Annotated in this window: 52 protein-coding genes, 1 pseudogene and 1 riboswitch (1 of these 54 running past the window's edge); of the genes and pseudogenes, 20 read left to right on the forward strand and 33 right to left on the reverse strand. The window is 72.3% G+C overall.

Annotation, left to right across the window (positions count from 1 at the left end; genetic code table 11):
• The first annotated feature begins 129 nt into the window (after positions 1-129).
• Both ACF1CT_RS24565 and ACF1CT_RS24570 read left to right on the forward strand, forming a co-directional pair.
• Positions 130-975, forward strand: coding sequence for a patatin-like phospholipase family protein (locus ACF1CT_RS24565; protein WP_391786089.1), 846 nt, complete (start codon positions 130-132; stop codon positions 973-975).
• Between the two features lie 22 nt (positions 976-997).
• Positions 998-1,843, forward strand: coding sequence for a spermidine synthase (locus ACF1CT_RS24570; protein WP_391786090.1), 846 nt, complete (start codon positions 998-1,000; stop codon positions 1,841-1,843).
• 20 nt (positions 1,844-1,863) lie between these two features.
• Here ACF1CT_RS24570 and ACF1CT_RS24575 read toward each other — a convergent pair whose 3' ends face one another.
• Both ACF1CT_RS24575 and ACF1CT_RS24580 read right to left on the reverse strand, forming a co-directional pair.
• Complete coding sequence (locus ACF1CT_RS24575) at positions 1,864-3,150, reverse strand: MFS transporter (RefSeq protein ID WP_391786091.1); 1,287 nt, start codon at positions 3,148-3,150, stop codon at positions 1,864-1,866.
• A gap of 102 nt (positions 3,151-3,252) precedes the next feature.
• Entirely contained in the window at positions 3,253-4,320 is a 1,068-nt protein-coding gene (locus ACF1CT_RS24580; RefSeq protein WP_391786092.1) for a hypothetical protein, read from the reverse strand.
• A gap of 177 nt (positions 4,321-4,497) precedes the next feature.
• Here ACF1CT_RS24580 and ACF1CT_RS24585 point away from each other — a divergent pair, with 177 nt between their 5' ends.
• Positions 4,498-4,935 (forward strand): DUF4442 domain-containing protein, encoded by a 438-nt coding sequence (locus tag ACF1CT_RS24585; RefSeq protein ID WP_391786250.1) that lies wholly within the window; start codon positions 4,498-4,500, stop codon positions 4,933-4,935.
• A gap of 163 nt (positions 4,936-5,098) precedes the next feature.
• Positions 5,099-5,761: a DedA family protein gene (locus tag ACF1CT_RS24590; protein ID WP_391786093.1), complete on the forward strand. Its 663-nt coding sequence runs from the start codon at positions 5,099-5,101 to the stop codon at positions 5,759-5,761.
• Between the two features lie 133 nt (positions 5,762-5,894).
• Here ACF1CT_RS24590 and ACF1CT_RS24595 read toward each other — a convergent pair whose 3' ends face one another.
• The gene (locus ACF1CT_RS24595; protein ID WP_391786094.1) at positions 5,895-6,425 is read right to left on the reverse strand and encodes a gamma carbonic anhydrase family protein; all 531 of its coding nucleotides are present in this window, start codon (positions 6,423-6,425) and stop codon (positions 5,895-5,897) included.
• Between the two features lie 153 nt (positions 6,426-6,578).
• Between ACF1CT_RS24595 and ACF1CT_RS24600 the strand changes: the two genes are divergently transcribed.
• A complete protein-coding gene (locus ACF1CT_RS24600) occupies positions 6,579-7,334 on the forward strand; it encodes an acyltransferase (RefSeq protein WP_391786251.1) in 756 nt (251 codons plus the stop codon).
• A 122-nt stretch (positions 7,335-7,456) separates the two neighbouring features.
• On the forward strand, positions 7,457-8,017 hold the full coding sequence (locus tag ACF1CT_RS24605) for a YbaK/EbsC family protein (protein ID WP_391786095.1): 561 nt from the start codon (positions 7,457-7,459) through the stop codon (positions 8,015-8,017).
• A gap of 158 nt (positions 8,018-8,175) precedes the next feature.
• Here ACF1CT_RS24605 and ACF1CT_RS24610 read toward each other — a convergent pair whose 3' ends face one another.
• Positions 8,176-9,027: an aminoglycoside N(3)-acetyltransferase gene (locus ACF1CT_RS24610; protein ID WP_391786096.1), complete on the reverse strand. Its 852-nt coding sequence runs from the start codon at positions 9,025-9,027 to the stop codon at positions 8,176-8,178.
• A 261-nt stretch (positions 9,028-9,288) separates the two neighbouring features.
• On the reverse strand, positions 9,289-9,756 hold the full coding sequence (locus ACF1CT_RS24615; protein WP_391786097.1) for a CoA-binding protein: 468 nt from the start codon (positions 9,754-9,756) through the stop codon (positions 9,289-9,291).
• A 58-nt stretch (positions 9,757-9,814) separates the two neighbouring features.
• Between ACF1CT_RS24615 and ACF1CT_RS24620 the strand changes: the two genes are divergently transcribed.
• The 3 genes from ACF1CT_RS24620 (at position 9,815) to ACF1CT_RS24630 (ending at position 15,063) form a co-directional block, all read left to right on the forward strand.
• A complete protein-coding gene (locus tag ACF1CT_RS24620) occupies positions 9,815-10,441 on the forward strand; it encodes a YigZ family protein (RefSeq protein WP_391786098.1) in 627 nt (208 codons plus the stop codon).
• A gap of 282 nt (positions 10,442-10,723) precedes the next feature.
• Positions 10,724-11,890 carry an exonuclease SbcCD subunit D gene (locus ACF1CT_RS24625; protein WP_391786099.1) on the forward strand — a complete coding sequence of 389 codons (1,167 nt, stop codon included), beginning with the start codon at positions 10,724-10,726 and terminating at the stop codon, positions 11,888-11,890.
• Positions 11,887-15,063 (forward strand): AAA family ATPase, encoded by a 3,177-nt coding sequence (locus ACF1CT_RS24630; RefSeq protein ID WP_391786100.1) that lies wholly within the window; start codon positions 11,887-11,889, stop codon positions 15,061-15,063. Before ACF1CT_RS24625 ends, ACF1CT_RS24630 begins: the two co-directional genes overlap by 4 nt.
• A gap of 121 nt (positions 15,064-15,184) precedes the next feature.
• Here the strand turns inward: ACF1CT_RS24630 and ACF1CT_RS24635 are convergent, their stop codons facing one another.
• Both ACF1CT_RS24635 and ACF1CT_RS24640 read right to left on the reverse strand, forming a co-directional pair.
• Positions 15,185-16,870 (reverse strand): DUF885 domain-containing protein, encoded by a 1,686-nt coding sequence (locus ACF1CT_RS24635; protein ID WP_391786101.1) that lies wholly within the window; start codon positions 16,868-16,870, stop codon positions 15,185-15,187.
• 38 nt (positions 16,871-16,908) lie between these two features.
• Positions 16,909-17,415: an Lrp/AsnC family transcriptional regulator gene (locus tag ACF1CT_RS24640; RefSeq protein WP_391786102.1), complete on the reverse strand. Its 507-nt coding sequence runs from the start codon at positions 17,413-17,415 to the stop codon at positions 16,909-16,911.
• A 59-nt stretch (positions 17,416-17,474) separates the two neighbouring features.
• Here ACF1CT_RS24640 and ACF1CT_RS24645 point away from each other — a divergent pair, with 59 nt between their 5' ends.
• Complete coding sequence (locus ACF1CT_RS24645; protein WP_391786103.1) at positions 17,475-18,779, forward strand: trans-sulfuration enzyme family protein; 1,305 nt, start codon at positions 17,475-17,477, stop codon at positions 18,777-18,779.
• Here ACF1CT_RS24645 and ACF1CT_RS24650 read toward each other — a convergent pair.
• The 3 genes from ACF1CT_RS24650 to ACF1CT_RS24660 form a co-directional block, all read right to left on the reverse strand.
• Positions 18,715-20,172 (reverse strand): GNAT family N-acetyltransferase, encoded by a 1,458-nt coding sequence (locus ACF1CT_RS24650; protein WP_391786104.1) that lies wholly within the window; start codon positions 20,170-20,172, stop codon positions 18,715-18,717. The two genes, ACF1CT_RS24645 and ACF1CT_RS24650, sit on opposite strands and share 65 nt — an antisense overlap.
• A 353-nt stretch (positions 20,173-20,525) precedes the next feature.
• Positions 20,526-23,210, reverse strand: a complete 2,685-nt coding sequence (locus tag ACF1CT_RS24655) for a DUF6493 family protein (RefSeq protein ID WP_391786105.1) — start codon at positions 23,208-23,210, stop codon at positions 20,526-20,528.
• Positions 23,207-24,580, reverse strand: a complete 1,374-nt coding sequence (locus ACF1CT_RS24660; protein ID WP_391786106.1) for an SWIM zinc finger family protein — start codon at positions 24,578-24,580, stop codon at positions 23,207-23,209. The genes ACF1CT_RS24655 and ACF1CT_RS24660 overlap by 4 nt, the downstream gene beginning before the upstream one ends.
• Before the next feature lie 163 nt (positions 24,581-24,743).
• Here ACF1CT_RS24660 and ACF1CT_RS24665 point away from each other — a divergent pair, with 163 nt between their 5' ends.
• Positions 24,744-25,628: an RNA polymerase sigma-70 factor gene (locus ACF1CT_RS24665; RefSeq protein WP_391786107.1), complete on the forward strand. Its 885-nt coding sequence runs from the start codon at positions 24,744-24,746 to the stop codon at positions 25,626-25,628.
• Between the two features lie 336 nt (positions 25,629-25,964).
• Positions 25,965-26,732 carry a GntR family transcriptional regulator gene (locus tag ACF1CT_RS24670; protein ID WP_391786108.1) on the forward strand — a complete coding sequence of 256 codons (768 nt, stop codon included), beginning with the start codon at positions 25,965-25,967 and terminating at the stop codon, positions 26,730-26,732.
• 76 nt (positions 26,733-26,808) lie between these two features.
• Here ACF1CT_RS24670 and ACF1CT_RS24675 read toward each other — a convergent pair whose 3' ends face one another.
• The gene (locus ACF1CT_RS24675) at positions 26,809-27,966 is read right to left on the reverse strand and encodes an ROK family protein (protein WP_391786109.1); all 1,158 of its coding nucleotides are present in this window, start codon (positions 27,964-27,966) and stop codon (positions 26,809-26,811) included.
• A gap of 527 nt (positions 27,967-28,493) precedes the next feature.
• On the opposite strand from ACF1CT_RS24675, the gene ACF1CT_RS24680 reads away from it, so the two are divergent.
• On the forward strand, positions 28,494-28,931 hold the full coding sequence (locus tag ACF1CT_RS24680) for a hypothetical protein (RefSeq protein WP_391786110.1): 438 nt from the start codon (positions 28,494-28,496) through the stop codon (positions 28,929-28,931).
• A gap of 220 nt (positions 28,932-29,151) precedes the next feature.
• Here ACF1CT_RS24680 and mug read toward each other — a convergent pair whose 3' ends face one another.
• Both mug and purB read right to left on the reverse strand, forming a co-directional pair.
• Entirely contained in the window at positions 29,152-29,706 is a 555-nt protein-coding gene (gene mug, locus ACF1CT_RS24685; RefSeq protein WP_391786111.1) for a G/U mismatch-specific DNA glycosylase, read from the reverse strand.
• Between the two features lie 19 nt (positions 29,707-29,725).
• Positions 29,726-31,168 (reverse strand): adenylosuccinate lyase, encoded by a 1,443-nt coding sequence (gene purB / locus ACF1CT_RS24690; protein ID WP_391786112.1) that lies wholly within the window; start codon positions 31,166-31,168, stop codon positions 29,726-29,728.
• Between the two features lie 488 nt (positions 31,169-31,656).
• Here purB and ACF1CT_RS24695 point away from each other — a divergent pair, with 488 nt between their 5' ends.
• Entirely contained in the window at positions 31,657-32,952 is a 1,296-nt protein-coding gene (locus ACF1CT_RS24695) for a PP2C family protein-serine/threonine phosphatase (RefSeq protein ID WP_391786113.1), read from the forward strand.
• 67 nt (positions 32,953-33,019) lie between these two features.
• On the opposite strand, the gene ACF1CT_RS24700 is transcribed toward ACF1CT_RS24695, so the two are convergent.
• The 5 genes from ACF1CT_RS24700 to ACF1CT_RS24720 all read right to left on the reverse strand — a co-directional run bounded on the left by ACF1CT_RS24700 (position 33,020) and on the right by ACF1CT_RS24720 (position 37,154).
• On the reverse strand, positions 33,020-33,226 hold the full coding sequence (locus ACF1CT_RS24700) for a hypothetical protein (protein ID WP_391786114.1): 207 nt from the start codon (positions 33,224-33,226) through the stop codon (positions 33,020-33,022).
• Positions 33,227-33,261: 35 nt separating this feature from the next.
• Positions 33,262-33,615, reverse strand: coding sequence for a hypothetical protein (locus ACF1CT_RS24705; protein WP_391786115.1), 354 nt, complete (start codon positions 33,613-33,615; stop codon positions 33,262-33,264).
• A 207-nt stretch (positions 33,616-33,822) separates the two neighbouring features.
• A complete protein-coding gene (locus ACF1CT_RS24710) occupies positions 33,823-34,671 on the reverse strand; it encodes an SGNH/GDSL hydrolase family protein (RefSeq protein WP_391786116.1) in 849 nt (282 codons plus the stop codon).
• A gap of 126 nt (positions 34,672-34,797) precedes the next feature.
• Positions 34,798-35,817 carry a hemolysin family protein gene (locus ACF1CT_RS24715; RefSeq protein ID WP_391786117.1) on the reverse strand — a complete coding sequence of 340 codons (1,020 nt, stop codon included), beginning with the start codon at positions 35,815-35,817 and terminating at the stop codon, positions 34,798-34,800.
• Complete coding sequence (locus tag ACF1CT_RS24720; protein WP_391786118.1) at positions 35,814-37,154, reverse strand: hemolysin family protein; 1,341 nt, start codon at positions 37,152-37,154, stop codon at positions 35,814-35,816. The genes ACF1CT_RS24715 and ACF1CT_RS24720 overlap by 4 nt, the downstream gene beginning before the upstream one ends.
• A gap of 292 nt (positions 37,155-37,446) precedes the next feature.
• Here ACF1CT_RS24720 and ACF1CT_RS24725 point away from each other — a divergent pair, with 292 nt between their 5' ends.
• Entirely contained in the window at positions 37,447-37,674 is a 228-nt protein-coding gene (locus ACF1CT_RS24725; RefSeq protein WP_391786119.1) for an antitoxin, read from the forward strand.
• The gene (locus ACF1CT_RS24730) at positions 37,671-38,042 is read left to right on the forward strand and encodes a fic family toxin-antitoxin system, toxin component (protein WP_391786120.1); all 372 of its coding nucleotides are present in this window, start codon (positions 37,671-37,673) and stop codon (positions 38,040-38,042) included. The genes ACF1CT_RS24725 and ACF1CT_RS24730 overlap by 4 nt, the downstream gene beginning before the upstream one ends.
• A gap of 287 nt (positions 38,043-38,329) precedes the next feature.
• Here ACF1CT_RS24730 and bioD read toward each other — a convergent pair whose 3' ends face one another.
• Genes bioD through bioB form a run of 3 tightly spaced genes read right to left on the reverse strand, consistent with a single transcriptional unit; the run spans position 38,330 to position 41,517 of the window.
• Complete coding sequence (gene bioD / locus ACF1CT_RS24735) at positions 38,330-39,034, reverse strand: dethiobiotin synthase (protein WP_391786121.1); 705 nt, start codon at positions 39,032-39,034, stop codon at positions 38,330-38,332.
• A gap of 1 nt (position 39,035) precedes the next feature.
• Entirely contained in the window at positions 39,036-40,364 is a 1,329-nt protein-coding gene (locus ACF1CT_RS24740; RefSeq protein WP_391786122.1) for an adenosylmethionine--8-amino-7-oxononanoate transaminase, read from the reverse strand.
• Positions 40,357-41,517 (reverse strand): biotin synthase BioB, encoded by a 1,161-nt coding sequence (bioB, locus tag ACF1CT_RS24745; RefSeq protein WP_391786123.1) that lies wholly within the window; start codon positions 41,515-41,517, stop codon positions 40,357-40,359. The genes ACF1CT_RS24740 and bioB overlap by 8 nt, the downstream gene beginning before the upstream one ends.
• A gap of 141 nt (positions 41,518-41,658) precedes the next feature.
• On the opposite strand from bioB, the gene ACF1CT_RS24750 reads away from it, so the two are divergent.
• Positions 41,659-42,804, forward strand: coding sequence for an 8-amino-7-oxononanoate synthase (locus ACF1CT_RS24750; protein ID WP_391786124.1), 1,146 nt, complete (start codon positions 41,659-41,661; stop codon positions 42,802-42,804).
• On the opposite strand, the gene ACF1CT_RS24755 is transcribed toward ACF1CT_RS24750, so the two are convergent.
• Together ACF1CT_RS24755 and ACF1CT_RS24760 are read right to left on the reverse strand one after the other, a co-directional pair.
• Positions 42,797-43,003, reverse strand: coding sequence for a DUF397 domain-containing protein (locus ACF1CT_RS24755; protein ID WP_391786125.1), 207 nt, complete (start codon positions 43,001-43,003; stop codon positions 42,797-42,799). The two genes, ACF1CT_RS24750 and ACF1CT_RS24755, sit on opposite strands and share 8 nt — an antisense overlap.
• A gap of 24 nt (positions 43,004-43,027) precedes the next feature.
• On the reverse strand, positions 43,028-43,888 hold the full coding sequence (locus ACF1CT_RS24760; protein ID WP_391786126.1) for a helix-turn-helix domain-containing protein: 861 nt from the start codon (positions 43,886-43,888) through the stop codon (positions 43,028-43,030).
• 204 nt (positions 43,889-44,092) lie between these two features.
• Between ACF1CT_RS24760 and ACF1CT_RS24765 the strand changes: the two genes are divergently transcribed.
• Positions 44,093-44,524 (forward strand): ATP-binding protein, encoded by a 432-nt coding sequence (locus ACF1CT_RS24765; protein WP_391786127.1) that lies wholly within the window; start codon positions 44,093-44,095, stop codon positions 44,522-44,524.
• Positions 44,525-44,663: 139 nt separating this feature from the next.
• Here the strand turns inward: ACF1CT_RS24765 and ACF1CT_RS24770 are convergent, their stop codons facing one another.
• The 3 genes from ACF1CT_RS24770 to ACF1CT_RS24780 all read right to left on the reverse strand — a co-directional run bounded on the left by ACF1CT_RS24770 (position 44,664) and on the right by ACF1CT_RS24780 (position 46,625).
• The gene (locus ACF1CT_RS24770; protein ID WP_391786128.1) at positions 44,664-45,137 is read right to left on the reverse strand and encodes a C40 family peptidase; all 474 of its coding nucleotides are present in this window, start codon (positions 45,135-45,137) and stop codon (positions 44,664-44,666) included.
• A gap of 3 nt (positions 45,138-45,140) precedes the next feature.
• Positions 45,141-45,305: riboswitch (cyclic di-AMP (ydaO/yuaA leader) on the reverse strand.
• Between the two features lie 368 nt (positions 45,306-45,673).
• A complete protein-coding gene (locus ACF1CT_RS24775) occupies positions 45,674-45,982 on the reverse strand; it encodes a hypothetical protein (RefSeq protein ID WP_391786129.1) in 309 nt (102 codons plus the stop codon).
• Between the two features lie 7 nt (positions 45,983-45,989).
• Positions 45,990-46,625 (reverse strand): ATP-dependent Clp protease proteolytic subunit, encoded by a 636-nt coding sequence (locus ACF1CT_RS24780; protein WP_391786252.1) that lies wholly within the window; start codon positions 46,623-46,625, stop codon positions 45,990-45,992.
• A gap of 105 nt (positions 46,626-46,730) precedes the next feature.
• Here ACF1CT_RS24780 and ACF1CT_RS24785 point away from each other — a divergent pair, with 105 nt between their 5' ends.
• Positions 46,731-47,015, forward strand: coding sequence for a type II toxin-antitoxin system Phd/YefM family antitoxin (locus ACF1CT_RS24785; RefSeq protein WP_391786130.1), 285 nt, complete (start codon positions 46,731-46,733; stop codon positions 47,013-47,015).
• Positions 47,016-47,450: 435 nt separating this feature from the next.
• Positions 47,451-49,028: an alpha/beta hydrolase gene (locus ACF1CT_RS24790; RefSeq protein ID WP_391786131.1), complete on the forward strand. Its 1,578-nt coding sequence runs from the start codon at positions 47,451-47,453 to the stop codon at positions 49,026-49,028.
• A gap of 96 nt (positions 49,029-49,124) precedes the next feature.
• On the opposite strand, the gene ACF1CT_RS24795 is transcribed toward ACF1CT_RS24790, so the two are convergent.
• The 7 genes and pseudogenes from ACF1CT_RS24795 to ACF1CT_RS24825 all read right to left on the reverse strand — a co-directional run.
• Positions 49,125-50,174, reverse strand: coding sequence for an NAD-dependent epimerase/dehydratase family protein (locus ACF1CT_RS24795; RefSeq protein WP_391786132.1), 1,050 nt, complete (start codon positions 50,172-50,174; stop codon positions 49,125-49,127).
• Positions 50,175-50,526: 352 nt separating this feature from the next.
• Positions 50,527-51,924, reverse strand: a pseudogene (locus tag ACF1CT_RS24800) (glycoside hydrolase family 6 protein); the annotation flags it as partial.
• Between the two features lie 520 nt (positions 51,925-52,444).
• Positions 52,445-52,603, reverse strand: coding sequence for a hypothetical protein (locus tag ACF1CT_RS24805; RefSeq protein ID WP_391786133.1), 159 nt, complete (start codon positions 52,601-52,603; stop codon positions 52,445-52,447).
• Between the two features lie 65 nt (positions 52,604-52,668).
• Positions 52,669-53,619, reverse strand: coding sequence for a cytochrome c oxidase assembly protein (locus tag ACF1CT_RS24810; RefSeq protein ID WP_391786134.1), 951 nt, complete (start codon positions 53,617-53,619; stop codon positions 52,669-52,671).
• A gap of 111 nt (positions 53,620-53,730) precedes the next feature.
• Entirely contained in the window at positions 53,731-54,756 is a 1,026-nt protein-coding gene (locus ACF1CT_RS24815; protein WP_391786135.1) for a 6-phosphofructokinase, read from the reverse strand.
• Between the two features lie 166 nt (positions 54,757-54,922).
• Positions 54,923-55,651, reverse strand: coding sequence for a type 1 glutamine amidotransferase (locus ACF1CT_RS24820; protein WP_391786136.1), 729 nt, complete (start codon positions 55,649-55,651; stop codon positions 54,923-54,925).
• 34 nt (positions 55,652-55,685) lie between these two features.
• Positions 55,686-56,258, reverse strand: the 3' end of a protein-coding gene (locus ACF1CT_RS24825) for a MurT ligase domain-containing protein (RefSeq protein ID WP_391786137.1). The gene runs 666 nt beyond the window's last position; only the last 573 of its 1,239 coding nucleotides appear in the window; its start codon lies off the right edge, out of view; the stop codon is at positions 55,686-55,688.

Genomic DNA, 56,258 nt, shown 5'->3' on the forward strand with positions numbered 1-56,258 from the left:
CGGGGGGGGGGGGGCGGGGGGGGGGGGGGGGGGGGGGCGGGTGGGGTGGGGGGGGGGGGGGGGGGGGGCGCGGCCCCCCCCCCCCCCCGGCGCCCCCCCCGGGCCCGGGCCGTGAGCAAGACTGACGGCATGACAGACACAGCACTGGTACTCGGTGCCGGCGGAGTCACCGGCAGCGCCTGGGAGACCGGCATACTGCACGGGCTCGCGGAGGCGGGCACGGACCTGACCACCGCAGACCTGATCATCGGGAGTTCGGCGGGCGCGGTGGTCGGCGCGCAGCTTGCCTCCGGGGCGCTCGGCCTTCCGGAACTGTACGCACTCCAGCTCGACGATCCGCAGGGCATGACCGGTGGACGCCTCGGCGTGCCGACCCTGCTGCGATACGCGGGGGCGATGCTGTCCGCACGCACCCCCGAGGCGTACGGCCGGAAGCTGGCAGCGCTCGCCCGGCAGGCCCGGATCGGCATCACGGCGGAGGAACGGCGGGCCGCGATCACCGACCGGCTTCCGTCGTCCGACTGGCCCGAGCGCCCCCTGCTCATCACCGCGGTCGACGCGGTCACCGGCGAACTCCACGCCTTCGACAGGGACGGCGGGGCATCCCTCGTGGACGCCGTCACCGCGAGCTGCGCCGTTCCGGCCGTCTGGCCCGTCGCCACCGCCGCCGGCCGGGACTGGATCGACGGCGGGGTGCACTCCCCGGCCAACGCTCAGCTCGCCGAGGGGTACGGACGCGTCGTCGTCATCGCCCCGACGGCGAGCGGCAACAAGATCATCGCCTCTCCCCGAGCGCAGGCGGACCGGCTCGCCGCGCGGGGTGCCCGCGTCGAGGTCATCACCCCCGACGCGGCGGCGAAGCGGGCGTTCGGCCGCAACCCGCTCGACCCGAGCCGCAGGGCCGCGGCGGCCCGTGCCGGACTGGCCCAGGCGGCGGCACACGTCGATGCCGTCGCCGCGGTCGTGAGCGACTGATCCGGCACCCCACAATGGGGGAGTGAACGAGCCGATACCTGTCATCCGGGACGTGGACCAGGGCACCGCGAGACTCCTCCCCGACGTGGACCGGGCCAGGGCCTGGCTGCTCACCGTCGACGGCGCGCCCCAGTCGTACGTCGATCTCGACGCACCGGACCACCTCGAATTCGAGTACGCGCGGCGGCTCGCCCATGTCGTGGACTGCGCCGCGGCACCGGGCGCGCCGCTCGACGTGCTCCACCTCGGCGGCGGCGCGCTCACCCTGCCCCGCTACGTCGCCGCGACCCGGCCGGGCTCCCGTCAGGATGTCGCCGAGGCCGACCTCGGGCTGCTCGCGCTGGTCGCCGAGCACCTCCCCGTCGCCGACGGCGCAGGCATCACCGTGCACGGCACCGACGCCCGCGACCGGCTGGAACGGACCCCGCCCGGCTCCGTCGACGTCCTGATCGCGGACGTCTTCGGCGGTTCCCGGGTGCCCGCCCACCTCACCTCCGTCGAGTACGCGCGGGCCGCACGCCGGGCGCTGCGCGACGGCGGCACCTACGCCGCCAACCTCGCGGACGGTGCCCCCTTCGCCTTCCTCCGCTCCCAACTGGCCACCTTCGGAGCCGTCTTCGAGGAACTCGCGCTGATCGCCGAGCCGTCGGTGCTGCGCGGCCGCCGTTTCGGCAACGCCGTGCTCGTGGCCTCCCGGAACCCCGTCGACACCGCGTCCCTGGCCCGTCGCTGCGCCGCCGACGCCTTCCCCGCCCGGGTCGAGCACGGTCCGGCGCTCGACAGGTTCACCGGGGCCGCCCGGCCGGTCGGGGACGGTGAGGCGGTGGCCTCACCCGAGCCGCCCGAGGGAGCCTTCCGGATCGGCTGAGAGCCTCATCGGGCCGGAGGTCACCCGGCAGGCTCCGAGATCCGCCCGACCTTCGCGTCGGCGGTCACGGCCTCGGGGGCGGTGGCACGGGTCAGCCGGCGCACCTCGGGCACGAACAGCACGGCGCCGGTCACCACCACGATCAGCGCGGCACAGCCCCACAGCGCACGGTCCCGTCCGACCAGGGACTCCACCGGTCCGGCGAGCGCGGTGGCGACCGGCATCATCGCCACCGACCCGAACCAGTCGTAGGCCGAGACCCGGGACAGCTTCTCCTCCGGGATCTCCTGATGCATGGCCGTCATCCAGGCGACCCCGAACACCTCGATTGCGACACCGCTGACGAACATCACCGCGCAGAGGCCGGTCACCGGCAGCGGCACCGCGAGCCCCGCGGCGGGCAGCGCCAACGGGAAGACGCACAGGGTTCCGGCCAGCAGCATCCGCCGCGGCTTCCAGCGGGTCATCAGGAGCGCCCCGCTCAGTGTCCCGGCCCCGAAGGCGGCGAGCGCGAAGCCCCACGGCCGGGCACCGCCGAGTTCGTCCTGGGCGACCAGCGGTCCGTACACCGATTCGGTGGCCCCCACGGCGGCGACCACCACGGAGAACTGCGCGACGATGCTCCACAGCCACGGCCGGCCGATGAACTCGCGCCAGCCGTCCCGCAGATCGGACAGCAGGCCACCACCCGGTTCCCGTGCGGGGATGTGGCCGACGTCCAGGAAGGCGCGCAGCGCCCCCGCCACCGCGAAGGCGGCCGCGTCGACGGCAAGCACCCAGCCCGGGTCCATCGCCGCGATCATGGCGCCACCGAGTGCGGCGCCACCGATCGTCGCCCCCTGCGTGGCCATCCGGAAGAGCGCGAAGGCACGGCTCGCCCGCTCCCGGTCGACACTCGACATCAGCATGCCCTCGGCCGCGGGATTGAAGAACGCCTGACCGGTGCCGCAGAGCGCGGTGAGCAGCATCATCTGCCAGAGCTTCGGTTCGCCGGCCAGGACCAGCCAGGCGAAGAGGGCCTGTGACCCGCAGTTGAGGGCGTTCGCGGCGACCATCACCCGGTGGCGCGGCAGTCGGTCGGCGACCGCGCCGCCGATCAGCAGGAAGAGCACCAGCGGCACGGCCCGGGCGGCGGCCACCAGGCCGACGTCACCGCCGTCGCCGCCCGCCTGCAGAACGGCGAACGCCGCCGCGATCAGGGCGCCGTGGGTACCGAGGCCCGTGATGACCGCGGCGGCGGTCAGCAGACGGTAGTTGTCGCGGCCCGGGTGGCGCGCGGGGAGTCCGGGGGCGGAGGCGGTAGTCACCACGGGACTATCGCCGCCGCGGCCCCGCCGGACCAACCGATTATCCGGGAACGGCGGGTGGCACGTCACCGCCCGGTCGGCGCCCGGCCGACGGCGGACGGGTCAGGAGGACGGGGCGACGTCCACCAGCCGCACGGTGCTCAGGATCTTCTCGATCGTGGCCTCCGGGAGTTCGCCCTTGACTCCGGCGGCCCCGTACAGGACCCAGGACGCGAACTCGCCCTTCTTGTTCTTGAAGCTGAAGGCGATCGCCTTGCCGTCGCTGTCGCACTTCTTCCGCTTCGTGACGTTCGGAGCGGTGGCGGTGACGACCTGGCCGGTGAGCCCCGACTTGGTGGTGTACTGCTTGGCCGGGGTGAACTTGATGGTGCTCTCCGGCATGTGCTGTGCGTACGCGGCCCAGGCCCAGGTACCTGCCTCGCTGTGGGCGTTCTTGGCGGCGTCGGTGGCGCCCTGGGCGCCCCGGGTACCGGCACTGGCCAGGCTGGAGGTCTCCTCGACTCCGTTCTTGTCGGAGTCGTCCACGCACCACCTCTTCTGGAGGTAGGACGGCGCGGAGAAGCCGATCAGGGGGGAACCGTCCCCCTTCTTCTCGTTCTCGAAGAACGAGAAGGTGCCGGGGGTACCCACCTCCCAGTCCCCGGGCACGTCGAACTGCGTGCCGAACTTGGGGTTGGTGACCACCTTCCAGCCCGCGACGAGGGGCTTGGCGTCCTCGGCGTCGCGCGGGTTCGCCTCGGGCGAGGCGGCGGACTCGGACGGCGCGGCGGAGGCCGACGCGTTCTTGTCGTCGGCGACGTCCTTCCCCTTGTCGCCGTCCTTGTTCAGGACGACGACGCCGGTGACCGCGGCTGCCACGACGACCGCGGTCGCCGCGACGATCGCGATGACGGTGGTCTTCTTCTTGTTGCCGTCGCCGGGCTGCGGCCCACCGGGCGGGCCGGGAACCGCGTACTGGGGCACCGTCGGCTGCTGGTACGGGTTCGGCTGCGGGTAGCCGGGCTGCTGGCCCTGCGGCGGGTACCCCGGTTGCTGCCCGGGCTGACCCTGCTGGTGATACCCGGGCTGCTGATAGGGATTCGGCTGCTGGTACCCCGGCTGCTGGTACGGGTTCTGGTTCTGGTCCTGCGGGTTCTGCTCGCCCCCGGGCGGCTGCTGTCCTGGCCACATGGCGAGTAACGATAGAGGGGCGATGTCCGGTCTGCTACGCCCGCCCCCGTGAGCGGACGGTGAAGGCGGCTCCCGGGAACGGCGTACGCGGCGGGTGTCCGGGAACGTCGCACGGGGACTCCGGGATGGCCAAAGAGATTTACTGATGAGTAACATCAGGTCATGAGCGCTGATCAGATGTCCGTCGGCGAGATGCTCGCCGCGACGGTTCCCATGGCCCGCACCCTCCGCCTGGAGTTCCTGGAGACGACCGCCGAGCGTGCGGTCGTCCGGCTGCCGGACCAGGCCGAATACCACAACCACATCGGCGGCCCGCACGCCGGCGCGATGTTCACGCTCGCGGAGTCGGCGAGCGGCGCGATCGTCCTCGCGGCCTTCGGCGACCAGCTGTCCCGTGCCGTGCCGCTGGCGGTGAGGGCGGAGATCGGATACAAGAAGCTCGCCAAGGGCGACGTCACGGCGACGGCGACGCTGGGCCGTCCGGCGGCCGACGTCGTCGCGGAACTGGATCGCGGGGAGCGGCCCGAGTTCCCGGTGGCCATCGAGATCCGGCGTGCGGACGGCGCGGTCACCGGCGAGATGACGGTCGTCTGGACGCTGCGTCCCCAGGGCTGACGCCCGATCGCCCGTGCGGGGCCGTCGCTCCCTCCGTAGAAGGAGGCGGGCGGCGGCCCCGCGTCCGTCCGGGTGCCGTCGGCGGCGGGGCGGGTAGCATTCCCGCCGTGCGCCGAGGAGTTGACCGGCGGGCAACGGGACATCGGCACAGGAGGAAGCGGCGTTGCACATCCAGGAATGGCTGGAGACCGTCCCGGCGATCAGCGTGTACGTCCTGGTGGGCGTCGTCATCGGACTGGAGAGCCTCGGCATTCCGCTCCCGGGTGAGATCGTCCTGGTCAGCGCGGCGCTCCTGGCCGCCGGACACGATGGAGTCAATCCCTGGGTCCTGGGGGCCTGCGCGTCGGCGGGCGCGGTCGTCGGCGACTCGATCGGCTACGCCATCGGCCGCAAGGGCGGGCGTCCCCTGCTCGCCCGGCTGGGCGGGAGATTCCCCAGGCATTTCGGCGAGAGCCAGATCGCCATGGCGGAGCGCTCGTTCCACAAGTGGGGTATGTGGGCGGTGTTCTTCGGCCGTTTCGTCGCCCTGCTCCGGATCTTCGCGGGCCCGTTGGCCGGGGTGCTGCACATGCCGTACTGGCGGTTCCTGATCGCCAACGTGCTCGGCGGGATCGTCTGGGCCGGCGGTACCACGGCCGTCGTCTACTACGTGGGCATCGTCGCCGAGGAGTGGCTCAAGCGGTTCTCCTACCTCGGGCTGGCGGCGGCGGTGCTGGTCGGTGTCACCTCGATGCTGGTTCTGAGGAGCCGGGCCAAGAAGGCCGCGGCCCGCGTCCCGGCCGCCGTGCCGGTGCCCGACGGGGGGACGGTGCCGACCGCGGACTGACCGCGGGGCGGTGCGGGGCGCGGGTCCCCGCGGGCGTCCGTCGGCCGCCGCTCCCCGGGCCCGCGGGAGGAGTCCTTGTGGGCGCGCCGCCGCCGTCGCGTTCCGTCGGCCCGCGCGTTCCCGCGCCGGGCGCTCAGCCCTCGTGCGCCCTGCGGTGTGTCCCGGCCAGCCCCACGTAGGCCGCCGCGTTGAACGCGATGCCCTTGAGTTCCTCCTCGGTAAGTTGCCGCCTGACCTTGGCGGGGACCCCCGCGACCAGCGATCCCGGCGGCACCTGCATGCCCTGGGGGACCAGCGCCTGGGCCGCGATCAGCGAACCGGCCCCGATGCGGGCGCCGTTGAGGACGGTGGCCCCCATGCCGACCAGGACGTCGTCCTCGACGGTGCAGCCGTGGAGGACCGCGTTGTGCCCCACCGTGACGCGCTCGCCGACCGTGACGGGGAATCCGGGGTCGACGTGGACACTGCAGTTGTCCTGGATGTTGCTGTCGGCGCCGATCACGATGGGGCCGCAGTCGGCGCGCAGCACGGCGTGGTACCAGACACTGGAGCCCGCCGCCATCGTGACCTCGCCGATCACGACGGACGTCGGCGCGGTGAAGGCGTCCGCGTCGACCGCCGGCTCCTTGCCGTTGATTCCCGTGATCAACGCCTGCTCTGCCATCGCCCGTTCCTCCGTGTCCAGGTGGGGTGCGCTCGCGGATGCCCGATCGCTTCGGGGAACGGTATGCGACGGGCGGCGGCGCACCGACGAGTGGGGCGAACATCACAGGTGGTCCCGGTGATCGAGCCGCACGCCGCCGACTACCGTGTGCGGGTGCCGAAGAACAGGAACACGTTCTCCTCCCTCGCCGCCTGGCGGCGGCGAGTCCTCTCCCGGGCCGTCCACCGGGGCTGGCGCTGGGTGCGGGAGTCGGGCGCGGTCACCGCGGAACACCCCGGCGGACTGCGGTTCGGCCGGATCGGCGCGGGTACCCGGCTCGCCTTTCCGCAGGGGACCGTCTTCGGCGAACCGTGGATCGAACTCGGCGCGCACTGCGTGATCGGCGAACAGGTCACGCTGACGGCAGGACTCATGCCCGACCTGGATCTCGGACCCGAACCGATTCTGACCCTCGGGGACGGAGTCGTGCTCGGCCGCGGCAGCCACGTCGTCGCCGACACCAGGGTGACCATAGGGGCGGACACCTACTGCGGGCCCTATGTGTACATCACGTCCACCAACCACAGCTACGACGATCCGCACGAGCCGATCGGACGGCAGTGGCCCCGGATGGAACCGGTCGCCATAGGGCCCGGCTGCTGGATCGGTACCGGTTCGGTGATCCTTCCGGGAGCCACCCTCGGGCGCAACGTGGTCGTGGCCGCGGGCGCGGTGGTGCGGGGCGTGGTGCCCGACCACGCGGTGGTGGCCGGCGCCCCGGCCCGTGTCGTACGCGGTTGGGATCCGGACAAGGGCTGGCAGCCCCCGCTGCGCACCCCCGCACCGGTGCCGATTCCCCCGGGTGTCACCCCCGCGCAACTGCTCGCGCTGGCAGAGACGGGGGAGACTCCCGGCCCGTTCGGCGACTGAGGACGAACGGCCCCTCCACCATCGGTCGCCGGCGGCACCCGCACGTACGGCGCGCCCGCCGCCAAAGCCGCGTTCGACGCGCGCCCGACGGGGGTTTCCGGGGCGCTGTTAGCGTGGTGCGCATGCGTGCACCCATCGGTTCCTTCGACCACGCCGAACCGGCGGCCCACCGCCTCGACCTGCTGCCGCCGCCTGTCGCCGAGGCGGTGCGCGCGGGCTGGGGAGGCTTCCCCGCCGAACAGATCGTCCACGTCGACACGGACCCGGCCATCGCCGACACGGCGGTCTTCGTCGAGCACCACGGCACGGACCTGCTCGGCCGGTCGGCCAACTGCGTCGTGGTGGTGGGCAGACGCGGCGGTGACGTCACCTCGGCGGCCTGCCTGGTGCTCTCCCGTTCCCGCGTCGACGTGAACGGCACGGTCCGCAAACATCTGGGGGCCCGCAAGGCGTCCTTCGCCCCGATGGACCTCGCGGTCGGCGGGACCGGCATGGAGTACGGCGGCATCACGCCGATCGGCCTCCCGGCCGGATGGCCGCTGCTGATCGACCCCGCCGTCGTCGAGGAGGAATGGGTGCTCATCGGCAGCGGCAGGCGCAGGGGCAAGCTGATCGTTCCCGGCAAGGCGCTGGCGGCGCTGCCGGGGGCGGTCGTCGTCGCGGGCGTGGGCCTCGGCGACTGACGGGACCGCGCCGTCCCCTACGGCCCGGGGAGCGATGGAGAGGCGGGCTCGCCTCCGACTCCCGCGTTGTCGTCGGCCGCGAGGACTCCCCGCTCGCCCCTCGGGCTCGAAGCCGCATGACGCCGCCCCGCCCCTCTCCTGCTCCCCGGCTCGTTGCCTCAGCCGAGCGGGTGCGGACGGTCGGTCCGGACCGCGCCGGTCCGGTACGACGGCAGCCTGCGGGCGGCGAAGTCGACGGCCTCGGCCAGTTCGAGGAGACGGCTCGCCGACGAACCGACCGGACCGGTCCGCACGAGCGTGCCGCCGCCCGAGCGGGCGAAGTCCGCACCCAGGACGGCGAAGTCGCTGTCGTCCAGCGCGACGTCCTCGTACTCCCACCACCGCCGCCGTCCCCCGGCCCGCACCACGCAGCGATAGGCGCGGCGCGGCGGTGACGGCACCCGGTACTCACCCAGGTGGAACGCGGTGCAGGTGTCGAATCCGGTGCCCAGCATCAGCACCCCGGCCCGCAGCTCGTAGAGACGGGCCAACGGCGAGTCCTCGCCGAGATGACAGTCCGGGCGGTGACCGGCCACCACCTGCTGGGCCAGCGGTCCGAGCGCCGTGAACGACGTCTGCGGGTGGTCGCTGCGCAGCGCGCCCCCGGTGAGGCGCACGGTCTCCGAGAGCAGCCCCATCGACGGTGCCGCCGAAGTCGCCGGGTCGAAGGGCGGCATGCTCGCCCGCAGGGCCTCCCGAGCCCGGTCGGTCAGACCGCGCACCCGGTCGAGGTAGTGCGCGGAGGTGTCGGAGTTCTCCGGGGTGAACGACGGGACCACGAGTGTGCCGTGGTGGCCGAGCGCGTCCCGCAGGGCGCCCACCACCACCCGCACCCCACCGCTCACCGGCCCCACCGCACGCATCGAGGCATGTACCAGCAGGACACCGCCCCGCTCCACGCCCAGCGCGGACAGCTGCCTCGCGAGCCCCGTCCGGCCGTGGCGGACGGTCGACGCAGTCGTAGTCGTCACGGCCGGTCATTCTCCCAGCCGAGCATCGAGCGCGACACCACGCACACCCGGACGGGGGGTGAGGCCCCGGCGACGGGAGACGGCCCAACGAGCCGGGGAGCAGAAGAGGGCGGGCTCGCGACGCCCTGCGACTCCGGCTCCCGCGTCGTCGTCGGTCGCGAGGTTCCCCACGTTCCCGGCCTCGCACGAACGGAGGGGGCCCCGTGCGCTCTCACTCCCTCCTCTGCCCCGGACCCGAAGCCGCAGGACGCCGCTCGCTCGCTACTCCACCCCTCTCCTGCTCCCCAGCTCGAAACCGGCGGCCCGGTCGCCGCGTTCCTCACGTACCAGCTCGGCGATCTCGATCGCGGGGCACCGGTCCATCACCATGTCCAGCCCCGCCGCGCGCGTGCGCTCGTACGCCTCGGTGTCCACCACCCCGAGCTGGAACCAGACGGCCTTCGCGCCCACCGCCACCGCCTCGTCCGCCACACCGCCCGCGAGATCGCTGTTGACGAAGACATCCACCACATCGACGGGGAAGGGTATGTCCGCCAGCGAGGCGTAGCCCCGCTCGCCGTGGACGGGCTCGGCCCTCGGGTGGACCGGGACCACCCGCTTGCCGAAGCGCCGCAGCACCTCGGCGACGCCGTGGGCGGCGCGCGACCGGTTGTCCGACAGGCCCACCACGGCCCAGGTGTCGCCGGAGTCCAGAAGAATCCTGCGCATGGTCTTCGCTTCCGCGTACATGATCCGGACAACGCCCCGCGGCTGCGGACCGTTCCCGGCCTGGGCATAGGCTGGCCGGATGCAGGAGCAGTACCGGACCGTCGCCCGAGCGGGCGTGCACGAGACCGAGATCAACCGGTCCCGTTTCCTCTGCGCGCTCGCCCCCGCCGCCACCGAACAGGAGGCACAGGACTTCGTCGCACGCGTCCGCGCCGAACACCCCGCCGCCACCCACAACTGCTTCGCCTATGTGATCGGCGCCGACGCCTCCGTGCAGAGGGCCAGTGACGACGGCGAGCCGGGCGGCACCGCGGGCGTCCCCATGCTGCAGATGCTGACCCGGCGGGAGATGCGCTACGTCGTGGCCGTCGTCACCCGCTACTACGGCGGGGTGAAACTCGGCGCCGGGGGCCTGATCCGTGCGTACGGGGGAGTGGTCGGCGAGGCCCTCGACGCGCTCGGCACCCTCGTCCGGCAGCGGTTCCGTCTCGCCACCATCACCGTCGGCCACCAACGCGCCGGCAGGCTGGAGAACGATCTGCGCGCGACCGGACGCACGGTGCGCGAGGTCCGTTACGGGGATGCCGTCGTCATCGAGATCGGGCTGCCGGACGCCGACGTCGAGTCGTTCCGCGGCTGGCTCGCCGACGCGACGGCGGGCGAGGCCCTGCTGGAACTCGGCGGCGAGGCGTACGGGGACGCCTGACCGGGGCACCGCGCCTCCGGCGCCGGGATTCCCGCCGCCGCCCGGCCGCGCACCGGCGGGGGGAACGGCCCCCGGCGGGAACGCCGGTCGGTCTTCCCGGCCGAAGGCCCCGGCGACGACCGGCGCGGATGGGAGACTGTGAACGGTGGGGACGACGTGCTCACCGGTACCGACGAGGTCGGTGCGGACGACGGGAACCGATCCGGCCCGGTGCCATCACGACACGCGGCGGAACGGTGCACGGGGGCGGAGGAAGACGATGACGCAGGGTGGAGCCGGCTCGTGAGAATTCTGCACACATCGGACTGGCATCTGGGAAGGTCCTTCCATCGCGTATCCCTGCTCGACGCCCAGGCCGCCTACCTCGACCACCTGGTCGCCACGGTGCGCGAACACGAGGTGGACGCGGTCGTCGTGGCAGGGGACGTGTACGACAGAGCCGTCCCGCCGCTGTCCGCCGTCGAGCTGTTCGACGCCGCCCTGCACCGGCTCGCCGCCGTCGGCGTGCCCACCGTGATGATCTCCGGGAACCACGACTCGGCACGCCGGCTGGGCGTCGGAGCCGGACTGATCCAGCGGGCCGGAATCCATCTGCGCACCGACCCCGCCCGATGCGCCGACCCCGTCGTTCTCGGCGACGTCCACGGCGACGTGGCGTTCTACGGGCTGCCCTACCTGGAACCGGCCCTGGTGAGGGACGTCCTCGGGGCGGACCGCACCGGGCACGAAGCGGTACTGGCCGCCGCCATGGACCGGGTGCGCGCCGACCTCGCGAACCGTAGGCCCGGTACCAGGTCCGTGGTGCTCGCGCACGCCTTCGTCGCGGGCGGTGAGCCCAGCGACAGCGAACGCGACATCACCGTCGGCGGGGTGGACGCGGTGCCCGCGGGGGTCTTCGACGGCGTCGACTACGTGGCACTCGGACACCTGCACGGCTGCCAGAGCCTCACCGAGCGGGTCCGCTACTCGGGCTCACCGCTCGCGTACTCCTTCTCCGAGGCCGGCCACCGCAAGACGATGTGGCTGATCGACCTCGGCGTCTCGGGCGCCGTCGCCGCCGAGCGCGTCGACTGCCCGGTGCCCCGCCCGCTCGCCAGGCTCCGCGGCCGGCTCGACGGTCTCCTGGAAGACCCCGCGCTGGAGCGCCATCGCGGTTCCTGGATCGAGGCCACGCTCACCGACCCGGTGCGCCCGGCCGAGCCGATGGCCCGCCTCGCCGAACGGTTCCCGCACACGCTCAGCCTCGTCTTCGAGCCCGACCGGGCCCCCGACGACCCGCTCGCCTCGTACGCGCAACGCCTCAAGGGACGTGACGACCAGCAGATCGCGGAGGACTTCGTGGCACATGTGCGGGGCGGGGCGGGAGCGGACGAACAGGAGCGAACGGTGCTGCGGGGGGCCTTCGACGACGTGCGGGTCGACGACGTGGTGCGCGAGGTGAACCGGTGAGACTCCACCGACTCACGGTCACCGCCTTCGGGCCGTTCGGCGGCACCCAGGACATCGACTTCGACGCGCTCTCCTCGGCCGGGCTCTTCCTGCTGCACGGGCCGACCGGCGCCGGAAAGACCTCGGTCCTCGACGCCGTCTGCTACGCCCTGTACGGCTCGGTGCCCGGCGCCCGCCAGAGCCCCGGCGGTTCGCTGCGCAGCGACCACGCCCCGGTGGACGTCCCCACCGAGGTCACGCTGGAACTGACCGTCGGCGGCCGGCGCCTCGAAGTCACCCGGTGCCCGGCACAGCCCCGCCCCAAGAAGAAGGGCGACGGCTTCACGACGGAGAAGGCCCGGAGCCGACTGCGCGCGTACGACCCCGAGCACGGGTGGCGTGCGCTGAGCCGCTCGCACCAGGAGATCGGCGAGGAGATCACCCAGCTCATCGGCATGAGCCGGGAGCAGTTCTGCCAGGTGGTGCTCCTGCCGCAGGGCGACTTCGCCCGCTTCCTGCGTGCCGACGCCGAGGCACGCGGCAAGTTGCTCGGCAGGCTCTTCGACACCCGCCGCTTCGCGGCCGTCGAGGAACGGCTCGCCGAGCTGCGCCGCGGAGCCGAGGCCCGGGTCGGGGCCGGGGACGAACGCGTTCTCGCCCTCGCCCAGCGGATCGCGCAGGCCGCCGGGCCGGCCGCGCGCGAGTCGCCGCCGCCCGACCTCAGGCCCGGCGAACCCGGGCTCGCCGAGGGCGTACTGGAGTGGGCCGCGGTGGCGCGCGCCGGGGCCCGGGAACGACTGGACATCGCCGCCTCCGTACTGTCCCTGTGCGAGGGGCGGCAGGCCGCCGCCCGGTCGGCGCTCGACGCCGAACGCGAACGCGCCGCGCTCCAGCGGCGGCACGCGGAGACACAGCGCCGCGCCGCCGCCCTCGAAGCGGGTCGCCCCGGCCACGACCGGCACCTCGAACGGCTCGCGCGCGCCCGCAAGGCGGATCTGGTCGCCCCCGCGCTGGAGCTGTGCGAGGAGGCCGAACGCGCCCACCGCGCGTCGCTGGAGGCGCGTGACCGCGCCCGTGTGTCGCTGCCCCGTGCCCTCGCCGACGCCGGAGCCGACCAACTCGCCGAACGGGAGCGGGGGCTCCGGCAGGAGCTCGGCGGCCTCGACGCCGCGAAACGCGCCGAGCGCCGCAGTACGGAGATCGACGTCGAACGGGCCGGGCTGGAGCGCCAGGCCGGGGCGGACGACGACCTCATCCACGAGACGAAGGGCTGGCTGACCGGCTGGGAGAGGGCCCGGAACGGCCTGCGGGAGACCATCGAGAGGGCCCAGGAGGCCGCGACCCTGGCCGAACAGCTCGCGGGACGGCTGGAGCCCGCCCGGGCGCGCCTGGACGCGGCCCGGCGTCGTGACGCGCTGGCCCTTCGGGTGTCGGCCGCCGAGGGGCGCCTGACCATCGCTCGCGAGCGGGCCCTCGGCGCGCACGAGGAGTGGCTGGGGCTTCGCGAACGACGACTGCGCGACATCGCGGCGGAACTGGCCGCGGAACTGGTGGAGGGCGAGCACTGCAAGGTGTGCGGTTCGACCGACCACCCCGCACCGGCACGCCCGGCCGACGGCCACGTCGACCGGGCCACCGAGGAGCGGGCCCTCGACGCCCACCGACGGGCCGAGGAAGCGCGCACGGCGGCCGACCGGGAACTCGGGATTCTGCGCGAGCAGCATCTGGCGGCGCGGGCCGCCGCACGGTCGGCCGTGCCGCGGCCGAGGGGTGGCGTCGATGCCGCCGAGACCGCCGGGGCCGGACGGGTGTCGCGGAACGCCGTCGCCGAGTGGGCCGCGTCCGGGGCCGCGGGTCCGGCGGACACGGAGGACGGTGCCGCCCCGCCCCGCCCCGATTCCGGTGATCCCGCCACCGACCCCACCGTCGCCGAACTCGGCTCCCTGGTGGATGAGCTGACGCGTCGGCACGCCGAGGCGCATCGCACCGCCGCCGGGACCCACGCCGCTCGTGAGGCACTCGCGGCCGCCGAACGGGAGCAGGCCGAGCGGTCGGAGGAGCTGCGGCAGGCCGAGCGCCGGGTCGCGGCCCGGACATCCCTGCGGGAGGGGCTGGACCGGGAGCAGTCCGCGCTGGAAGCCCTTCTGGTGGCCGCGCGCGGCGCGTGCGCGAGCGTCGCCGAACACGCCGGACTGCTGGAACGGAGGGCCGGACTGCTCGCCGCCGCGGCGGGGGCGGTACGTGAGGAGGAAGCTGCGGCGCAGCGCCGCAAGGAGGCCGACGGCCGGCTCGCGGACGCGGCGTTCCGGGCCGGGTTCGACACCCCGCGGGCCGCGGCCGGTTGCCTGCTGACCGAGGCCGAACAGCGCGGGCTGCAGCATCTGATCGATGTCTGGCAGTCCGAATCGGCCGCCGTCGCCGATCGGCTCGCCGAGCCCGCGGCCCGTGAGGCCGCCGATGCGCCCCCGGCCGACGTGGACGCCGTGCGGGCCGTGCACGACGCCACCGAGCGGCAGTCGCGGGACGCCACGGCGGCGCTGGTCGCCGCGCGGGAACGTTGCGCCGAGCTGAGACGGCTGTCGCGCGCGGCCACGGACGAGGTGCGCGGACTCGGTCCGTTGCGCGAGGAGTACGACCGGGTGGCCCGGCTGGCCGGGCTCACCGCCGGTACCTCCGCGGACAACGAACGCAAGATGCGGCTGGAGTCCTATGTGCTGGCCGCGCGGCTCGAACAGGTGGCCGCCGCGGCCACCGCGCGGCTGGAACGCATGTCCTGCGGCCGGTACACGCTGGTCCACTCCGATGCCCGCAGCGGGGCCCGCAGGGCGGGTCTCGGCCTGCACGTCGTCGACGCCTGGACCGGCCGTGAGCGCGACACGGCGACACTCTCCGGAGGCGAGACGTTCTTCGCCTCGCTCGCCCTCGCCCTCGGTCTCGCCGACGTCGTCACGGACGAGGCGGGCGGTGTGCGGCTGGACACCCTCTTCATCGACGAGGGTTTCGGCAGTCTGGACGAACAGACGCTCGACGAGGTGCTCGATGTTCTCGACTCGCTGCGCGAACGTGATCGCAGCGTCGGCATCGTCAGCCACGTGGCAGACCTGCGCCGCCGCATTCCCGCACAGCTGGAGGTGGTGAAGGAGCGCGACGGGTCGGCGGTGAGACACCGCGCGACGGGTGCGCTCGGCGGCTGACGGCTGACGGCTGACGGCTGACGGTGGGCGGTGGGCGCGGTCCGGCGACCCCGCCGATCCGGCGGCACGCGGGACCCCTCCGCCGCTGCCGTTCGGGCAACGGGGGAGGGGCCGCGGACGGTCAGAGCCCGGACAGCTCTTCCACGAGGTCGTCGAGTCCGAGCGGACCCTGCGAGAGCGCCGCCATGTGCCAGGCCTTGGCGTCGAACGCGTCCCCGTGCGCCTTGCGGGCGTTCTCCCGGCCGAGCAGCCACGCGCGTTCGCCCAGCTTGTAGCCGATGGCCTGCCCCGGCATCGAGAGGTAGCGGGTCAGCTCGCTCTCCACGAAGTCGGCCGGACGGCCGCTGTGGTTGCCGAAGAACTCCTGGGCCAGTTCGGGAGTCCACCGCTCGCCGGGGTGGAACGGGGAGTCCGCCGGAATCTCCAGCTCCGCGTGCATGCCGATGTCGACGATCACCCGGCAGGCCCGCATCATCTGCGCGTCCAGGTAACCGAGTCGGCGCTCGGCGTCGGGCAGGAACCCCAGTTCGTCCATGAGCCGCTCCGCGTACAGGGCCCAGCCCTCGCAGTTGGCGCTCACCTGGCCGATCGACGCCTGGTAGCGGGACAGGCTGTCCGCGACGTGGGTCCACTGGGCGATCTGGAGGTGGTGTCCGGGCACGCCCTCGTGGTACCAGGTGGAGACCAGGTCGTAGACGGGGAAACGGGTTTCGCCCATGGTGGGCAGCCAGGTGCGGCCGGGGCGCGAGAAGTCCTCGGACGGGCCCGTGTAGTACGGAGCGGCGGCGCCTCCGGGCGGAGCGATGTGCGACTCCACCTTCCGTACGCGGTCGGCGAGTTCGAAGTGCGTGCCGTCGAGCGCCTCGATGGCCTCGTCCATCAGGTCCTGCAGCCAGTCCCGGACCTCGTCGACGCCCTCGATGTGCTTGCCGTGCACGTCGAGATGGGCCAGAGCCTCCCACGGGCCGGCGCCCGGCAGGATCTTCTCCGCCTCGGTCTTCATCTCGGCGAGCAGCCGATGGTATTCGGACCAGCCGTAGGCGTACGCCTCGTCGAGGTTCAGGTCGGTGCCGTTGAAGTAGCGCGACCAGCGCGCGTACCGTTCACGGCCCACGATGTCCGGCGCCCCCTCGACGGCCGGGGCGTACACGTCGCGCATCCAGTCGCGCAGTGCCGCCACCGACTCCGTCGCACGCCCGGCGGCGTCGTCCAGATCGGCGCGCAGGGACGCGGGGCCCGGGGCCGCGAACTCCTGGAAGAAAGCAGTACCGCTGTCGCCGGCCCACTCGTCGAGCTGGCCGATGAACGTCTCCGTGGCCCGCGGCCCGCCGTACAGCTTGCGCTCCAGACCGAGCGCGAGCGATTCGCGGTAGCCCTCCAGCGCGGCGGGCACCGCCCGCAGCCGGTCCACGACCGCGGCCCAGTCCTCGTCCGTCTCGGTCGGCGTCAGCGTGAACACCTCACGGATGCTGTGCGCCGGGGAGTGGATGTTGGAGACCGTGCGCAGACTCTCGTCGGCCTCGTGCACCGCGAGTTCCGCCATGAGGCGCTCCCGGAGCAGCCGGCCGCAGCGGCGCTCCGCGTCGCTGTCCGCGCCGGGAAGCTGTTCGGCGGCGTCCAGTTCCGCCAGGGTGGTGCGGGCGAGCTCGGCGAGTGTCTCCTGCCCGGCCGGGGAGAAATCGGGAAGGCGGCGCGAGCTCTCCGCGACCCCGAGATGGGTGCCGGAGATCGGGTCGAGTTCGATGAATGCGTCGACGTAGGCGTCGGCGACCTGGCGGGGCAGTGCGCTGCCGGCAATATCTGACATGCGGACATCCTCGTACGCCGGGGGCCTCCGCGTCATCATCATTCGGCGTTTGGGACCTGTCCCGGCCGGTCCGCGGCCGGTGGCAGCAGGGGACCGCACTCCCACTGCTGGAAGATCAGCCGGGTCTCGACCCTTGCCACTTCGCGCCGCGAGGTGAACTCGTCCAGAACCAGCCGCTGCAGATCCGCGGTGTCGGCCACCGCGACATGGACCAGGTAGTCGTCGGGCCCGGTGAGGTGGAAGAGCGCGCGGGACTCGGCGAGCGCCCTGATCCGCTCGACGAACGGACCGATCAGCTCCCGGCGGTGCGGACGGACCTGCACGGACAACAGCGCCTCCAGCCCGCGGCCGATCCGTGCCGGGTCCAGACGCAGCCGGTGGCCGAGGATCACGCCGCTGCGACGCAGTCTGGCGACCCGGTCCAGGCAGGTCGACGGTGCGACACCGACCTCAGCGGCCAGTTCGCGGTAGGTGGTCCGGGCATCGTTCTGCAGCAGCCGCAGAATATGCAGATCCACCGGATCGAGAACGACCGAATCAGGCATGTGCCGAACGTAGCACGGCGATTTCGGTGACGATTCCGATGTCTGTTCAGAGTGATGTCATGAACAGCGAATCCTCCGCGACGCCCCCGACGACCTCCCGGCCCCGGGCGCTGGCCACCGAAGCCGTGCACGCGGGCCGCGACGACCTCGCCGCTCTCGGCCTGCACGCTCCGCCGATCGACCTGTCCACCACCTACCCCTCCTACGACTCCAGGGGCGAGGCTGAGCGGATCGACACGTTCGCGGCGACCGGTGCCCGGCTCGACGGGCCACCGGTCTACGCACGCCTGGACAATCCGACGACGGCCCGGTTCGAGACCGCTCTCGCCCGGCTCGAAGGAACCGGGAGCGCCGTGTCGTTCGCCAGCGGAATGGCGGCGCTCACCGCCGTGCTGCTGGTCCGGGCGAGCATGGGGCTGCGTCACGTGGTCGCCGTCCGCCCGCTGTACGGCTGCAGCGACCACCTGCTCGGCGCGGGACTGCTGGGAACGGAGGTCACCTGGACGGACCCTGCGGGGATCGCCGACGCGATCCGGCCGGAGACCGGTCTGGTGATGGTGGAGACACCGGCCAACCCGACGCTCGCCGAGGTCGACATCCGGGCGATCGCGCACTCCTGCGGTTCCGTGCCGCTGCTCGTCGACAACACCTTCGCCACGCCCGTGCTCCAGCGGCCCGTCGAGCACGGCGCGCGGATCGTGCTGCACAGTGCCACGAAGTACCTCGGTGGACACGGCGACGTGATGGGCGGGATCGTCGCCTGCGACGAGGAGTTCGCGGCCCGTCTGCGACAGGTGCGCTTCGCCACCGGCGGCGTACTGCACCCGATGGCCGGATACCTGCTGCTGCGTGGTCTGGGGACACTCCCGGTACGGGTGCGCGCGGCCTCCGCGAGCGCCGCGGAACTGTCCCGCCGACTGGCGGCCGACCCGCGCGTCGCCCGGGTGCACTACCCGAGGATCGGCGGGGCGATGGTCTCGTTCGAGGTGTACGGGGACCCGCACCGGGTGATCTCGGCCGTGCGGCTCATCACACCCGCCGTCAGCCTCGGCAGCGTCGACACCCTGATCCAGCACCCGGCCTCGATCAGCCACCGCATCGTGGACGAGGGGGACCGGCAGGCGTCCGGAGTGGGCGAGCGGCTGTTGCGCATGTCGGTCGGCCTGGAGGACGTCGAGGATCTGTGGGCCGATCTGTCCCAGGCGCTGGACTCCGGCGCGACGGAGGCCGCGCCGCGCGGCGACCGCGGTCGCGCGGACGCGGGCCCGCTCGACCCCGGTCACCGCGCCGATCGGGACGTCAGCGGCCGGTCCGTCCGTACGGCAGTGGCGAAGGAGCCGGAGCCGCGTCCAGCCGGGCGGTGACCACCAGGGTGCCCTCCTCGATCTGGTAATCCAGGGGCAGGCGCAGCGCGCGCATGGCCGCCACCATGCCGGTGTTGGACGCCTGGGTGACCGCGTAGACGTTCGCGCAGCCGGCCTCGCCGGCGAGAGCCACCAGGCGGGCCAGCAGCTCGGAACCGACCCCGCGCCGCTGCCACTCGTCCTCGACGAGCAGGGCGACCTCGGTCTCGTCCCCGTCCCAGAGGAGGTGGCCGAGGGCGACCAGCCGGCCGGAGGCCGTCTGCGCGGCCAGTGTGCGGCCGAAACGAGGGCTCAGCAGGTGGTCCAGGTAGCGGTCGGCATCGTGCACCGGGCCGTGGTAGCGCAGGCGCAGCGTCCGCTCGGAGCAGCGTCCGTGCATCGCGCGGGCGGCGGCGAGGTCGTCCCGGTCCGCGCGGCGCACGGTGATCGCGTTGCCCTCGGGCAGCGTGAGTACGTGTGTGCCGCGCGGCACGCGGGGCCCGAGCCGGGCGTCGAGTTCCACCAGGGCACGCGCCCGGGCGAATTCGGTCGGTGTGAACGGGAGATGCGGCCGTTCGACGGTGATGACGCCCCCCGACGGGTCGCGCAACCGCATCACGTTCTCTCCCAGCACGCCCTCCGCCGGGACGGTCTCATCACTCGCCCGGCCGCCGACCGGGGCCGCGGGCAGCGAACGGATGGTGCAGCGGCCCAGCAACTTGCGCAGGGCAAGGGGGAGTTCGGCCGGGTCCAGTGCGGTGCGCGCGGCGAGGGCGAGTACCCGGGTCGGGGCGTCCACCAGGTCGTGGGCGTCGGCCCGTTCGATCCAGACGGAGCTGCCCCCGGCCGCGGAGACCGCCCGGCTCAGTTGCCGGGCCGGGAGCGGAGCGGGTGCGCGGAGCAGGAACTCGTCGACCGTGCCCCGGGCCAGCGGATGCGTCTGCAGGGTGAGGATGTCGACCCGGTGCCGGGCGAGCGCGCCGCACAACGCCGCCAGACTGCCGGGGGTGTCCCGCACGGTGGTGCGCATCCGCCACAGCGCCGTGCCCTCGGCACGTTCGGGGGCGTCCGGCGACGGGACGTGGGCCGAGGCGGCGGGCGCGCGGGTGAGGGCGTCCGCGTCGGACCCGACGCGGTGGGGGCCGTCCGCGTCGTCGTCCTCCCCGGGAAGGCCGGAACCGGTCGGGGGCGGGGCGTGGCTGTGCCGCCGCGCCCACCATGTGTGAAAGCCGACCGTCACCGCCAGGGCCACGGCCGAGGCGATCAGGAGGTACGGTCCGTCCGGCTGGTGTCCGATCAGGTTCGCGATGGCGTCGGCCACCGCGACCGCGGTGAACAGCGCGGCCAGTTCGATCACGTCCCGCCGCCAGCGGTGGGAGCGGTGGGGAGACCCGGCGGATGTCACATCAGTCATGGCTTCACTGTGACCGAGCGGTGTTGCCTGACCGCGAACGGCCTGTGACCGATGGGTTAAGTGAGGATCTGGTTGCCTATCATCCGTTTTGGCGTGATTCAGTCTTGTGCGAGGTGGGCTCGTGGCATAGGGGCGGCTGTTCCGGGGGCGGGCCGGAGCTCCGCCGGCCCGGGCCCGCCGCTCCTCCCGCGCGCCGTCCGCCGCCCGTCGCCGTACCGGCGGCGGACGGCCTTCGCCGGAGCACACGGAGCACCGGGAGTACACGGAGCGCTCGGTGTACTCGGTGTATGCGCGGCCCGCTGCCCCGTGCGGGGTGAGCCCGTCGGCTCACCCCGCCACGAGGCGGCGGGCCGTCACGTCCGACCCGCCCCCTGTTCCCAGGCGGACTTGAGACGCACCGCCTGACGTACAAGCTGCGAGGAGCCGCCGCGGGCGGCTGTTTCGTCGAGCCCGGCTATCGGCTCGGTCCGCACCGCACCGCACTGCTCCGCGCATTCGGCGGCCACGGCGAGCAGATCGCTCAGCCCACGGGGGGCCTGCTGCCGCGCCAGCAGGCCGGGCAGTGCCACGGCCAGCACGGAGAGCGCCGTCCGGTACGCCCCGGTGGTGGCGGCGGTGCGCATGGCGTCCGCGAGCCGGTTCGGTTTGACCGGACCGAGCTCCAGGAGGCCCGTCAGCTCCTTTCCGAGCAGATCCGTGTCCAACTGCCGACGAGCGGCGAGTGTCAGCAGGGCGTCCACGGCGGAGAGACGATCCTCCGCGTGCCGGGCCCCCAGGCCGTAGGCGACCGCGAGGTGCACCGCCTCGCCGGCGGGCGCGTCGAGCTCCGCGAGTGGTGGCAACGGCTCGGCGGTGCCCCGGATTTCGTCTGTCACGCCGACCGAGAGGACGGGCAGGATCCAGGCGGCCAGCGCCTCGGCGTCCTGGGGCAGTGTGGAGAGCCAGGACACGGACTGGGCGTCCCAGTGGTAGCAGAGCCGCTGGGAGGGGGACTGCGGTTGGCCCAGCCAGTGGAAGGCGCGAGGGAGCTCCCGCTGGACGAACGGATGCCCCTCGGTGGCCATCAGGGGGAGGCTCGTCCAGGATTTCGGTGCCGAAACCACGCCCCCGGCCGTGTGCACCTTCCTCTTCAGGTCGAAGCGCTGCACGCGGGCGAGCGGTTCGTCGGCACGCATCCACGCCGCCAGCCGGTCGCCCTCCGGCGTGCCGAGTGCCGCGGCGTCCGCCGCGGCCGGGTGCTCGCCGTCACGTGGCACGCGGAGCAGGGCCTGGCCGAAATCGGTCCCACCGGGGTCGAGTCCGAGGCGCTGGTACGTACGCAGCCGGTCCACCAGCTCGGCCGGATCGAGGGAGCCGGTGTGCCACGTCGGTACGGCCAGCAGAAACGGCACGTCACCGTTGAGCACGGCGTCCGCGGCCTCCCAGAGCCGGGCCCTGAGCACCCCGTCCAGCGCGATGTGGACGCAGCTTCCGTCGGCCGCCCATGCGGAACGCCCGACTTTCACGTCCTCTTCCGGTATCCGGCCGAGCAGCACGGCCACGACGAGCTCGATACCGGCATCCGAGGTGAGCCACCGCCTGGCGTGCGACGCGTGCTCGTCCGCGAGCCACCACTGACCCGCCAACGCCTCGCGCAGCGCGTCGGCGACTGCCGGTCGGCCGGCATGGGCGTGGCGGACCAGCCCGTCCAGCGTCCGCTCGAAGGCTGCCGTGTCGAAGGTGGCGTTGGGCCGCCAGCCCTTGGTCAGGACCACGACCTCCTCCACAAGTTCGGGCAGCGTCACCGGCGTCGGTCCAAGAGGCCGGAGGACAGGAGGGGGAGGCAGGGTCTCCTCGTACGGCTCGACCGGCGACCGGTCATCCGGCAGGTCGCCGAACGCGGCGACCGCCGCCGCGCGATGCACCGGGCTCAACTGCCGTGCGGAGAAGGCGAGCTCTTCCCGCGTGGCGTCGTCGACCGCGGGAAGGTACCGGGCCACGATCTTGAGCGCCCGCTCCTGGAGGCCGATGTCCTCGTGCCCGAACGCCTCGGCGACGGCGGGCAGCAACTCGCCGGACGCCGACCGGTCGCGACGCAGCACCTTGCCGAGCAGCACCAGCTGCGACCGGACCAGCTTCTTCTCGGTGCGGAACAGCAGCGAACGCGAGACATCCGCCAGCGTCCGCACCGGCAGCCCGCCGCGCTCGTCCAGCCGGCCGAGGACCTGTTGGGCGTGGCCGGCCACGGTGGACATCCCGTCCGCGGCCATGCCGACCCAGTCCGCGACGTGGTCGCTCTCCTCCTGCTCGGTCAGTGCGAGCCGCCGCAGGACCTCCAGGCAGAAACGCAGGTCCGAGGGCTTCCCGCCGCGGAGCAGTCTGGACACGCAGCGGTCGACGAGCGCCGACCGCTCCAGCAGCCCCTCTTCCACCAGGGCCGCCAGCGCCACGGGCCACTGGCACGGATTGTTCGCATCGTCCGCGTACCAGACCACCGAGGACGGGAATTCCGGCATCTCGAAGAGCAGCGGCAGCAGAACCGGCAGGTACGGGTCGGCGCGAAGGACATCGGTCAGCGGTCGCGTCCTGCGCTGCCGCCACGGCGCGCGGGAGACGGACTCCGCCCACCCGCGTGTGAAGCCCTCCGAGGTGGGGACCGGGCACTGAGCGAGCTGCACCAGGCCCGAGATGAGGTCGTAGGTGATCTCCGCCGTCGCCGGTCGTGCCGCCAGCCGGTGCGCGACATCGGCCAGCCAGGCGGGATCACGGTCCTTCAGCACGTCGACCACGAGACGGTACGGAGAACGGCCCCAGCTCACCAGATCCCGGCCGCCGAGCCAGGTGGCGCAGCTCGCCGCTCCCGTCTGACACCCGGCCCCGGCCACCAGCAGCGCCTTGTGGGTCCTCTGCTGCTCCTGCCAGGGCCAGTCGCGCACCTCCTTGCGGAGCGCCTTCAGCTCCGTGAGCGCCGCGCGGCGTCCGTCCCGGTCCAACCGGCCGACCAGAGGCGGTACCTCGTGCGCGCGCCCGTTCCTCACGGCGGTGAGCAGTTCCTTCATCGCGCGCCTCCGGCGACCGGCGCACCGCGGCGGACCATCCGGACGGCCAGCGCGTGCTTGCACGGACCGCGGCGTCCGCGGTGGTCGGCCCACCACCGGCAGGTGCAGCTGAGCATTCCGTTCTTCTCCCTCACCTGGTAACGGCGTTCCTCCGAGGTCACGGCCGCCATGTCCCCGTCGAGCACGACGGCACCGGAGCCGACCAGCCGACGGGCCGCGACCAGCCGTGGGTTGTGCCGCTCGGCACGGTCCGCGTCGTACGGCAGCTCGCGGTGGAAGTACGCGGCGTCCGCCAGGTCGTAGCCGACCTGTCCCGCGGTCCCCAGCCGGGTGAGCGCGGATCTCACCCGTTCCGCCGTCAGTCCCGACTGTTCCGCGAGGTCGGCGGGGTCGATGCGCGGTTCCCAGGCCAGCAGCACCGACACCAGCTCGGCATCGGCCGCGGCGTCGTCGGTGGCCAGGGCGTCGAGCACCCCTCCCTCGCCGGAGAAGCCACGAGCCGCCTCGGGCGAGAGCGTCAGGGTGAGCCGCATGCCCGGCAGCACCACCTCCCAGGCGCTCGCGGTCGCCGCTCCGTCCACGACCGGCCCGTACACCCGGAGGGATGTCGCGTGGCGCAACACCCGCTGCAGTGCCACCAGCCGCTCGGGGCCCGGCAGACACACCGCGCCCGCCACCGGCCGCGTCGTGGGCCGCAGCGTCCGTCCGGCCGGAACCACCCAGCGCGCTCCCCGCGAGGCGTTTCCCGACGTGCGCGGCAGCGACCGCAAGAACCGCACGGCCTCGGAGGCCGACAGCTCGGCCCGCAGGTCGAAACCGGCGCACACCACCTGTGCCTCCGCGAAGCCGCGCAACCACCGGTCGGGCAACGGGACCTTCTTCTCCACCACCGGCCCGTCCAGGGTGGTGACGGCCAACTCCTCCGGCCCCACCCGCAGGTGCAGCGGATCGTCACCGGTCATCCGCGAGAGAGCCTCCCGCAGCGGATGGTTGACATCGACGTTCGTCGTGCCGTGACCGGTCTCCGCCCCGTCCAGGCCCTCCCGCAGCACGTCGAGACGTGCGTACACCCCGCAGCAGCCGGAGAACGACTCGAAGCGCAATCGGTCGCCGTTGCCCGTCACCACGGGATCGAGCGACGAGGGCAGGGCCCGCTGGTAGTAGCGGGCGGACGCCACGTCGGCCACGGCCAGCAGGCCGCGCGCGGCGACACTCGGAGAGGTGAGGAATCCGGAGAAGAAGCGTGGATGGCGCTCACTGCCACGCGGCGTGCGCCCACCGGAGGTCTCCAGACCGAGGAGCTGTCCGGCCGATGAGGATTCCAGGGCGGAAGGGCGTGCGTACGCCAATGCCTGAAGGGATCGGGTCATGAGAAAACCGTAGGGTCCACCACTGACAACGGGCCCCGGACCACCGCCCGGGCGACAGGGAACCGGCCGCCGCTTCCACAGCAGTCGGCGCCGGACGGACCGAGGTTCGGGGGCCCGGCGGGCGACGCTGGACAGGGGGCGGCGCGTCGGCTGGGATGGGCGGGTGACAGCCGATGCCGCCGCCGATGTCTTCGAGCGTCACCGTTCCGTGCTCACCGGAGTCGCCTACCGCATGCTGGGCCGGATCGCCGACGCCGAGGACGTGGTGCAGGAGGCGTGGCTGCGCTGGTCCTCGGCGTCGCGCGAGGACGTGCGGGAGCCGCGCGCCTACTTGGTGAGGATCACCACGCGCCTCGCCGTCGACCGGTTGCGGCAGGTGCGTTCGCAGCGCGAGGCGTACGTCGGGCCCTGGCTGCCGGAACCACTCGTCACCGACTTCGGGCCGTCGGTGCCCGACACGGTGGAGCGGGCCGTTCTCGCCGAGTCGGTATCGATGGCCGTGCTCGTCGTCCTCGAATCGCTGTCACCGCTCGAACGGGCGGTCTTCGTCCTGCGGGAGGCGTTCGGCTTCCCGTACGCGGAGATCGCCGTGACCCTGGACCGGTCAGAGGCCGCGGTGCGTCAGCTCGCGGGCCGTGCGCGGCGTCATGTCGAGGAGAGGAAGCCCCGCTTCGACGTCGATCCGGTCCGGCGCCGCGACCTCACGGACCGGTTCCTCGCGGCGGCGGCGGGCGGCGACATCGAGGAACTGCTGGCGACGCTCGCCCCCGACGTGCGGCTCGTCGGCGACAGCGGCGGCAGGGCGAAGGCGCCGTTGCGTGTCATCGAGGGCGCCGACAAGGTCGGTCGATTCCTGTTCGCCGTCGCCCACGACCGGACCCCGGACCTCGGCGTCCGGGGCGTGGAACTCAACGGCGGTCCGGGGGTGCTCGTGCTGTCGGGCGGAAAACCGGACTCCGTCGTCCAGGTGGACATCAGGGACGGGCTCATCCAGTGCGTGTACATCGTGCGCAACCCGGACAAACTCATCGGTCTTGTGGGTGAATAACCGGATCCGGTGACTCCCCGGCGCACGCCCGCCGGTGGTGGCCGCCGCCACCGCCGGATGGGTCCATTCCGTGTCCGCTCCGTTCCGGACCCCCTGCCGTCCCCGCCCCGTTCCGGGCCCCGCCGCCGTCCGGCCGCGGGGTCCTTTGCTGCGAACGGCCCACGGCACCACGAACGTCCTGTGAACGCTCTGCGGCAGGACGTGATTTCACTCCGTCACCGATGGAGGATTGGTCTTGACCAAGGTGGTCTCCCGTCTTATCGTCTCACCGTTAAGTCAGGAACCTTTAATAAAGAACGTCGCGGAAAAGCCGCTGGGGCGATTGCGGAGGACAGGGTGGGGACCACGCAGCTGGAATCGGTGCAGGAGCCGAAGTACTGGCACCTCAAGACCGTGCTCAGTCAGGCACTCGACTCGGACTTTGCGGTGGGTGAGATCCTGCCCAACGAGCGCGAGCTCGCCGCCAGGTTCGGGGTCGCCCGTGCCACGCTCCGGCAGGCCCTGGAGCAGCTCGAACTGGAAGGCAGACTGCAACGCCGACGCGGGGTGGGGACCACCGTCGCGCCGCCGCGCGTCGGGGTCGCGGTCTCCACGGCGCAGCGGGACTGGAGCGGAAGCGGCGCCGGTGAGGCATGGCAGCCCGTGGGCTGCGCCACTCAGGTCGCGCCGGCGGCGGTGGTGGCCGTGCTGGGCGTGGACGCCGACGAGCCGGTTCACATCGTCCGCCGGACCCGCGTCGCCCAGGGGCAGGCGGTGGCGGCGGAGTTGCTGTACGTCCCGTCGTCGTCCGTGCCCGGGCTCTCCGCGATCGACGCGTCCGCGGGCCCCGCCCGTGCCCGCGGCGTCCTGCGTGAACTGCACCGCCTCGGGCTCGACGGGCAGGACCGATCGGTGGAGCTCGGCTCGGCCCGCGCGGACGACGCCAAGGAACTCGACAGGCTTCCCGGCGCGCCCGTTCTCGTCGTCACCACCCGCTACCTGGTCGGGGGCGGCACCGCTGCGCTCTCCGTCGCCACCTACCGGGCGGACACCTGCCGACTCACCTTCGGCGACTCGGGTGACCTTGAGATCAGCCACCACGGCCAGGAGCAGCGGGCCTCCTGACCGCGAGCGGAGCGCGGCACAGTCGTTGCCCGCTCCGGAGCCCCGTGCGGGAGCCCACGTCCACGGCCCGTCGCCCTCAGCGGCGGGCCGTCACCGTTCCCTCCACCGCGAAGAGCTGTTCCTCGACATGATCGAGGGCAAGTCGCAGGGCGCCCGTGGCCACCGCGGCCTCGCCGAGCAGCGAGAGCGTCACGCGCGGCGGCCGAAGGCAGTAGCGGGCCAGCTCACGACGGAGCGGATCCAGCACACCGTCCAGTCCGGCGGCCCAACCGCCGATCACCACAAGCTCCGGGTCCAGCGCCAGCGCCAGCGCCGCCACGTCGTGCACCAGCCGCTGGATGAACCGTTCGACCGCCTCCTGCGCCCGCTCGTCGCCGTGCCGCGCCTTCGCGAACACCGCGGCGACCGCGGGTTCGTCGAGAGGGTCCAGAGGTGTGTCCGTCGTCGAGAGGAGCTTCTCGGGCGTGGCCTCGCGGCCCAGCAGATGCAGCGCGCCGATCTCACCCGCCGCACCGCCGTATCCGCGGTGGAGCCGTCCGCCGATCAACGAGCCGGCGCCCGGACTCAACCCGGCAAGGACGAACACGACGTCGTCGGATTCGGTGGCCGCGCCCTTCCAGTGCTCGGCGACCGCCGCGGCGTTGGCATCGTTCTCCACGAGGACGGGACAACGGAACGAACGCCTCAGCCGCTCACCCAGTGCCAGCCCCGTCCAGTCCGGCAGCGCGGTGCCCAGCCGCACGGTTCCGTCGGCCTCCACGATGCCCGGGCTCCCGACGCCGACGGCGCGCAGACTGCTCCGGGCCACGCCCGTCCGCCGCAGCACATCGGCCACCATGGCCCGGACCTTGTCGAGCCGGTCGTCGGCGCACGCGGCCTCGGAGACCGTGCGCGAGCCGGCCCCGATGACCCGGCCGTCCAGCCCGGAGAGCAGGGCGGAGACCCGATGCGGACCGATCTCGATGCCGAGCAGGTACCCCGCCTCGGCACGGAACCTGAAGCGACGGGCCGGACGCCCCTGGCGGCGGGCCTCGCCGCCGTCGGGTACCGCCTCGACGACCAGGCCGGCCTCGAAGAGCCCCTCCATGACTCCCTCGACCGTCGGCCGGGACAGACCCGTGATCCTGGTCAGGTCCGTGAGGGTGGGGGAGCCGGCGCCCCTGAGAGCATGCAGTACCACTGCGGAATTGATCCGTCGCAACAGCGACGGATCACCACCGGTCAGCTGCCCCACGGTGTGTCCTCCCAGCTCGTGCGCATGTCAGGCGGATGGTACTCGCTGGCCGGACGCGGGGCGACCACAGGCCGGATCGAGGATGCGGGGCGGCGGAGATCAGCGCGGGGCGGCGGACCCGGACGCGTACGCCGCGGCCACCGCCCGGGTGCGATCCCCGGCACCCAACTCGGTGAGCACGGAGCCGACATGGGGAGCTGACCGACTGCGCAGCCACCACGAGCCTGCCCGAGATCTCCGCACCGGTGCCGCCCCGGCCGTCGGCCGCGGGGCCGAGGTCTTCCGTTCCGTGGGCGACGCACGCTTCCCGACGGCCCGCGCCTTGTTCGTGCGGTACTCCGCGGCGAGCCGGCGTACCGCTGCCGGGGACAACAACGACGCGTCCACCGCGACGCGTTCCGGCGCGCGGACGCGTGGCCCGCGGTCACGTTCGCGTTCCGCCGTCCATGTCGGCGAAGGCAACTGAGCTCCCCTCAGAAGGCTTGGCCCGAGGCGGATTGTCAGTGCCGGGCGGTTTACTGGGGGGCATGACCACGGCACACCACCTCCGCCTCATCGACGGGATGCACGCCCGGGCATTTCCCGCGGAGCGCGTCCGGTCAGATTCGGGAGTCAGCGGGCCCGGGTATCACAGGGCGTCCTTGCACGCGGACATCGACCACTGGGACGACGACGAGACCGCGCTGCTGGAACACCGCGCCCAGTGCCTCGCCGAACACGACGCGTTGCTGACCCTGCTCTCGACCCGCTGGGGCGAGCCGCAGATGATCAGCCTGTGGAGTGCGCAGGAGCGGATGACGGCCGGTGAGGAGATCCCGGAGGCCTGGGCCGAGACGGTCGCGGGCTGCGAGTACCTGCAACTCTGGCGGATCGGGGACCGGTGGATCGCTCTGGGGCTCTACCTGGAGGAGGAGGGACCGGGCTGCGAGCTGAGCGCGGTCGTGACGGAGATCGACCCGCCGTGAGGGCGACGACCGGAAGCGCCGCGGAGGGAGCGGGCACTTCCCACGGTGCGTCGCGCACGTGCTGCGGGCTGTCCCTCCGGTCGGCCGCGGCTGGGTCCGCGACAGGGGGCGGAACGAGTCCGGCCGACAGGGGCGACCGGTATCGCGGGCACCGGATGCGGACCGGATGCGGTGGCCGTCGGTGGATCTCCGCGCGCGGGCGGCGGTGATACCGGGCTGCTCAGCCGGTGGCGGGGCCGTCCTGCTCGACGGCGATGCGGAGCCGAGCGTATTCCTCCGCCATCGTCCGGGTCGTCCAGTGGGCGTTCAGTCCGCTGGGATTGGGGAGCGCCCAGACCCGGGCGCCACCGACCGTGTGGTCCTGCGGTCCGATCCGGGCGGTCCGTCTCCCGAACGCCGTGCGGTACGCCGTGACCCCCACGACCGCCAGCCACCGCGGTCGCACCTGTTCGACCTTGGCCGCCAGGACCGCGCCGCCCGCGCGGAACTCCTCGGCGGACAGTTCGTCCGCCCGCGCGGTGGCCCGGGCCACCACGTTGGTGATGCCCAGACCGTGACGCAGCAGTTCCGCCTGATCCATCGGCCTCAGTTGCCGAGGGGTGAATCCCGACTGGTGCAGGACCGGCCAGAAGCGGTTTCCCGGATGTGCGAAGTGGTGTCCGGTCGCCCCGGTCATCAGGCTCGGGTTGATTCCGCAGAACAGCACACGCAGTCCGCCCGCGATCACATCGGGAACGACGCGGTCGCGGGCGGCGCCGAGCTCCTCGGGGGTCATCGGCAGTGACGGCCGGCCGTCAGAGGATGGAGCCAGGCGTGTAACCGGCCGCCTCGGGACGCTGCTCGACGATCTCCTCGATGCGGGAGACCACGGCAGTGACCTGGTCGCCCGCTGCCCCCGTGAAGGAGAGCTTGTCGGCCATCAGCGCGTCCAGCTGCGTCCGGTCGAGCGGGATGCGGTCGTCGGCGGCGAGCTTGTCGAGCAGCTCGTTGCGCTCGGCACCCTGTTCACGCATGGCCAGGGCCGAGGCGACGGCGTTCTCCTTGATGGCCTCGTGGGCAACCTCACGGCCGACGCCGGCGCGGACCGCGCCCATCAGGACCTTGGTGGTGGCCAGGAACGGCAGATAGCGGTCGAGTTCGCGGGCGACGACGGCCGGGAACGCCCCGAACTCGTCGAGCACCGTCAGGAAGGTCTCCAGCAGGCCGTCGAACGCGAAGAAAGCGTCCGGCAGTGCCACCCGGCGCACCACCGAGCAGGAGACGTCGCCCTCGTTCCACTGGTCGCCCGCCAGTTCGCCGGTCATCGACGCGTAACCGCGAAGGATCACCATCAGGCCGTTGACGCGCTCGCAGGACCGGGTGTTCATCTTGTGCGGCATCGCGGACGAGCCGACCTGGCCCGGCTTGAACCCCTCGGTCACCAGTTCGTGCCCGGCCATCAGCCGGATCGTCTTGGCGAGCGACGAGGGCGCGGCGGCGAGCTGGACGAGCGCCGTCACCACGTCGTAGTCGAGCGAGCGCGGATAGACCTGGCCGACGGAGGTGAAGGCGTGCGCGAAGCCGAGGTGCCCGGCGATGCGCTGTTCGAGGTCGGCGAGCTTCGCGGAGTCACCGCCCAGCAGGTCGAGCATGTCCTGGGCCGTGCCCACCGGGCCCTTGATCCCGCGCAGCGGGTAGCGGCCCAGCAGGTCCTCCAGCCGTCCGTGGGCGACCAGGAGCTCGTCCGCGGCGGTCGCGAACCGCTTGCCGAGCGTGGTGGCCTGTGCGGCGACGTTGTGGGAGCGGCCGGCCATGACGAGCTCGCGGTACTCGGCGGCGAGCTTGCCGAGCCGGGCCAGCACCGCCACCGTGCGGTCACGCATCAGTTCCAGGGAGAGCCGGATCTGGAGCTGCTCGACGTTCTCGGTGAGGTCGCGGGACGTCATTCCCTTGTGGACCTGCTCATGGCCGGCGAGGGCGTTGAACTCCTCGATCCGTGCCTTGACGTCGTGGCGGGTGACCTGCTCGCGCCGGGCGATCGAGGCCAGGTCGACCTGGTCGAGGACACGTTCGTAATCGGCGAGGGCGGCGTCCGGAACTTCGATCCCGAGGTCCTTCTGCGCGCGCAGCACCGCCAGCCACAGCCGACGCTCCAGCTTCACCTTCTGCTCGGGGGACCAGAGGACGGCCAGCTCCGTGGAGGCGTAGCGGCCGGCAAGGACATTGGGGATGCGAGGCTTCGCAGACACAGCAGTCACGTGGGCAGAGCTTACCTGTCGTTCTCAGCGGCTCGTGAGCGCACGACCGCCATGAGGTCCAGGTCAGAGGCTCCTGGACCACCGCCTCACACGCGGTGTGCGAGACATGCGCGCCACGGAGCGACCACGGGCCGGGGGTTCGGGCACCGCCGGGGCCGTGGGACGAGGCCTTTTCGGACGAGGCGATTCCGGTCGCCGGAGCCGCACCCCGCAGGACCGTGGCCCGAGCGCCGAGCAATGACCGGCGTCGATCCCTGCGATGGGATCGCGGGAGGGCGACGTCGGGCCGTGGCCGGGGAGATCGACTACGCCGTCGGCGTGATCCCCCTCGAAGAGGCCCCAGACGTATGGGCGATCGAGGCCGTGTCCGTTCCCGCCGAGCGGGTCATGGCTGGTGAACTCGATTTCTGCGCCGCGGCGGCCTTGACCACGGGCCCTTCGGCGCCGCACTGGACACCCCGGGAATCCGCACGTGAGGAAGGAGCCCGATGAACAGGGAGACCGAAGGAGCGGGCACGCCGAACCGGGAGTCCACGCCTCAGGGCGCCGCTGCCCGCCTGAGGCTGCTCGCGGAGGCGAGCGGGGCCATGGCCTCGGGGCTGAACGCGGAGGAATCACTGCGTCGGCTCGCCCGGCTCGTGGTGCCGCACCTTGCCGATGCCTGCGTCGTCGATGTGATCGACGGGCAGGGGCTGCGCCGTCTGGCGGTCACGGACCGGGACCCCGAGCGGGCGCTGCGCGTGCTTCCCGGCGGACTTCTGCCGGGACCGGACGACTCGGCAGCGGCCCTGGCGAAGGTGCTGCGTGGTACGGGGGCCATGGTGGTGACCGATTTCGGCAGGCCGGACCCGGACGACTCGCTGCTGGCCGCCCAGCGGGCGCTGTACCGGACGCTGGGCGCCCGAACCGCGCTGATCGTGCCCATGCGCGTGCGGCGGCAGGCTCTCGGCGCCCTCACTTTCGTCCGCCGCGCCACTGCCCCCGCCTTCGACGAGGAGGATCGGGCACTCGCCGTGGACCTCGGCCACCGTGCCGGGCTGGCGTTGGACAACGCGCGCCTGTACGCCCTGCAGCGGCACACCGCCGAGCAACTCCAGCTCTCCCTCCTTCCCGACCTGACAGGTCTCGCCCACCTTCAGCTCGCCACCCGGTACGTGGCAGCCCGTGAACAGGCGGAGGTGGGAGGCGACTGGTACGACGCCTTCCTCCTCCCCGACGGAGCGGCGATCCTGGCCATCGGCGATGTGGTGGGCCACGACCTGGCCGCCGCCGTCCGGATGGGCCAGCTCCGTAACATGCTGCGCGCCCTCGCCTACGACAGCGGGGACGACCCGGCCGGTGTGATGAGCCGACTGGACAACGTGATGCAGGGCCTGACGACTGTCGAACTCGTCACGGCCGTTGTGGCCCGCATCGAGACACCTGCCACCGGGCCGTGGCGGCTGCACTGGACCAACGCCGGCCATCCCCCGCCCCTGCTGGCCCAACTCGACGGGCGAGTCTCCCTGCTGGAGGGCGGGCTCGCCCCCGTGCTCGGGGTCGACCCCCGGCTGGAGCGCGAGACCGCGAGCATCATCCTGCCCGCGGGCGCGACACTGCTCCTCTACACGGACGGTCTCATCGAACGGCCCGGGGAGGACATCGGCCGAGGCCTCGCGCGGCTGCGCCAGCACGCGGCGGCGCTCGCCCGCGAACCCCTGTCCGTCTTCCGCGACGAACTGCTCACCCGGCTGAGCGACGAACAGCACGACGACATCGCGATCGTCGCGCTGCGTGTGCCATGACCTTGGCTCTCCCATGCCTCTGTACGGCATGACGAAGCCCCGCAGCACGACGAAGCCCCGCAGGCTGTCAACGGCGGTCCGCGCGGTCGGCGGTGGAGTCACTTCCGCGCGGCGCGGGCAGCCCGGTGCGGACCCTTCCGTCGAGCGCGGCGGACGCGCGCCGGGCCACCTGGGCCTCCTCGACGCCTCTGACCTCGTGACGGGTACGCCAGTCCCGCTTGCGCAGCACCTCGTCCACCTCGCAGCGCAGCAGCGCCAGCCGGACGACCGGCACCTCGCGGCTGGGGCCGGTCCACGCCCCCAGCCACTTCAGGGCGTGGCGCGGGCAGATGCCGTGCGTGTGCCCGTACGCGCGAGCGCGTACGGGTTCCGGAGCTGGACGGTGAGCAGCGCCGCCTGCCGGAGTCCGGCTGTGCGTTCCTCCTCGCAGGCACGGCAGCGCGGCGTGGCCGGCAGGCGGCGACCGGCTCCCGGACGCCGCCCGCCCCCTTCGGCGAGGAGCGCCCGGAACCAGCCGGGTCCGGCGTTCCACCGGTCACGGTTGTCGGCGAGGACGGCGGCGGCGTTCGACCCGCCGATGTTCGTCAGGTCATGGAGGTGACGGGCGCACAGGGCGTTCTCCTCGCCCGTTCCGGCCGGCCATACGATGCCGCACCGTCCCACCTCCAGCAGTGCGGACCGCGCTTCGGTGATTCGGCGGGCGCCGTGCCGCGTCCGCGGGACGGCGGTGCGCCCAGACCGCCCGGTCGGCAGTCACGGTCGAGGACGCCCCGCGCCGCCCCTGGGATCTTCCGCACGAACGGCCTCACGGGAGAGATCGCCCGGCACTGCGCGAGCGGCCGGTCCCCGGCCCGGGCGGCTGTCGGGCGGCTACGGGAGCGGAGGCGCGTCCACCCGGCGCCATGTCGCCACCGGGCCGGGGGCCTGGGCGTCGTCGGGGCTGACCCAGAACGCACGTCCCAGTTCGGGGTTGTAGTGGGCGCCCGCACGCCCGTCCCCGGACGAGCGGCCGGTCAGCCGGCGGCCGACCCATGGCAGGAGGTGGCGACGGGCGAACCGGAGGTCGGCGACGCGTCGCACCGCCCAGGTCGGAGGAACGGAGCTCGGCAGCGGCGTCCGCCAGTCGTTCTCGGCGGGCAGGCCCAGTGTCTGCCAGACCGCCTCCGCCACCCTGCGATGCCCGTCGGCCGTCAGGTGCAACCGGTCGACGTCCCACAGGCGCGGATCTCCCAGGGCCGGTGCCCCGTACAGATCGACGACCGCCGCGTCGTGGCGTGCCGCCAACTCGTCCACCAGGGAGAAGAGCTCCTCCATCCGCGGGCGGAATCGTTCCATCACCGGGCCGTCGCGGCCCGGGCTGCGCATCAGCACGAGCTTCCCGCACGAGGGGGCGAGACGTTCCACGGCCTCTTCGAGCCGTGCGCGGACCATGCCCATGTCGCAGGAGGGCCGCAGCGTGTCGTTGAGACCGCCGACGAGCGTCACGACGTCCGCACGCATCGCGACCGCCGCGTCGACCTGTTCCTCGACGATCTGACCGATCAGTTTGCCCCGCACCGCCAGGTTCGCGTAGCGGAAGCCCGGGGTACGGGACGCGAGCCGACCGGCGAGAACATCGGCCCAGCCCCGATAGGAACCGTCGGGAAGCAGATCCGACATGCCCTCGGTGAACGAGTCGCCGACCGCGACCAGACTGGTGTATAAGGCATTCGTTTCCATGGCCGGGCGATCGTATCGCGGCGGGGCCGGCTCTTCCCGGACTGCCTCGGCCCGCCCTCCCGGCGGCCCGGTGGCTGCCCGGTGGCGGCCGGGCCGCGGCCGGTTCGCGCGGCCCGGCCCCCTCCGTCACTGCGTCTGCGTCCGTCCCACCAGCTCGCGCAGCACGTCCTCCATCGTGACCATTCCGGCCAGCCGTCCGTCCTCGTCGAGCACCGCCGCCAGATGTGTGCGGCTGCGCCTCAGCGCGGTGAGGACGTCGTCCAGGGGGGTGACGGACCGTACCCGGGCGATCGGCCGCATCGCGGTCACGGGGAACGGCAGATCGCGCGGACTGGCGTCCAGGGCGTCCTTCACATGGAGGTAGCCCAGGATCCGCCCCTCGCTGTCCATCACCGGGAAGCGCGAGAAACCCGTCTCGTAGGAGAGCTGCTCCAACTGCTCCGGAGTCGTCCCGATCCGGGCGTACGTCACCCGGTCCACCGGCAGCACCACGTCCCGGACCGGGCGGCGGCCCAGCTCCAGCGCGTGACGCAGCCGCTCGGCCGCCCGGTCGTCGACAAGTCCGGCATCCCCGGCGTCCTTCACCAGCCGGGCCAGCTCGTCGTCGGAGAACGTGGCCGTCACCTCGTCCTTCGCCTCGACCCGCATGAGTCTCAGCAGGCCGTTGGCGAAGGCGTTGATGGTGAAGATCACCGGACGCAGGGCCCTGGCGAGGGCCACCAGCGGCGGCCCGAGCAGCAGGGCCGCTCGCACGGGCTCGGCCAGGGCGATGTTCTTCGGCACCATCTCGCCGAGCAGCATGTGCAGATACGTGGCGACGGACAACGCGATCACGAACGAGATCGGGTGGATCAGTCCGTCGGGCACCCCCACCGCGTCGAACACGGGCTCCAGCAGATGCGCGATGGCCGGTTCGGCGACGATACCGAGGACCAGGGTGCAGAGCGTGATGCCGAGCTGCGCCGCGGCGAGCAGCGCCGATACGTGTTCGAGGCCCCATATGACGCTTCGGGCACGCCGGTCGCCGGACTCGGCCGCCGGTTCGATCTGACTGCGGCGCACGGAGATCAGGGCGAATTCCGCGCCGACGAAGAAGGCGTTGACGACCAGGGTCATCAGTCCGATGAAGAGCTGGACGGCGGTCATCGCGCGTCCTCCGTCCGTTCGTCGTTCTCGACCGGCAACGGCGCGTGCAGCAGGGCTCGTGCGGCGCGGCGCCCGGAGGCGTCCACGACGTCGAGCCGCCAGCCGGCCAGCTCGACGCTGTCGCCCACGACGGGGATGCGTCCCACCTCGGTGGCGATCAGTCCGGCGAGCGTCTCGTACGGTCCGTCCGCGACCCTCAGCCCGATCCTCTTCAGCTGGTCGAGGCGGGCGGCGCCGTCGGCGGACCAGAGGGTCCGGCCGTCGGCGTCCTCACCGGCCGGGGCCAGGTCCGGCGTCTCGTGCGGATCGTGTTCGTCGCGCACCTCGCCGACGACCTCCTCGACGATGTCCTCCAGCGTCACCACGCCGGCCGTGCCGCCGTACTCGTCGATGACGACGGCCATCGCGAGCTTGCCGGACAGCCGGTCGAGAAGCCGGTCCACCGTGAGGGTCTCCGGTACGAGCAGCGGCTCGCGCAGCATCTGTGCGACACGTGTCCGGGACCGTTGTCCGGCGGGGACGGCCAGCACGTCCTTGATGTGGGCCACCCCGACGACGGTGTCGAGGTTCCCGCGGTAGACGGGGAAGCGGGACAGCCCGGTCGCGCGGGTGGCGTTCGCGACGTCCTCGGCGGTCGCCTGCACGTCGAGCGCCGTGACCTGCACCCGTGGCGTCATGACGTTCTGCGCCGTGAGCTCCGCGAGGTTGAGGGTGCGGACGAACAACTCGGCGGTGTCCGCCTCCAGCGCGCCCTCCTTCGCGGAGTGCCGGGCCAGTGCCACCAGCTCCTGGGGGCCACGGGCGGAGGCCAGCTCCTCGGCGGGTTCCATGCCGAGGCGGCGCACGATCCGGTTCGCGGTGTTGTTGAGGTGGCTGATGAACGGCCGGAACACGGCGGTGAAGGCCCGCTGCGGCGTCGCCACGGCCTTGGCGATCGACAGCGGCGAGGAGATCGCCCAGTTCTTCGGGACGAGTTCGCCGACGACCATCAGGAACACCGTGGACAGCGCGGTTCCCAGGACGAGCGCCACGGACGACGCCACGCTCGGGGACAGGCCCACGGCCTCCACCGGTCCGCGGATCAGCTTGGCGATGGACGGCTCGGAGAGCATGCCGACGACCAGGTTGGTGACGGTGATGCCGAGCTGCGCGCCCGACAACTGGAAGGTGAGACTGCGCACGGCCTTCATGGCGCCGGCCGCGCCCCGCTCGCCCCGTTCGACGGCGCGTTCGAGCTGGCCGCGCTCGACCGTCGTCAGCGAGAACTCGGCGGCGACGAACGCGCCGCACGCGAGCGAGAGCAGTACCGCGACGAGCAGCAGAAGCACTTCGGTCATCGGTTCACCTCCGTCCCATGATCGGGCAGGGGCGGGCGGATCGCCCGATGTCGGTCACATCTGCTACTGGGAGGCTCGCCCATGGGCGGACGCTCACACCTTTCGGCCGGAAGGATCGGTTGGCAGACACCATGGTAAAGGATCGGCAAAGTTCCTCGCTTCCGCGGGGAAGTGCCGACCGCACCGGAGGGGTTCCGCCCGGTCGGGCGCGTTCCGTCACGGAGACGCGGGCGACCGGTGCGCCAGGGTCTCCTCTTGCCGGTGCTAGCACAACGGCGCTAGCGTGGTGCTCGTGCCCAAGACACAGCTGAACGTGAGAGTGGACGAGGCCACCGCCGAAGCCGCGCGCAGGCGCGCGCTGCAGAGGGGCGTGAGCGTGAACCGCTACATAGAAGAACTCGTGAAGCAGGACGCCGGACAGGTGGGACACACATTCGTCGAAGCCGCGGCCGATTTCATGAAGCAGTACGAGTCGGTGTTCGCCGAGGAGTTCGGCCCGGAGCGCAAAGGCACGCGTTGAACCTTCAGATCGACCTCGCCTGGCTGCTCATGGTGGCCGAGCACAAGACGCCCGGCGATCCGCAGGTCGTCGACTGGGGCGCGCTCGTGGCCGCGGTGGCGCGCCACGAGGCCGAGATCTTCGGCAGCCCCGTCTACAGCGACCCGCACGCCAGGGCCGCGGCCCTGCTGCAACTGCTCCTGCACGTTCCGGCGCTCGAACACTCCAACGCGATGTTCTCCTCGGCCGTCGCGTACGGCTACCTCGTCGCGTCCGGGCTGAAGGTCATCACCTCCCCGGAGCAGGTGCGTGACCTGGCCCGACTGGTGAAGGAGGACAAGGCGGACGTCCGGACCATCGCCGACGAGCTGCGGCAGTGGAGCCTCTGAGGACCGCCGGAGCCCCCGAGGAACCGATACCCGTTCCCGCGCGCAGCCGAAGGCGGGGGCGGGAACGGGTACGCGCCGTGCGGTGAGGCGCGTACCGGAGGCACGGGGCCGGTCGGAGGGCCGGGATTCCCGCCCCTCCGAGCCCGTCGGGTGGCCTTCGGCCGGAAGGCGGACGCGGGACGGTGCGTGCGGTTCCAGGGCGCCGGGAGGGCCCGGTGGCGGAGCTGTCCGGTCATGCCGGCGACGCCGGAAGCGTGCGTGCCGGGACGTGGCCGTGCGGTCGGAGGTCACCCGACAGGCTCTCGGCCGACGGGGCGACTCCCGCCCAGTTCCGCCGACAGCCAACTCCTCGACGCCGCACGGAAGTCGGCCGGTGCCAGCGCCCCGGCGCCCGTCGGCACCGCACCCAGCAGCGGGACCCCCGTGACCACCGGAAGGTCCGTCAGATTGCAGCGCGCCGCGAGGTCCGGCTCGGCGGGCATGCTGCCCACCACGACGCCGAGGCAGTCCAGCCGCCGGGCCCGCAGGGCCTCGGTGGTGAGCGCGGTGGCGTTGAGCGTGCCCAGCCCGGCCCTCGCCACGACCAGAACGGGTACGGCCAGCAGCCGGGCCGCGTCGGCGAGCGTCGATCCTCCATCGTCGAACCGTACGAGCAGCCCGCCCGCGCCCTCGACCAGCACCACATCGTGTTCGGTCGCCAGCTTCTCGGCGGCCTCGGCGATCTCGTACGGCCGCACCGGCGGCAGGCCGGCCCGGCGGGCCGCCGTGGCCGGGGCCAACGGCTCGGGGAACCGGGCCAGTTCGACCGCCGTCACATGGCCGCCCGCCAGCCGCGCCACTTCCGCCGCGTCCCCCGGCTCACCGGCGGCCAGGCCTGTCTGGGCGGGCTTGAGCACCGCGACCCTCAGGTCCCGCCGTGCCGCCGCCACGGCCGCGGTCACGACGGTCTTGCCGACCTCCGTGTCCGTGCCCGTCACCACCAGAATCGTCATCTCAGCCCTCCCGCGCGGCAGCGCACACGGCACGACAGATCCGCGCCACGTCATCGTCCCGGGTCACGTACGGCGGCATGGTGTAGACGAGGTCGCGGAACGGCCGCAGCCACACCCCTTCCCGTACCGCCGCACGCGTCGCCGCCGCCATGTCCACCTCGTGGTCGAGCTGTACGACCCCGATCGCACCGAGCGTCCGCACGTCCCGGACGCCGGGCAGCCCGGACGCCGGCGCGAGCCCCTCCCGCAGCCCCGCACCGATCCGCCCCACCTCCCGCTCCCAGTCCCCGTCGAGCAGCAGGTCGACGGAGGCGCACGCCACCGCGGCGGCGAGCGGGTTGCCCATGAACGTCGGCCCGTGCGCCAGCACCGGCACCTCGCCCCGCGAGATGCCCTCGGCCACCCGTGAGGTGCACAGCGTCGCCGCCATCGTCAGATAGCCGCCGGTCAGCGCCTTGCCCACGCACATCACGTCCGGGGAGACCCCCGCGTGGCCGGCGGCGAACAACCGTCCCGTGCGGCCGAATCCCGTGGCTATCTCGTCGAACACCAGCAGCACGTCGTGCGCGTCGCACGCCTCGCGCAACACCTTCAGGTAGGCGGGGGAGTGGAACCGCATCCCGCCCGCGCCCTGCACCACCGGCTCCACGATCACCGCGGCCAGCCGATCGGCGTGCTTCGCGACCAGCTCCCACAGATGATCCACGTATCCGGCATCCGGCTCCGTGCCGAAGCCCGCCGGCGGCGCGTCCGCGAAGACCTGCCGGGGCAGAACGCCCGACCACAGCTCGTGCATGCCGCCCTCGGGGTCGCACACCGACATCGGCTGCCAGGTGTCCCCGTGATAGCCGCCGCGCCAGGTCATCAGCCGCTGCTTGGCGGGACGTCCGGCCGAGCGCCAGTACTGCAGGCACATCTTCACGGCGACCTCGACCGACACCGAACCCGAATCGGCGAGGAAGACGTGACGCAGCGGCTCCGGGGTGATCTCCACCAGCCGGGCGGCCAGCCGCACCGCCGGTTCATGGGTGAGCCCGCCGAACATCACATGGCTCATCCGGTCCAGCTGGCCGCGGGCCGCCTCATTGAGCACCGGGTGGTTGTAGCCGTGCACCGCCGACCACCAGGACGACATGCCGTCGACGAGCTCGTGCCAGCCGTGGGCCGGCTCGGCCAGCCGGAGCCGTACCCCGGACGCGGATTCCACGACCAGGGGCTCCTGGCGACCCGGCATCGGGCCGTACGGATGCCAGACGTGCGCCCGGTCCAGCGACCGCAGCTCGGCGGGGGACAGCGGCCCGGGCGCGGCGGGGGAGAGCGGCTCAGGCATTGGGCGCGAGATCCGTACCCGCTCCGCGGCGCCGCACCGCCACCAGGTCGGGACGTGCGGCGGCCGTCTCGTCGACGCCGCGACCGGTGTCGCCGCCGTCGCACGGCGCGCAGCCGCCGTCCCGGGTGCCGCAGCCGCCCTCCGCCGACCGGCGATGGGCGGGCAGCGTCGTCGTGCCCGCGCCCTCCACCTCGAACCCGGCGTCCGTGATCATGTCCAGGTCCGCCTGCCCGGCCTGCCCCTCACTGGTGAGGTAGTCGCCCAGGAAGATCGAGTTGACGAGGTGCAGTGCCAGCGGCTGCATCGAGCGCAGGTGCACCTCGCGCCCGCCCGCGAGCCGCACCTCGACGTCGGGGCAGACGAACCTGACCATCGCCAGGATGCGCAGGCACCGCTGCGGCGTGAGGTTCCACTCCTTGGCCAGCGGCGTTCCCTCGAACGGGATCAGGAAGTTCACCGGCACCGAGTCCGGGTCCAGCTCGCGCAGCGAGAACACGACGTCGACAAGGTCGGCGTCGCTCTCGCCCATTCCGGCGATCAGCCCGGAACACGCGGAGAGCCCGGCGGACTGCGCATGGCGCACGGTCTCCACCCGGTCCGCGTAGGTGTGGGTGGAGGTGATGGTGCCGTACGTCCCCTCGGACGTGTTGAGGTTGTGGTTGTACGCGTCGGCCCCTGCCGAACGCAGTCGCTCGGCCTGCCCGTCGGACAGCAGACCGAGGCAGGCGCACACCTCGACGCCCTCGTGCCGGTCCTTGATGGCCCCGATGGTCTCCGAGACCCGGTCGACATCACGGTCCGTCGGACCGCGGCCGCTCGCCACCAGGCACACCCGCTTGGCGCCCCCCGCCACCCCTGCCGCGGCGGCCTTCGACGCCTCGTCCGGCTTCAGCCAGGTGTACTTGAGGATCCCGGCCCTGGAACCGAGCCGCTGCGAGCAGTACGAGCAGTCCTCCGGACAGAGCCCCGACTTGAGATTGACCAGGTAGTTCAGCTTCACGCGCCGCCCGAACCACTGACGGCGCACCTTTCCGGCCGCCGCCACCACGTCGAGCAGGTCGTCGTCCGGGGTCGCCAGTACGGCGAGAGCTTCTTCACGGGTCGGCAGCTCGCGCCGCAGCCCCTTGTCCACCAGCGTGTTCAGGAGGTCCATGGCATCGATCCTGGCCCACGACGCACCCGGTAGCCAAGGAGGAACCGGACAACAGAGCCTACGAAGGGTGTAGGCATTGCCACACCATGACCTGGGGCCCGCCCGGATATGGTCTGTGAACTGCCTACAAAGGGACCGCTCATGCCCTCCGCCCCGTTCGACTGGATCGACGACGCGGCGCGCCGCCGTGCGGCCGACGGACTCGTCCGTGTGCTCCGCCCCCGGCCCGCCGGGCCCGGGCTCCTGGACCTCGCGAGCAACGACTATCTGGGCCTGACCAGGCATCCCGAGGTCACCGGGGCGGCGGCCGAGGCGGCACGTCGATGGGGCGGCGGGGCGACCGGATCGCGCCTCGTCACCGGCTCCACGACCCTGCACGCCGAACTCGAACGCGAACTCGCGGAATTCTGCGGATTCGAGGCGGCCCTGGTGCTCTCCTCGGGCTACGCCGCCAATCTCGCCGCGCTCACCGCGCTCACCGGGCGCGGTTCGCTGATCGTCTCGGACGCGGGCAACCACGCCTCGATCGTCGACGGCTGCCGGCTCTCCCGGGCCGAGACGTCCGTCGTCCCGCACGCGGACCCCGAAGCCGTGCGCAAGGCGCTGCGCGCGCACGAGGGGCGCGCGCTCGCGGTCACCGACTCGGTCTTCTCGGTCGACGGCGACGCCGCGCCGCTGTCCCGACTGGCCGGGGCCTGCCGCGCGGAGGGCGCCGCGCTGCTCGTCGACGACGCGCACGGCCTGGGCGTGCTCGGCCCGGGCGGCCGGGGCGCGCTCGCGGCCGCCGGAATCGCGGGAGACGGCGGAACCGTCGCCACACTCACCCTCTCCAAATCCCTGGGCAGCCAGGGCGGAGCGGTACTCGGTCCGTCCCGGGTCATCGAGCACCTGGTCAACACGGCCCGCACGTTCATCTTCGACACGGGCCTCGCCCCGGCCGCCGCGGCTGCCGCGCTCGGCGCACTGCGGTTGCTCCGCCGCGAGCCGGAACGCGCCGACCGGGTCCGCGCGGTCGCGACCGGACTGCACGAACGGCTCACCGCTGTCGGGCTGAGCGCCGTGCGTCCGGACGCGGCAGTGGTCTCCGTGCGGGCCCCGTCGGCGGAGGCGGCGGTGCGCTGGGCGGCGGACTGCCGCGGGGCGGGCGTCGCGGTCGGCTGCTTCCGGCCGCCGTCGGTGCCGGACGGTGTGTCCCGGCTGCGGCTGACCGCACGCGCCGACCTGACCGAGGAGCAGATCGCCGACGCGGTGGAGATCCTTCGGCGAACCGCCCCCGCCGTCAGCTGACCGATTGCCGGTGCAGACCGGAGACGAACAGGGCCCAGGCCGATGCGGAGAACCGCAACGGCGCCCGGGACACGTTCTTGGAGTCCCGCACGGCCAGCCGCCCCTCACCGAACGGCGCGGCCTCCACACAGTTGTTCATACCCGTGCTGCGACTGCTGCGCCGCCAGCGCAACTCGTGCTGGGCGAGGCAATCCGACATGACGTCTCCTCCGGCGGTCCGGGGTCAATGACCGTCGCGGTCGATCGCGGTGATGAGCTCCAACGACTGCTGCGGCGACAGCGCGTGGGACTGCATGGTGCGGAAGGCCGAGCTGTACGCCTCAAGGTCTTCTTTCCGCTCCAGATAGAGACTACTCGTCAAATGGTCGAGAACTACCACGTCCAGATCAGAAGTGTTCGGAAATGAGAAGATAACGAAAGGGCCGGTGAGCCCGGCGTACCCGCCGACGGAGAACGGCAGTAACTGGAGTTGTACGTGGGGGAGTTGGGCCACCCGCGTCAGATGGCGCAGTTGTTCCCTCATCACCCGGGGCCCGCCGACCTCTCGCCGCAGTACCGCCTCGTCCAGCACCGCGCTCAGTCGCAGCGGCGGATCCGTGCGCAGCACCCCCTGCCGGGTGAGCCTCACCTCCACCAGGGAATCGAGCTGACCGGAGGGCAGCCCGTCCAGCGACGCCCGGGTCACCGCTCGCGCGTAGTCGGCGGTCTGGAGCAGCCCCGGAACCACCGAGGTCTCCAGCGTCCGCGCGGTGCGGGCCTGGGACTCCAGACTGATGAAGTCGCGGTACTGGGGCGGAATCAGGCCGCGGTAGGCGTGCCACCATCCTGTACCACCGCCTCCCGCCGAGCCCGCCAGCGTCTCCAGAAGTGTCCGGAGTTGCGCGTCGTCCACTCCGTACGCGTCCAGCAGCCGGATCACGTCGGCCGGCCGCACCCCGCTCACCCCGGTCTCGATCCGGCTCACCTTCGACTGGTGCCAGCCGAGCATCCGCGCGGCGTTGCGACTCGTCAGTCCGGACGTGTGGCGCAGACTCCGCAGTTCCTCCCCGAGCTTGCGGCGCCGTACCGCAGGGCCGTGCTGCATGCGCGGCCTCCCTCCCTCTCGTTCCGAGCGGACAGTCTGGCGCGCGCCCCCGGCTCTCCGCGGCGGATTTCACCGCATCGAGCGACAGATATATGCATATCTTGGTGGATCACCCGCACAGAGGGCCGGATCAGTGGCAATCTGGCGCGAAGCACAACCAGGGCCGGGCGTCTGCCGGTCCGGGTGGGAGAGGGGCGGTTCGCCGTGGCAGACCATCAGGAAGCAAGCATCACTCTGCCGAGCGAGCCGGTCTCGGTCCCGGCCGCCCGGAGTCACGTGTCGCGGGTGCTCTCCGCGTGGGGGCTGGCCGCGGGAACGGAACTCGCCGACACCATCCGGCTCATCGTGTCGGAGCTCGCGACCAACGCGGTCCAGCACACCCTCGGTCAGTCGCCCACCTTCACCGTGGATCTGCGGCTGGAGCGGGAGGAACGGCTGCTCGTAGGAGTGACGGACAGTCATCCACGCCGGCCGCGCCGACTGCCCGCCGCCGTGCAGCAGGACAACGGCCGTGGCATGGGGATCATCCGGATGCTGGCCAAGGAGTGCGGCGGACAGCTCGCCGTCACCCCGACCGCCGACGGGGGCAAGACGGTCTGGGTCGCACTCCCGTGGGACATCTCCGCGCGGGAGTGAACTGTCTTCCGCGGCGGGCGACCGGGCCGCCGGGGTTCGGTGCCGGACCCCCGAGCCGCCGTGAACGGAAGGCGGCCGAAGGCGGCGTGCACCGCCGTGGGTCCGGGGCCGGCCGGCGCCCCGGACCGTCGGACGGACGTCAGCGGACGCGTCCGTAGAAGACGCTCCTCGTCCAGATCTTCTCCAGCCGGACCACCGAGCCGGTTCTCGGCGAGTGCCAGATCTTGTTGTGTCCGGCGTAGATCCCCACGTGGTAGATGCTGCGGCCGGAGTGGAAGAAGACCAGGTCGCCGCGTTGCCGGTGCGAGGCCGAGATGTGGCGGGTCTTGTTGTACTGCTGCTGGGCCGTGCGGGGGAGCTTCTTGCCCGCCTTCTTGAACGAGTAGACCGTCAGCCCCGAGCAGTCGAACCGATAGGGGCCGGTGGCCCCCCACCGGTACGGTGCCCCCTTCTTCGACGCGGCGATGTTGAGCGCCTTCAGCGACGGAGCGGCTGCCTGGGCCTCGGTGGCGGCACCCGGTGCGAGCATGGTGCCGCCGACGGCGGCCAGAGTGAGAACCGAGGCCGTACCGGCCCGGGCGAGCAGAGACGGGACATGAACCTGCGCAGTCATGCGCAACCCTTCGTCAGCCGCCTGTGAAGGATGACCTGTCGGGTTCGGGCTGGCGAAGTTGCCCGGCCGCACGCGGCGGCTTCACCCCGAGGGCCGACCGTTCGTCCGGTCGACCCGTTGTGCTCGGGTCCTCCACTCCTGCCGATCCACTTCTGTCGACCAGTCATCCGCGCGGCGGCAGGACTCGGCGTCCGCCCGGACCGCCCCGCCGCGGTGGCGGGGGCTTGTCGTCCCAGGGATCTTGACGCACCGACAGCCGGATTTCCGAGCTGAAACGATGATATGTGAGTCTCCTCACGACTGACCTGTTCGAGTGGAGTAGGTGCTTTCGGTCATCACTCCGTGAGTCCGGGCCGGTCGCACACCAGGGGGAAAGGGTGGACTACATCAGTTTTCGCCAAGATGTGTGCAAGTCGGAATCTTGCTCGCTGGGCGCGTTTTCTACGCTGAAAGAGTAGGAAAGTCGGTTTACTTGCCGGGCGTGTCGCGCGGGAAAGGTGGCGGGAAACCCTGCGGGTCCGCCGATGGCCCGGCGATCAACTCGGCGGAGCGGGCGGCAGGGTGACGCGTCCGGCCCGCCGCTCCCCGTCCAGGACGCGCAGCGCACGTGCCAGGGTCGCGGCGTGGATCCGGGTCTCGCCGCGCTCGTGCATCAGTGCCAGGGCGTCCCGTAGCGCGCCCGCCCGGGAGGCCAGCGCCTGTGCGGCGCGCAGGGCCCCGTAGGTGTCGCTGCCACGGGCCGGATTGATCCGGCCCAGTTGATCGACGACCTCCAGGTAGCGGTCGATGAACTCCCCCTCCGCGCGCGTCAGCGCGGGCAGCGGGGGCGGTTCCGGCGGACGCATGCCGTCCTCACCGCGTGTCGCGCGGGCGGAAGGACGACTTCCGGCTTTCCAGGACGTGGTCCACGAGCCCGTACGCCTTCGCGCCCGGCGCGTCGAGTACGAGATCGCGTTCGATGTCCTCGGCGATCCGGTCGGCGGCCCGGCCCGTGTGACGGGCCAGCAGCGCGACGAGCGTCTCGCGGACCCGTTCGAGTTCGCGTGCCTCGATCTCCAGATCCGACGGCTGCCCCCGCACCGGCTCGGCGAGCTCCGGCTGGCATACGACCGCACGGGCGCCGGGCAGCATGTGACGTCGTCCGGGCGTGCCCGCGGCGAGCAGGAGGGCCGCATGGGAGCCGGCCTGCCCGAGGCAGTAGGTCTCCACGTCGCAGGTGAGGTACTCCATCGTGTCGTGGATGGCGCACATCGCGGCGAACGAGCCCCCGGGGGAGTTGATGTACAGGGACACGGGCCGGTCCGGAGCGGCGTGTTCCAGGTACATGAACTGGGCGATCAGGTCGTTGGCCGCGACGTCGTCGACCTCGGTGCCGAGAAAGACGATCCGCTCGGCCAGCAGCTTGGAGTACGGGTCGAGGGTGCGGGTCCCGGTGGCCGTGCGCTCGGTGAACTCGGGCAGCACGTGGCGGGCGGCGGGACGGAACAGCATGGGTGATGCCTTTCCTCGGGAGATCTGTACGGGCTCATGCCGAGCCCACCTCGGGCGCCTGTCAAAAATGTACAGGACGTACAGAAGGTTATGATGGGGAGCATGGCCCATGAGATTCCGGTGACGCAAGCCCGAGCTGAACTCGCCGAACTGATCAACCGCGTCGTCTACGGCGGTGAACGAGTGGTCGTGACGCGGCACGGCAGGCCGCTCGTGGCGCTCGTTTCGGCCGCCGACCTGGAACGACTGGAGGCCGATGCGGAGGCGCCCGAGGAACAGGTGATCAGCTCGGTCTCCTCGATCGACTCCTCGGTGTCCGCTCCCGGCGAACGGCGGCGCTTCGGGATCGCCGCCGAGCACCCGCGCCACCGCGAGCCGGGCAGCTGAGCGTTCCGCCCGAAGCGGGGGCGACGAGAGGGGGGCCGCCGCCCCGCGGCGCCGGGCGGGGGTGAGGGGAGGGCGTGTCACGTCGCCCCCCGAAGACGGCTCCTTCGCGCGGACGTGATGTCGGCCCGTACATGACCGCACGCGGAATGGGTCCGTCCGTTCCCGCCGCAGATCTGCCGCGCCCCGTATGCCGGTGGGCCGGACAGCCGTGTCCCCGCGTACGCGACAGCCGGGAGCTTGGTGCCGTGGTACCGGTCGGCGACTCCGCCGTGTCCCCGTGCACGCGACAGCCGGACACGGCCGTCCGGCTATCGATTCGGCAAAGAAGCGGGTGCGCGGCCTGTTCTCAGGAACCTCACAGGCGTCAGGATCCACGGAGGTCCTGGACGAATCGCGCCGCCGTCGGCGGCGCTCCAGGTGTGGGGGAGGTTCCACGTGAGACGCACAGCAGCTCTCGGCTCGGCCGGTGCTCTGGTGGCGGGCATGCTCATATCGGGCGCGGTGGCCGCGCCGACGGCCACCGCCGAAGGCCGCCACCATCAGGGTTCCGAGGCACGTGGTGTCGAATCGGCCGCCGCCCGGGCGGCCCGGGCGGGTATCGACTGGAAGGACTGCCCGGCCGACTGGGCTCTCGCCAAGCCGATCCAATGCGGCTGGGTGACCGTCCCGCTCGACTACGCCAGGCCCGACGGCAAGCAGATACGCATAGCCGTCGACCGGCACGTCAGCACCGGAACGAAGGGGGAGCGCCAGGGCGCCCTGATCTACAACCCCGGCGGCCCCGGAGGATCGGGCCTGCGCTTCCCGACCCGGATCACCACCAGGAACCCGCTCTGGGCGAACACCGCGAAGGCCTACGACTTCGTGGGCTTCGACCCGCGCGGTGTCGGCCACTCCGCGCCGATCTCCTGCGTCGACCCCCAGGAATACGTCAAGGCTCCCAAGGCCGACCCCGTACCCGACTCCGAGGCCGACAAGTACGCCCAGCGCAAGCTCGCCGCCGAGTACGCGGACGGCTGCGCCGAACGCAGCGGCGCCATGCTGCCGCACATGACCACCCCGAACACCGCACGCGACCTGGACGTCATCCGGGCCGCCCTCGGTGAGAAGAAGCTCAACTACCTGGGCGTCTCCTACGGCACCTACCTGGGCGCCGTCTACGGCACGCTCTTCCCCTCCCACGTCCGCCGCATGGTCGTCGACAGCGTCGTCGACCCGTCGCGGGACAACATCTGGTACCAGGCCAACCTCAACCAGGACATCGCCTTCCAGTCACGCTGGAACGACTGGAAGGCGTGGGTCGCGAAGAACGACTCCGTCTTCCACATCGGCGACACCCCCGAGAAGATCGAGCAGGCGTGGCTGACGCTCCGCGCCGCCGCCAAGAAGAACCCGATCGGTGGCGTCGTCGGACCCGCCGAACTCATCGGCTTCTTCCAGAGCGCCCCCTACTACGACTCCTCCTGGGTGCCCGTCGCCCGGACCTGGAGCGACTACCTGGGCGGTGACACCCAGGCACTCGTCGACGCGGCGGGCCCGGACATGTCGGACACCGCGGGGAACATCGCCTCGGAGAACGGCAACGCCGTGTACACGGCGGTCGAGTGCGCCGACGCCAAGTGGCCCACCAACTGGCGGAAGTGGGACCGCGACAACACCCGGCTGCACCGCGACAACCCGTTCATGACCTGGGCCAACGCCTGGATGAACCTGCCCTGCGCGACCTGGCCCACCAAGCAGCGCGCCCCGCTGGACGTGAGGACCGGCAAGGGCCTGCCGCCGGTACTGATCGTGCAGTCCGCACGGGACGCCGCCACCCCGTACCGGGGCGCCGTGGAACTGCACAAGCGCTTTTGGGGCTCGCGCCTGATCACCGAACGGGACGCCGGCTCGCACGGGGTCACCGGCCTGGTGAACCCCTGCGTCAACGAGCGGGTGGACACCTACCTGCTCACCGGCAGGACCGACCGCCAGGACGTGAGCTGCGCCCCGCACGCCACGCCGAAGCCGTAGCGGAACGAGCACGGCCGGGCCGCCCCCGTGCGGCCCGGCCCGGGTGGCCGGTGGTCTCCGGACCACCGGCCACCCGGTATCGCTCGCAGGCCCCTCTCACCTGCTCCGGTCGTACGACTCCAGCCAGGCGTCCTCCGCCGCGTAGTCGAACAAGTCCCTCCCATAGGCCCGCATCATGACCGGAAAGGCCTCGGCCCAGTGCCTGCCGTCCAGTTGACCGGCGAGCCACTCGACGGTCTCCGGAAGGGAATCCGCGTAATTCGTCACCGGCCGGTACCCGAGCTCCCGCTCGGCGGCGCCCATGTCGTACACGACGGGATGGGCGATGCTCCACGGGGTGGAACCGACCTCGTCCTCCCCGGGTGCGCCCTCCATCAGCACGGTCTCGGTCCGTCGTCCCAGCACCGCGTCGACGGCCTCACCGATCTCCGCGACCGTCGGCGCCTGCGGATCCCCGCCGTTGAGCACCCGTGAACCGGGCCGCCGGGCGGACAGCCGGATCAGCTCGGCCAGGTTGGAGACATGGACCGGATGGAAGCGGGACGTGCCCCCGAAGGCGAGCACCCGCCGTGTCCGGCCGTCCAGGAGCCGCTTCACGAAGTAGAGCTCCCGGGGCGTGCGGCAGTGGGGTCCGTGAATCGCCCCCGCCCGCAGCAACGTCACCGGAAGCGTGTCCCCCGCCGCCAGCAGGTCCTGCTCCAGCCGCACCTTCCGCGTCGCGTACGTGGCGTCGCCCGGCGACACGGTGCGCTGGGTCTCCGGGATCGGCACGGGGTAGCGCGGAGCACCGTCCGGCTCGTCCTGCGTGTCGAAGCCGCGCCCCCGATCGTCCTCGTAGACCGCGCCGCTGGAGATGACCACCGCGGAACCGATCCGGTCCGCGAGACCGGTCAGCTGCCGTGCCTGATCCGCGCCGTAGGCCACCATGTCGACCAGTACGTCGCAGCCGTCGCCCAACGCCGCCGCGAGCGCCCCGTCCTCGTCCCGGTCGAGAGCCGTCGTGCGCACCGTGTCGTCCCACCGCGTGTCCCTGCCGCCGCCCCGTGAGGCGGCCGTCACCTCCCAGCCGTCCTCGGCGAGTGCCTGCACGGCCACCCGGCCGATCTGTCCCGTCGCTCCCAGAACCCATGCCTGTCCCTTGCTCATGAGAGCACGCTAGGTGAGGAACGGCCTTCTGCGACAGCGGAGTTCACCGAGCGCGGATTCGCCGTCGGCGTGACGGTTCCCGGTTTCCGGCGCGCGTCCTCGCGACGGGTGACCTCGTGCGGTGTCCGGCACGTGCTCCGCACGGGGGGCGAAGGCGGAACCGCGCCCCGATCCCCCTCGTGGCGGGCGGAATCCCGGCCGTCGAACGGGCGGGTGCGGTCGCGTCGGCACCAGGAGGAAGGCCGGAACCCCCGCCGGGAGAGCGGCGGGGGCGGTTCGCGCCGGGCGGGGCCCGCTCCCGGCCCCGGAGCCCGGCCATGAGGACGGGCTCCGGGGGAGCGGATCAGGAGGTGGTGGCGTCCCGGCCCGCGGGCGCGGTGCGCGCCGGACCGCCGGGGAGCGGCGGGTAGGCGTTGCGCACCAGTTCCTGGAACTGCGCGGAGAACCAGTGACCGGCGAGCGGGGAGTTCGCCAGGGCGCCGGTGAGGTTGTGGCCGTTGCGTCCGTTGCCGGTGTACGTCGGGTCGCACATCCGGTCGAAGCCCTTGCCCTCGTCGTTGTCGATGGCCTGGCTGTTGCCGTCCGACTCGCCCGGCGGCTTCGCCCACACATAGGCGTCGATCCCGGGTTCGGGGGAGCCGGTGGGCCGCTCGCCGATGCCCGCGCCGCTCTGGTTGCACCAGTTGCCCGCGTGGATGCGGCGGTCCACGCGACCGCCGTCGACGTAGGCGTCCACGCCGGTCAGCGGGCCGGCGCCGGTGGGTCGCGCCGAACCGCCCCAGCCGTTGCGGGCCGTGTCGATCAGCATGCCGATGCCGGGGTCGAAGCCCTGGCCGACCAGTTCGGTGCGCAGCGCCTGCGCGAAGGAGAGCTCGTCGACGTAGTAGTTCCAGTCCACCCACTTCGACTGGCGGACCGTGGTGCCGTTCACGCTGTCGGTGACCCCGAAGTTCGGCTCCTTCAGGGCCGAGTAGTTGGCCGTGTTCACGATGAAGCCCTGGACATCGGCGACCGAGGCGCCCTCGGTGGTCGCGGCGCGCTTGAACTCCTGGGCCGCCGGTACGAAGTTCGAGTCCCAGCCGAGCCAGCCGTGATGGGCGGCGTCCACGTAGTTGTAGACGTTCGGGATCGCGCCGAGGGTGTGCAGCGCGTAGCCGACGCCCTTCTCGTAGTTGCCGTTCGCCTTCATCGTGGCGCACGCCTCGGTGGACCCGTCCGTGCCGCCGGCATTGGTGACCAGGTTCGGCAGGGAGTCCGGCTCGATGACGGCGACGACGCGCAGACTCGCGTAGGCGGGGTCGGCCAGGATGTCGGCGATCGGGTCGATGTACGCGCTCTTGTACCGGTCGATCTCGGTGGGACCGAGTTCGCCGTTGGAGGACAGCGCGGCGCAGTCCCGTCCCGGCAGGTCGTAGATGACCACCTGGAAGAGGTTCGCGCCCTGGGCCAGGGCCGTGTCGAGGTGCTCGCGCAGGCCCCTCGCGCCGCTCGTGCCCCCGATGGCCGCGATGCGGTCCATCCAGACGAAGGTCGGTTCGTCGGCGACGGCGCCGCCGCCGGGCTCGGCCGCCGCCCTGGCGGACCAGTCCGGGTTCACGTAGGCGACGGCGCCCGTGTACGGGTTGTCGACGCGCGCCGCCGCCGACGCCGCCGGGGGGACGGCCACGGCGAGGGCCGCGCCCATGACCAGGGCGGACAGCGCCGCCAGTTTCCGGCGTGACGAGTGGGGGGTGGTGCCTCTGCTTCGCATTGCGGCTCCGTGCTCCTCTCGTGCGTCCGCGGACCCATTCCGCGGACGGGTTGGTGGGGGTGGTGCGTCGGACGGTGCCCCCGCGGGACACGGCGGTCCGGGGCGGGGCGATGGTGGTGCGTGGGGGCCGATCGGCGGGTGGGGATCCGCTCTCGCGGGTGGCCCGCCGCCGTTCGAGGCGTCCGGTGCGTGCAACTCTTGAGTGTGGGAGCGCTCCCACAGTGACGCTATGGCGCGTACCTGTCAATAGTTGAAGCGTTGCCGCCTCCCTCCGGCCGGGCCGGCGGGGGTACGAGGAGCGGCGGGCGTCGAATCCGGGCCGTGCGGGACCCGGGCCGCGCCAGTCCGCGTGTGGCGCGGGCGCCCCGCCGCCCGGCGTCGGACGTTCGCCGACGTCCGAGGGGCGGAAACGGCGACCGGGCCGGGCCTCGGGTTCCGAGGGCACCCGGGACCGTTCCGGGGCGGACCGTCCCGAACCGCCCCGGGCCGAACCAGCTGCGTCGGGCGGTGCGGTCCCGGCTCAGGACCGGCGCGTCGCCGCCATGCCCAGGGTGATCAGCCCGAGCACCACCCAGCCGAACCAGAGCCAGCCGCTGCTCCCCAGGGCCACCGTGTAGGCGGTGACCGCCACCAGGGCCACCACGGTGATCACGCCCATGGCTTTCGTGGACCCGGACATGCCGCACCCTCCTCACCGGCCGTACGGCCGTGGGTGCCATCGTCACCCGGAAGGGGCGCCCACCGCTACTGCCCGCGCGCCTGCAACGAGGCGAGGTAGGCGTTGTACGCCTGGAGCTCCTGGTCGCCGTCCCGCTCCGCCGCGCGGTCGGAACGCTTGGCCGTCCGCTGCTCGGAGCGGTACCACTGGAAGACGAGTGCGATCAGCACCAGGACGGACGGGATCTCGCTGAACGCCCAGGCGATGCCGCCCGCCCAGTTCTGGTCGCTCAGCGCGTCGATGCCGAGCGAGGCGGGCGGGTGCTGGTACGTCTTCACCATCGGCGTGGACGCCATCATCAGCGCGATGCCGAAGAAGGCGTGGAACGGCATTCCCGCGAACAGTTCCAGCATCCGCATCACGTAACCGGGCCGGTGCGGCCCCGGGTCCACGCCCATGATCGGCCAGAAGAACACCAGGCCGACCGCGAGGAAGTGCACCATCATCGCGATGTGCCCGGTTCTCGAACCCATCAGGAAGTCGAACAGGGGGGTGAAGTACAGCGCGTAGAGACTGGCGATGAACATCGGGATCGTGAACACCGGATGGGTGATGACCCTCATGTACCGGCTGTGCAGCAGCATGAGCAGCAGTTCGCGCGGGCCCTTGCGGCCGCGGCCCGCCACCGGCAGCGCGCGCAGCGCCAGGGTCACCGGGGCGCCCAGCAGCACCAGGATCGGCGACAGCATGCTGATCACCATGTGCTGCACCATGTGCACGCTGAACATGACCATGCCGTAGTCGTTGAGCCTGGTGCACATCACCAGGGCGATGCTCAGCACGCCGACCACGAAGAAGACGGTCCGGCCGACCGGCCAGGCGTCGCCGCGCCTGCGCAGCCGCAGCACGCCGTACCCGTACAGGGCGAGAGCGAGAACGCAGCCGACCAGGAAGAACGGGTCCGCGGAGAACTGGAGCCCACGTCCCAGCGTGAACGGCGGCAGATCCATGTTCATGCCGTGCCCGCTGTGATCCATCTGTTCACTCCCGCTGGGGACGTCCCCGATTCGTGCCGGTTGTCCCGACCAGACTAGAACCGCCCCCGGTCGCGGATGCGACCGGGGGCGGTTCGTCGGAACGGTGAGTCGTCAGAGCACGCATTCGGCCTCGGCGTACCGCTCGGCGGGGACCGTCTTCAGCGTCTCCACCGCCCGGGCCAGCGGCACCATGGTGATGTCCGTGCCCCGCAGCGCCGTCATCCTGCCGAACTCCCCGCGGTGCGCCGCCTCCACCGCGTGCCAGCCGAAACGGGTGGCGAGAACACGGTCGTACGCCGTCGGGGTGCCTCCGCGCTGGACGTGGCCGAGGATCACCGGGCGGGCCTCCTTGCCCAGCCGCTGTTCCAGTTCGGTGGAGAGCTGCGTCGCCACCCCGGCGAACCGCTCGTGCCCGTAGATGTCCTTCGTCCCCCGACGGAACTGCATGGAACCCTCACGGGGCTTCGCGCCCTCCGCGACGACGACGATCGCGAACTTCTTCCCGGCCGAGAAGCGCCTGCCGACCACCTCGGTCAACTCGTCGATGTCGAAGGGGCGCTCCGGCACGACGATGGCGTGCGCGCCCGCCGCCATGCCCGAGTGCAGGGCGATCCAGCCGGTGTGGCGCCCCATGACCTCGACGATCAGCACCCGCTGGTGCGATTCGGCGGTGGTCTTCAGCCGGTCGAGTGCCTCGGTGGCGACACCGACGGCGGTGTCGAAGCCGAAGGTCACATCGGTGGCGGCGATGTCGTTGTCGATGGTCTTCGGCACACCGACGATCGGCAGACCCGCCTCGGAGAGCAGATGGGCCGCCTTCAGCGTGCCCTCGCCGCCGATCGGGATGATCACGTCGAGACCGAGATCGGAGACGTGGCCCCTCGCCTGTTCGACGCCGCCGCGCAGATGGGCGGGCTGGACCCGGGAGGAGCCGAGGATCGTGCCGCCGCGGGCGAGGATGCCGCCCACCGCGTCCAGATCGAGCTTGCGGTAGTCGCACTCCAGGAGCCCCTTCCACCCGTCGTGGAAGCCGATGACCTCGTCGCCGTGGTCGACCACCGCGCGATGCACGACGGAACGGATGACGGCGTTCAGGCCGGGGCAGTCGCCGCCGGAGGTGAGCACACCAATTCGCATTGCCCGGGAAACCTTTGCAACGTGGGCCGACGACCGGACCCCGTCGTCCGGTTGGATCCCCGCCACCCTACCGGCGTGGAGTGGCGGGGCCGAACCGTGTGTCCGCCTGCTGGACGCCGCTCAGCTGAGCGGAAAACGCCTCATCGGACGGGCCGTGCGGCGCTCGTCAGGCGGGCTGGGTCGCCGAGGCGATGCGCTCGGCGCGCAGCGCGTCGTACCAGCGGTCGTCGGTCGGCGGCAGCGCGTTCACGTCCAGGGCCAGCTTCAGCAGCAGGTCCGCGACCAGCGGGTTGCGCGCCATCACCGGCCCGTGCATGTACGTGCCGAAGACCGTGTCGTTGTACGCGCCCTCGGTGCCGTCGCCGGTGCCGTTGCCCCGGCCGAACTGCACCCGGGCGAACGGGCGTGCCGTCGGCCCGAGATGGGTGATGCCCTGGTGGTTCTCGAACCCGGTCAGCGGCGGCAGACCGAGCCGCGGGTCGATGTCGGCGAGGACGTCGCCGACGCACCGGGCGCCCTCGCCACGGGTGGAGACCACGTCGAGCAGGCCGAGACCGGGCTCGCGCTCGCCGAGGTCGTTGATGAACTCGTGGCCGAGGATCTGGTACCCGGCACAGACCGAGAAGATGATCGCGCCGTTGGACGCGGCCCGGTTCAGGCCGCCGTCGCGACGCAGTCGCTCCGCGGCCAGCCGCTGCGGACGGTCCTCACCGCCCCCGACCAGGTAGATGTCACCGGACGTCGGGATCGGCTGGTCGCTGCGGACGTCGACGCGCTGCACGTCGAGACCGCGCTGCCGGGCCCGGCGCTCGACCACCAGGACGTTCCCCTGGTCGCCGTAGGTGCTGAGGAGGTCCGGGTAGACCCAGACGACACGCAGACCGTTGTTGCTCATGCTTCGTCCTCTCCGGAGGGGGCCGGGGCCGGGGTCAGTTGCCGACACGACGGCGCAGGTCCTGGAAGGCGGTGTAGTTGGCGATGACCTCGATACGGCCGGGCGGAGCCTGCTCCACGGCCTCGTCGAGGGACTCGCAGACCCGGAAGTCGAGACCTGCCACTTCGAGACGGACCGCGAGGTCCAGCTTCCGGTCGCCGAGCACGAAGATCGGGTGGCCGGCCAGCTGCGTGTAGTCCACGTCCCAGAGCCACGAGGTGTCCGTGCCGTCCGCGCCGCGGGCGTTGACGGAGAGGATCACCGGGGTGGGCGGCGGGTCGATCAGGGAGAACGTCTCCAGCCACCCCGCCGGGTTCTTCGCCAGCAGCAGCCTCAGTTCGCGGTTGAGGAAGGCCACCACGTCGTAGCGGCCCGCGACGGCCTGCACCTGGTACATGCGCTCCAGCGCCACCTGCGGCGGCACACCGAAGACGGCGGCCACGGCGGCGGAGGTGGCGGCGTTGGCCTTGTTGGCGCGGCCGGGCAACTGGAGGTGGATCGGCCAGGCCGAACCGTGCGGGTCCAGGACGTAGTCGCCGTGCAGCACCCAGCTCGGGGCGGGACGGCG

It is taken from the genome of Streptomyces sp. NPDC014734 (assembly GCF_043083325.1).
Classification (GTDB): domain Bacteria; phylum Actinomycetota; class Actinomycetes; order Streptomycetales; family Streptomycetaceae; genus Streptomyces.

Excerpts from the sequence above, each read along its gene's own strand:
- ACF1CT_RS24565 (WP_391786089.1), top strand. The coding sequence starts at position 130 with ATGACAGACACAGCACTGGTACTCGGTGCCGGCGGAGTCACCGGCAGC.
- ACF1CT_RS24580 (WP_391786092.1), bottom strand. The coding sequence starts at position 4,320 with ATGTGGCCAGGACAGCAGCCGCCCGGGGGCGAGCAGAACCCGCAGGAC.
- ACF1CT_RS24585 (WP_391786250.1), top strand. The coding sequence starts at position 4,498 with ATGTCCGTCGGCGAGATGCTCGCCGCGACGGTTCCCATGGCCCGCACC.
- ACF1CT_RS24595 (WP_391786094.1), bottom strand. The coding sequence starts at position 6,425 with ATGGCAGAGCAGGCGTTGATCACGGGAATCAACGGCAAGGAGCCGGCG.
- ACF1CT_RS24605 (WP_391786095.1), top strand. The coding sequence starts at position 7,457 with ATGCGTGCACCCATCGGTTCCTTCGACCACGCCGAACCGGCGGCCCAC.
- ACF1CT_RS24615 (WP_391786097.1), bottom strand. The coding sequence starts at position 9,756 with ATGTACGCGGAAGCGAAGACCATGCGCAGGATTCTTCTGGACTCCGGC.
- ACF1CT_RS24620 (WP_391786098.1), top strand. The coding sequence starts at position 9,815 with ATGCAGGAGCAGTACCGGACCGTCGCCCGAGCGGGCGTGCACGAGACC.
- ACF1CT_RS24635 (WP_391786101.1), bottom strand. The coding sequence starts at position 16,870 with ATGTCAGATATTGCCGGCAGCGCACTGCCCCGCCAGGTCGCCGACGCC.
- ACF1CT_RS24640 (WP_391786102.1), bottom strand. The coding sequence starts at position 17,415 with ATGCCTGATTCGGTCGTTCTCGATCCGGTGGATCTGCATATTCTGCGG.
- ACF1CT_RS24645 (WP_391786103.1), top strand. The coding sequence starts at position 17,475 with ATGAACAGCGAATCCTCCGCGACGCCCCCGACGACCTCCCGGCCCCGG.
- ACF1CT_RS24650 (WP_391786104.1), bottom strand. The coding sequence starts at position 20,172 with ATGACTGATGTGACATCCGCCGGGTCTCCCCACCGCTCCCACCGCTGG.
- ACF1CT_RS24655 (WP_391786105.1), bottom strand. The coding sequence starts at position 23,210 with ATGAAGGAACTGCTCACCGCCGTGAGGAACGGGCGCGCGCACGAGGTA.
- ACF1CT_RS24660 (WP_391786106.1), bottom strand. The coding sequence starts at position 24,580 with ATGACCCGATCCCTTCAGGCATTGGCGTACGCACGCCCTTCCGCCCTG.
- ACF1CT_RS24680 (WP_391786110.1), top strand. The coding sequence starts at position 28,494 with ATGACCACGGCACACCACCTCCGCCTCATCGACGGGATGCACGCCCGG.
- mug (WP_391786111.1), bottom strand. The coding sequence starts at position 29,706 with ATGACCCCCGAGGAGCTCGGCGCCGCCCGCGACCGCGTCGTTCCCGAT.
- ACF1CT_RS24695 (WP_391786113.1), top strand. The coding sequence starts at position 31,657 with ATGAACAGGGAGACCGAAGGAGCGGGCACGCCGAACCGGGAGTCCACG.
- ACF1CT_RS24710 (WP_391786116.1), bottom strand. The coding sequence starts at position 34,671 with ATGGAAACGAATGCCTTATACACCAGTCTGGTCGCGGTCGGCGACTCG.
- ACF1CT_RS24715 (WP_391786117.1), bottom strand. The coding sequence starts at position 35,817 with ATGACCGCCGTCCAGCTCTTCATCGGACTGATGACCCTGGTCGTCAAC.
- ACF1CT_RS24720 (WP_391786118.1), bottom strand. The coding sequence starts at position 37,154 with ATGACCGAAGTGCTTCTGCTGCTCGTCGCGGTACTGCTCTCGCTCGCG.
- bioD (WP_391786121.1), bottom strand. The coding sequence starts at position 39,034 with ATGACGATTCTGGTGGTGACGGGCACGGACACGGAGGTCGGCAAGACC.
- ACF1CT_RS24740 (WP_391786122.1), bottom strand. The coding sequence starts at position 40,364 with ATGCCTGAGCCGCTCTCCCCCGCCGCGCCCGGGCCGCTGTCCCCCGCC.
- bioB (WP_391786123.1), bottom strand. The coding sequence starts at position 41,517 with ATGGACCTCCTGAACACGCTGGTGGACAAGGGGCTGCGGCGCGAGCTG.
- ACF1CT_RS24750 (WP_391786124.1), top strand. The coding sequence starts at position 41,659 with ATGCCCTCCGCCCCGTTCGACTGGATCGACGACGCGGCGCGCCGCCGT.
- ACF1CT_RS24755 (WP_391786125.1), bottom strand. The coding sequence starts at position 43,003 with ATGTCGGATTGCCTCGCCCAGCACGAGTTGCGCTGGCGGCGCAGCAGT.
- ACF1CT_RS24760 (WP_391786126.1), bottom strand. The coding sequence starts at position 43,888 with ATGCAGCACGGCCCTGCGGTACGGCGCCGCAAGCTCGGGGAGGAACTG.
- ACF1CT_RS24770 (WP_391786128.1), bottom strand. The coding sequence starts at position 45,137 with ATGACTGCGCAGGTTCATGTCCCGTCTCTGCTCGCCCGGGCCGGTACG.
- ACF1CT_RS24775 (WP_391786129.1), bottom strand. The coding sequence starts at position 45,982 with ATGCGTCCGCCGGAACCGCCCCCGCTGCCCGCGCTGACGCGCGCGGAG.
- ACF1CT_RS24785 (WP_391786130.1), top strand. The coding sequence starts at position 46,731 with ATGGCCCATGAGATTCCGGTGACGCAAGCCCGAGCTGAACTCGCCGAA.
- ACF1CT_RS24795 (WP_391786132.1), bottom strand. The coding sequence starts at position 50,174 with ATGAGCAAGGGACAGGCATGGGTTCTGGGAGCGACGGGACAGATCGGC.
- ACF1CT_RS24805 (WP_391786133.1), bottom strand. The coding sequence starts at position 52,603 with ATGTCCGGGTCCACGAAAGCCATGGGCGTGATCACCGTGGTGGCCCTG.
- ACF1CT_RS24810 (WP_391786134.1), bottom strand. The coding sequence starts at position 53,619 with ATGGATCACAGCGGGCACGGCATGAACATGGATCTGCCGCCGTTCACG.
- ACF1CT_RS24815 (WP_391786135.1), bottom strand. The coding sequence starts at position 54,756 with ATGCGAATTGGTGTGCTCACCTCCGGCGGCGACTGCCCCGGCCTGAAC.
- ACF1CT_RS24820 (WP_391786136.1), bottom strand. The coding sequence starts at position 55,651 with ATGAGCAACAACGGTCTGCGTGTCGTCTGGGTCTACCCGGACCTCCTC.